The 57,329-nt window shown below is 72.7% G+C and carries 49 protein-coding genes and 1 pseudogene (2 of these 50 running past the window's edge); 10 read left to right on the top strand and 40 right to left on the bottom strand.

The annotated features are described in order from the left end of the window. Window positions 1-1,206: the 3' portion of an MFS transporter gene (locus IG64_RS19775; protein ID WP_037858160.1), read on the top strand. Its footprint begins 381 nt before the window's first position; only the last 1,206 of its 1,587 coding nucleotides appear in the window; its start codon lies off the left edge, out of view; it ends in the stop codon at window positions 1,204-1,206. 87 nt (window positions 1,207-1,293) lie between these two features. Here the strand turns inward: IG64_RS19775 and serA are convergent, their stop codons facing one another. The 6 genes from serA to IG64_RS19805 form a co-directional block, all read right to left on the bottom strand. Continuing rightward, a complete protein-coding gene (gene serA, locus IG64_RS19780; RefSeq protein WP_037858065.1) occupies window positions 1,294-2,883 on the bottom strand; it encodes a phosphoglycerate dehydrogenase in 1,590 nt (529 codons plus the stop codon). A gap of 321 nt (window positions 2,884-3,204) precedes the next feature. After that, the gene (gene ilvC, locus IG64_RS19785; RefSeq protein ID WP_037858066.1) at window positions 3,205-4,203 is read right to left on the bottom strand and encodes a ketol-acid reductoisomerase; all 999 of its coding nucleotides are present in this window, start codon (window positions 4,201-4,203) and stop codon (window positions 3,205-3,207) included. A gap of 127 nt (window positions 4,204-4,330) precedes the next feature. Beyond that, the gene (ilvN, locus tag IG64_RS19790) at window positions 4,331-4,858 is read right to left on the bottom strand and encodes an acetolactate synthase small subunit (protein WP_018568644.1); all 528 of its coding nucleotides are present in this window, start codon (window positions 4,856-4,858) and stop codon (window positions 4,331-4,333) included. 35 nt (window positions 4,859-4,893) lie between these two features. Next, complete coding sequence (locus tag IG64_RS19795) at window positions 4,894-6,741, bottom strand: acetolactate synthase large subunit (RefSeq protein ID WP_107474304.1); 1,848 nt, start codon at window positions 6,739-6,741, stop codon at window positions 4,894-4,896. 265 nt (window positions 6,742-7,006) lie between these two features. Next, complete coding sequence (locus tag IG64_RS42275) at window positions 7,007-10,393, bottom strand: EAL domain-containing protein (RefSeq protein ID WP_037858162.1); 3,387 nt, start codon at window positions 10,391-10,393, stop codon at window positions 7,007-7,009. A 389-nt stretch (window positions 10,394-10,782) separates the two neighbouring features. Continuing rightward, window positions 10,783-11,745, bottom strand: a complete 963-nt coding sequence (locus IG64_RS19805) for a 2-hydroxyacid dehydrogenase (protein WP_037858071.1) — start codon at window positions 11,743-11,745, stop codon at window positions 10,783-10,785. Window positions 11,746-11,822: 77 nt separating this feature from the next. Here IG64_RS19805 and IG64_RS19810 point away from each other — a divergent pair, with 77 nt between their 5' ends. Both IG64_RS19810 and IG64_RS19815 read left to right on the top strand, forming a co-directional pair. Next, window positions 11,823-12,821, top strand: coding sequence for an aldo/keto reductase (locus tag IG64_RS19810; protein WP_037858073.1), 999 nt, complete (start codon window positions 11,823-11,825; stop codon window positions 12,819-12,821). 244 nt (window positions 12,822-13,065) lie between these two features. After that, a complete protein-coding gene (locus tag IG64_RS19815; protein ID WP_234438563.1) occupies window positions 13,066-14,229 on the top strand; it encodes a PQQ-dependent sugar dehydrogenase in 1,164 nt (387 codons plus the stop codon). 10 nt (window positions 14,230-14,239) lie between these two features. On the opposite strand, the gene IG64_RS19820 is transcribed toward IG64_RS19815, so the two are convergent. The 13 genes from IG64_RS19820 to IG64_RS19880 form a co-directional block, all read right to left on the bottom strand. Beyond that, on the bottom strand, window positions 14,240-14,461 hold the full coding sequence (locus tag IG64_RS19820; protein ID WP_037858075.1) for a DUF6191 domain-containing protein: 222 nt from the start codon (window positions 14,459-14,461) through the stop codon (window positions 14,240-14,242). Between the two features lie 36 nt (window positions 14,462-14,497). Continuing rightward, window positions 14,498-17,551, bottom strand: coding sequence for a helix-turn-helix transcriptional regulator (locus IG64_RS19825; RefSeq protein ID WP_037858076.1), 3,054 nt, complete (start codon window positions 17,549-17,551; stop codon window positions 14,498-14,500). A 101-nt stretch (window positions 17,552-17,652) separates the two neighbouring features. Further along, entirely contained in the window at window positions 17,653-17,952 is a 300-nt protein-coding gene (locus IG64_RS43095; RefSeq protein ID WP_324609585.1) for a hypothetical protein, read from the bottom strand. A gap of 199 nt (window positions 17,953-18,151) precedes the next feature. Further along, window positions 18,152-18,931 (bottom strand): hypothetical protein, encoded by a 780-nt coding sequence (locus IG64_RS19835; protein ID WP_037858078.1) that lies wholly within the window; start codon window positions 18,929-18,931, stop codon window positions 18,152-18,154. A gap of 141 nt (window positions 18,932-19,072) precedes the next feature. Further along, window positions 19,073-19,645 (bottom strand): GNAT family N-acetyltransferase, encoded by a 573-nt coding sequence (locus IG64_RS19840; RefSeq protein ID WP_037858081.1) that lies wholly within the window; start codon window positions 19,643-19,645, stop codon window positions 19,073-19,075. Next, entirely contained in the window at window positions 19,623-21,860 is a 2,238-nt protein-coding gene (locus IG64_RS19845; RefSeq protein WP_037858084.1) for an MMPL family transporter, read from the bottom strand. The genes IG64_RS19840 and IG64_RS19845 overlap by 23 nt, the downstream gene beginning before the upstream one ends. A gap of 206 nt (window positions 21,861-22,066) precedes the next feature. Then, entirely contained in the window at window positions 22,067-22,366 is a 300-nt protein-coding gene (locus IG64_RS19850; protein WP_051813125.1) for a hypothetical protein, read from the bottom strand. A gap of 470 nt (window positions 22,367-22,836) precedes the next feature. Further along, window positions 22,837-24,351, bottom strand: a complete 1,515-nt coding sequence (gene gatB / locus IG64_RS19855) for an Asp-tRNA(Asn)/Glu-tRNA(Gln) amidotransferase subunit GatB (RefSeq protein ID WP_037858085.1) — start codon at window positions 24,349-24,351, stop codon at window positions 22,837-22,839. A gap of 16 nt (window positions 24,352-24,367) precedes the next feature. Next, on the bottom strand, window positions 24,368-24,610 hold the full coding sequence (locus IG64_RS19860) for a hypothetical protein (RefSeq protein ID WP_037858086.1): 243 nt from the start codon (window positions 24,608-24,610) through the stop codon (window positions 24,368-24,370). Beyond that, window positions 24,607-26,100: an Asp-tRNA(Asn)/Glu-tRNA(Gln) amidotransferase subunit GatA gene (gatA, locus tag IG64_RS19865; protein WP_037858087.1), complete on the bottom strand. Its 1,494-nt coding sequence runs from the start codon at window positions 26,098-26,100 to the stop codon at window positions 24,607-24,609. Before gatA ends, IG64_RS19860 begins: the two co-directional genes overlap by 4 nt. Before the next feature lie 3 nt (window positions 26,101-26,103). Beyond that, the gene (gene gatC / locus IG64_RS19870) at window positions 26,104-26,400 is read right to left on the bottom strand and encodes an Asp-tRNA(Asn)/Glu-tRNA(Gln) amidotransferase subunit GatC (RefSeq protein WP_006130840.1); all 297 of its coding nucleotides are present in this window, start codon (window positions 26,398-26,400) and stop codon (window positions 26,104-26,106) included. Window positions 26,401-26,490: 90 nt separating this feature from the next. Beyond that, the gene (locus IG64_RS19875; RefSeq protein ID WP_037858091.1) at window positions 26,491-27,009 is read right to left on the bottom strand and encodes a cupin domain-containing protein; all 519 of its coding nucleotides are present in this window, start codon (window positions 27,007-27,009) and stop codon (window positions 26,491-26,493) included. 94 nt (window positions 27,010-27,103) lie between these two features. Next, window positions 27,104-27,475 carry a DUF4267 domain-containing protein gene (locus IG64_RS19880; protein WP_037858092.1) on the bottom strand — a complete coding sequence of 124 codons (372 nt, stop codon included), beginning with the start codon at window positions 27,473-27,475 and terminating at the stop codon, window positions 27,104-27,106. A 97-nt stretch (window positions 27,476-27,572) separates the two neighbouring features. Here IG64_RS19880 and IG64_RS19885 point away from each other — a divergent pair, with 97 nt between their 5' ends. Then, complete coding sequence (locus IG64_RS19885; protein WP_037858094.1) at window positions 27,573-28,160, top strand: TetR/AcrR family transcriptional regulator; 588 nt, start codon at window positions 27,573-27,575, stop codon at window positions 28,158-28,160. A 434-nt stretch (window positions 28,161-28,594) separates the two neighbouring features. Here IG64_RS19885 and IG64_RS19890 read toward each other — a convergent pair whose 3' ends face one another. The 5 genes from IG64_RS19890 to IG64_RS19910 all read right to left on the bottom strand — a co-directional run bounded on the left by IG64_RS19890 (window position 28,595) and on the right by IG64_RS19910 (window position 35,622). Then, entirely contained in the window at window positions 28,595-30,859 is a 2,265-nt protein-coding gene (locus IG64_RS19890) for a putative bifunctional diguanylate cyclase/phosphodiesterase (RefSeq protein ID WP_037858097.1), read from the bottom strand. A gap of 260 nt (window positions 30,860-31,119) precedes the next feature. Beyond that, window positions 31,120-33,315: an NAD-dependent DNA ligase LigA gene (ligA, locus tag IG64_RS19895; protein WP_037858099.1), complete on the bottom strand. Its 2,196-nt coding sequence runs from the start codon at window positions 33,313-33,315 to the stop codon at window positions 31,120-31,122. A gap of 15 nt (window positions 33,316-33,330) precedes the next feature. After that, a complete protein-coding gene (locus IG64_RS19900) occupies window positions 33,331-34,338 on the bottom strand; it encodes a methionine synthase (RefSeq protein WP_037858101.1) in 1,008 nt (335 codons plus the stop codon). A 30-nt stretch (window positions 34,339-34,368) separates the two neighbouring features. Continuing rightward, on the bottom strand, window positions 34,369-35,058 hold the full coding sequence (locus IG64_RS19905; RefSeq protein WP_234438564.1) for an SDR family oxidoreductase: 690 nt from the start codon (window positions 35,056-35,058) through the stop codon (window positions 34,369-34,371). Between the two features lie 24 nt (window positions 35,059-35,082). Next, on the bottom strand, window positions 35,083-35,622 hold the full coding sequence (locus tag IG64_RS19910; RefSeq protein WP_037858104.1) for a TIGR00730 family Rossman fold protein: 540 nt from the start codon (window positions 35,620-35,622) through the stop codon (window positions 35,083-35,085). A 76-nt stretch (window positions 35,623-35,698) separates the two neighbouring features. Between IG64_RS19910 and IG64_RS19915 the strand changes: the two genes are divergently transcribed. Together IG64_RS19915 and IG64_RS19920 are read left to right on the top strand one after the other, a co-directional pair. Further along, window positions 35,699-36,022 carry a DUF427 domain-containing protein gene (locus IG64_RS19915; protein WP_037858106.1) on the top strand — a complete coding sequence of 108 codons (324 nt, stop codon included), beginning with the start codon at window positions 35,699-35,701 and terminating at the stop codon, window positions 36,020-36,022. A 46-nt stretch (window positions 36,023-36,068) separates the two neighbouring features. After that, complete coding sequence (locus tag IG64_RS19920) at window positions 36,069-36,848, top strand: alpha/beta fold hydrolase (protein WP_037858166.1); 780 nt, start codon at window positions 36,069-36,071, stop codon at window positions 36,846-36,848. Window positions 36,849-36,925: 77 nt separating this feature from the next. Here the strand turns inward: IG64_RS19920 and mnmA are convergent, their stop codons facing one another. After that, a complete protein-coding gene (gene mnmA, locus IG64_RS19925; RefSeq protein WP_037858109.1) occupies window positions 36,926-38,056 on the bottom strand; it encodes a tRNA 2-thiouridine(34) synthase MnmA in 1,131 nt (376 codons plus the stop codon). Window positions 38,057-38,116: 60 nt separating this feature from the next. On the opposite strand from mnmA, the gene IG64_RS19930 reads away from it, so the two are divergent. Further along, window positions 38,117-38,842, top strand: a complete 726-nt coding sequence (locus IG64_RS19930; protein ID WP_037858111.1) for an N-acetylmuramoyl-L-alanine amidase — start codon at window positions 38,117-38,119, stop codon at window positions 38,840-38,842. A gap of 52 nt (window positions 38,843-38,894) precedes the next feature. On the opposite strand, the gene IG64_RS19935 is transcribed toward IG64_RS19930, so the two are convergent. From IG64_RS19935 to IG64_RS41640, 3 genes are all read right to left on the bottom strand, one after another. Further along, window positions 38,895-40,064, bottom strand: a complete 1,170-nt coding sequence (locus IG64_RS19935; RefSeq protein ID WP_037858113.1) for a cysteine desulfurase family protein — start codon at window positions 40,062-40,064, stop codon at window positions 38,895-38,897. A 211-nt stretch (window positions 40,065-40,275) separates the two neighbouring features. After that, window positions 40,276-40,542: a hypothetical protein gene (locus IG64_RS19940; RefSeq protein WP_037858115.1), complete on the bottom strand. Its 267-nt coding sequence runs from the start codon at window positions 40,540-40,542 to the stop codon at window positions 40,276-40,278. 167 nt (window positions 40,543-40,709) lie between these two features. Then, complete coding sequence (locus tag IG64_RS41640) at window positions 40,710-40,874, bottom strand: hypothetical protein (RefSeq protein ID WP_037858118.1); 165 nt, start codon at window positions 40,872-40,874, stop codon at window positions 40,710-40,712. Between the two features lie 134 nt (window positions 40,875-41,008). On the opposite strand from IG64_RS41640, the gene IG64_RS19950 reads away from it, so the two are divergent. Then, window positions 41,009-41,632, top strand: coding sequence for a TetR family transcriptional regulator (locus tag IG64_RS19950; RefSeq protein WP_037858119.1), 624 nt, complete (start codon window positions 41,009-41,011; stop codon window positions 41,630-41,632). Between the two features lie 3 nt (window positions 41,633-41,635). Here IG64_RS19950 and IG64_RS19955 read toward each other — a convergent pair whose 3' ends face one another. Further along, a complete protein-coding gene (locus IG64_RS19955) occupies window positions 41,636-42,613 on the bottom strand; it encodes a helix-turn-helix transcriptional regulator (protein ID WP_037858121.1) in 978 nt (325 codons plus the stop codon). A gap of 122 nt (window positions 42,614-42,735) precedes the next feature. Here IG64_RS19955 and IG64_RS19960 point away from each other — a divergent pair, with 122 nt between their 5' ends. Beyond that, window positions 42,736-43,338 (top strand): TIGR03086 family metal-binding protein, encoded by a 603-nt coding sequence (locus tag IG64_RS19960; RefSeq protein WP_037858124.1) that lies wholly within the window; start codon window positions 42,736-42,738, stop codon window positions 43,336-43,338. Here the strand turns inward: IG64_RS19960 and IG64_RS19965 are convergent. After that, the gene (locus IG64_RS19965; RefSeq protein WP_037858126.1) at window positions 43,325-44,185 is read right to left on the bottom strand and encodes a thioesterase family protein; all 861 of its coding nucleotides are present in this window, start codon (window positions 44,183-44,185) and stop codon (window positions 43,325-43,327) included. The two genes, IG64_RS19960 and IG64_RS19965, sit on opposite strands and share 14 nt — an antisense overlap. 155 nt (window positions 44,186-44,340) lie before the next feature. Here IG64_RS19965 and IG64_RS19970 point away from each other — a divergent pair, with 155 nt between their 5' ends. Next, window positions 44,341-45,585 (top strand): alpha/beta hydrolase, encoded by a 1,245-nt coding sequence (locus IG64_RS19970; RefSeq protein WP_037858127.1) that lies wholly within the window; start codon window positions 44,341-44,343, stop codon window positions 45,583-45,585. Here IG64_RS19970 and IG64_RS39040 read toward each other — a convergent pair. From IG64_RS39040 to IG64_RS20015, 10 genes and pseudogenes are all read right to left on the bottom strand, one after another. After that, on the bottom strand, window positions 45,494-46,150 hold the full coding sequence (locus IG64_RS39040) for a trimeric intracellular cation channel family protein (protein ID WP_078884107.1): 657 nt from the start codon (window positions 46,148-46,150) through the stop codon (window positions 45,494-45,496). The two genes, IG64_RS19970 and IG64_RS39040, sit on opposite strands and share 92 nt — an antisense overlap. Window positions 46,151-46,202: 52 nt before the next feature. Continuing rightward, window positions 46,203-47,594: a M1 family metallopeptidase gene (locus IG64_RS19975; RefSeq protein ID WP_037858128.1), complete on the bottom strand. Its 1,392-nt coding sequence runs from the start codon at window positions 47,592-47,594 to the stop codon at window positions 46,203-46,205. 467 nt (window positions 47,595-48,061) lie between these two features. Continuing rightward, a pseudogene (locus IG64_RS42280) lies at window positions 48,062-49,441 on the bottom strand (ABC transporter ATP-binding protein); the annotation flags it as partial. Between the two features lie 23 nt (window positions 49,442-49,464). Continuing rightward, a complete protein-coding gene (locus IG64_RS19985) occupies window positions 49,465-50,562 on the bottom strand; it encodes an ABC transporter ATP-binding protein (protein ID WP_037858129.1) in 1,098 nt (365 codons plus the stop codon). Continuing rightward, window positions 50,559-51,557: an ABC transporter permease gene (locus IG64_RS19990; RefSeq protein WP_037858130.1), complete on the bottom strand. Its 999-nt coding sequence runs from the start codon at window positions 51,555-51,557 to the stop codon at window positions 50,559-50,561. Before IG64_RS19990 ends, IG64_RS19985 begins: the two co-directional genes overlap by 4 nt. A 142-nt stretch (window positions 51,558-51,699) precedes the next feature. Next, on the bottom strand, window positions 51,700-53,487 hold the full coding sequence (locus IG64_RS19995) for an ABC transporter substrate-binding protein (RefSeq protein ID WP_037858132.1): 1,788 nt from the start codon (window positions 53,485-53,487) through the stop codon (window positions 51,700-51,702). 68 nt (window positions 53,488-53,555) lie between these two features. Next, the gene (locus tag IG64_RS20000) at window positions 53,556-54,563 is read right to left on the bottom strand and encodes an ABC transporter permease (protein ID WP_037858133.1); all 1,008 of its coding nucleotides are present in this window, start codon (window positions 54,561-54,563) and stop codon (window positions 53,556-53,558) included. Window positions 54,564-54,921: 358 nt separating this feature from the next. Next, window positions 54,922-55,713 (bottom strand): enhanced serine sensitivity protein SseB C-terminal domain-containing protein, encoded by a 792-nt coding sequence (locus IG64_RS20005; RefSeq protein ID WP_037858134.1) that lies wholly within the window; start codon window positions 55,711-55,713, stop codon window positions 54,922-54,924. 238 nt (window positions 55,714-55,951) lie between these two features. Further along, window positions 55,952-56,752, bottom strand: coding sequence for an enhanced serine sensitivity protein SseB (locus tag IG64_RS20010; RefSeq protein WP_051813124.1), 801 nt, complete (start codon window positions 56,750-56,752; stop codon window positions 55,952-55,954). Between the two features lie 41 nt (window positions 56,753-56,793). After that, window positions 56,794-57,329, bottom strand: the 3' portion of a protein-coding gene (locus IG64_RS20015) for an AAA family ATPase (protein ID WP_037858137.1). It continues 166 nt past the right edge of the window; 536 of the gene's 702 nt are visible here — the last part of the coding sequence; its start codon lies beyond the right edge, outside the window — the gene reads right to left on this strand; its stop codon occupies window positions 56,794-56,796.

A 57,329-nucleotide genomic window follows, 5' to 3' on the forward strand; every position in this document is an offset into this window, starting at 1 on the left:
CCCTCGACCATGGCGCTGGTGCGCACGATGTTCACCGACCCCGGCCAGCGGGCCAGGGCGATCGGCATCTGGTCCGGTGTGATGACCGCCGGCATCGCGCTCGGCTCGGTGCTCAGCGGCCTCCTGGTGCAGTACTTCTGGTGGGGCTCGGTCTTCCTGGTCAACCTGCCCGCGATGGCCCTGCTGCTGGTGCTCGGCCCGGTCCTGCTGCCCGAGTCGAAGAACCCCGCCCCCGGCCGCTTCGACCTGATCAGCGTGCCGCTGTCGATGGCCGCGGTGCTCCCCGTGGTCTACGGCCTCAAGGAGATCCCCTCCGAGGGGGTGCACCCGCTCTACGTCGCCTCGATCGCCACCGGTCTGCTCTTCGCCGCCGTCTTCGTCCGGCGCCAGCGCACCGCGGCCTCCCCGATGATCCCGCCGGCCCTCTTCCGCGGCCGGGGCTTCGCCCCCGCGGTGGTCCTGAACCTCGTCTCCTCGTTCGCCATGATGGGTTCGGCCTTCTACACCACCCAGTACCTGCAGTCGGTGCTCGGCAAGAGCGCGATGGAGGCGGCCCTGTGGGCGCTGCTGCCCTCGCTGCCGATCGGCATGGCGGCCCCGGTCGCCACGCAGCTGGTGCAGAAGGGCGTCAACCGGGCCTACGTGGTCACCACCGGCTTCGCGATCGGCGCGGCGGGCTACGGGATGCTGGTCCTGGCCGGGACGGACTCCCTGTGGCTGGTCCTGGCGGCCTGTGCCGTCCTGTCCTCCGGCATCGTGATGGTCATCTCCCAGATGACCGACCTGGCGCTGGGCGCGGCCCCGGCGGAGCAGGCGGGCGCGGCCTCCTCCCTCCTGGAGACCGGCTCGGAGTTCGGCGGCGCGCTCGGCATGGCGGTGCTCGGTTCCGTCGGCACCGCGATCTACCGGCACCGGATCCCCTCCGGCGCCCCCGCCGAGGCCCACGAGACCCTGGGCGGCGCCCTCGCGGTCGCCGGCCGGCTGCCGGGCCGCGCCGCGGAGGCCCTGGCGACGACGGCCCGGGAGGCGTTCACCAGCGGGATGCACGGCGCGGCCCTGGCCGGAGCGGCGCTGCTGGTGCCGGCCGGTGTCGCGGCGGCGGTCACCCTGCGCCGGGTGAACGTCCGCGAAGAGGCCCGGCCGGCCGCGCAGGCCGAGGAGATCACGCAGGCCGGGCGGGCCGGGACGGTGAAGGCGCCGGCCTGATCCCCGCAGCGCATGCGAAAGGCGCCGGGTGAGCCGGGAACCTCCGGCTCACCCGGCGCCTTCGGCTGCCGGAAGGGTGCGACGGCCTCAGACGAGGTTCACCGAGCGGGCGGACGTCGCCCCGATCTCGGCGGCGACCTCCGCGAGCACCCCGGCGGGCACCGTGTCGTCCACGGTCAGCACGGCCAGCGCCTCGCCGCCCACCGTCGCACGGGCGACCTGCATGCCGGCGATGTTGATGCCGGCCTCGCCGATGACCCGGCCCACCGTGCCGACGACACCGGGACGGTCCTCGTAGCGCAGGACGACCATGTGCTCGGCGAGCGCCAGGTCGACGTCGTACTCGCCGACGGCGACGATCTTCTGCACGTGCTTCGGGCCGGCCAGGGTGCCGGAGACCGACACCTCCTGGCCGTCGGCGAGGGTGCCGCGCACGGTGACCACGTTGCGGTGGTCCGCCGACTCGCTGCTGGTGGTCAGCCGCACCTCCACGCCGCGCTCCTGGGCGAACAGCGGAGCGTTGACGTAGGAGACGGTCTCGTCGACGACGTCCTCGAAGACGCCCTTGAGCGCGGACAGCTCCAGCACCTTCACGTCGTGCTGGGTGATCTCGCCGTACACCTCGACGTCGAGGCGGACGGCGACCTCGCCCGCCAGCGCGGTGAAGATCCGGCCGAGGCGCTCGGCGAGCGGCAGGCCCGGCTTGACGTCCTCGGCGATGACACCGCCCTGGACGTTGACCGCGTCCGGGACCAGTTCACCGGCGAGGGCGAGACGCACCGACTTGGCGACGGCGATGCCCGCCTTCTCCTGCGCCTCGTCCGTGGATGCGCCCAGGTGCGGGGTGCACACGACCTGGTCGAACTCGAACAGCGGGGAGTCGGTGCACGGCTCCTTGGCGTACACGTCCAGGCCGGCGCCCGCGACGCGGCCCTCCTTGAGCGCCGAGTACAGCGCCTCCTCGTCGACGATGCCGCCGCGCGCGGCGTTGACGATGCGCACGCTCGGCTTGACCTTGTGCAGCGCGTCCTCGCCGATCAGGCCGAGGGTCTCGGGGGTCTTGGGGAGGTGGACGGTGATGAAGTCGGACACCTCCAGCAGCTCGTCCAGGGTCAGCACCTTGACGCCCATCTGCGCGGCGCGCGCGGGCTGCACGTAGGGGTCGTAGGCGACGACCTTCATGCCGAAGGCGGACATGCGCTGGGCGACCAGGGCGCCGATGCGGCCGAGACCGACGACACCGAGGGTCTTCTCGGCCAGCTCCACACCGGTGTACTTGCTGCGCTTCCACTCGCCGTTCTTCAGCGCGGCGTTGGCCTGCGGGATGTTGCGGGCGGTGGCGAGGAGGAGACCGCAGGCCAGTTCGGCGGCGGTCACGATGTTGGAGGTCGGGGCGTTGACGACCATCACGCCGGCCTTGGTGGCGGCGGAGACGTCGACGTTGTCCAGGCCGACACCGGCGCGGGCGACGACCTTGAGCTTCTTCGCGGCGGCGATCGCCTCGGCGTCGACCTTGGTGGCCGAGCGGATCAGGATCGCGTCGACGTCGGCGATGGCGGGCAGCAGTTCCGCCCGGTCGGCGCCGTTGCAGTGCCGGATCTCGAAGTCCGGACCGAGTGCGTCGACGGTCGCGGGCGACAGCTCTTCAGCGATGAGTACGACAGGTTTCGAGCTCACGTGAGTCCTCACAAGTCCAATGCGTGCGGACGGCCGTCCCGACGGCCGCAGGCGGTGGAGTGGGCGGGGTGCTAGCCGCGTGGAAGACGCACGACGCTGTGGGCCTGACGCGTTGTTGTGCAGCAGTGTAGTGGCGTCGCGTGCGTCGTATTACGCCGCTGCGGAAGGATCACCCGTCCGTGGCTGGACGGGGTGGACAACGCCGCGAGTCGACCGTGGACTCCGACGTTACTCCCGGTTCGTCACAAGGGGCCGGAGCACAGGCTCCGGCCCCCGGGGGCCGGCGTCGCTCTCGCGTCAGCCCCTCGGCCCGAAGGAGGCTCAGGCCTCCTCGTCGACCCAGCTCATGAGCTTGCGCAGCTCCTTGCCGGTGGTCTCCAGCAGGTGCTCGGAGTCCTGCTTCTTGTACTCGTTGTACTTCTTCAGACCGCCGTGGTACTCGTCCATCCAGTTCTTGGCGAACGAACCGTCCTGGATCTCGGCCAGGACCTTCTTCATCTCGGCCTTGGTGGCGTCGGTGATGATCCGCGGGCCGGTGACGTAGTCGCCCCACTCGGCGGTCTCGGAGATCGACCAGCGCATCTTCTCCAGGCCGCCCTCGTACATGAGGTCGACGATCAGCTTCAGCTCGTGCAGGCACTCGAAGTAGGCGATCTCCGGCTGGTAGCCCGCCTCGACCAGCGTCTCGAAACCGGCCTTCACCAGGGCGGCGGTGCCACCGCACAGGACGGCCTGCTCACCGAACAGGTCGGTCTCGGTCTCCTCGGTGAAGGTGGTCTTGATGACACCGGCCCGGGTGCCGCCGATGCCCTTGGCGTACGACAGCGCCAGCGCGAACGCGTCGCCGGAGGCGTCCTGCTCGACGGCCACGATGCACGGGACGCCGCGGCCCTCCTCGTACTGACGGCGCACCAGGTGGCCCGGGCCCTTGGGGGCGACCATGCAGACGTCCACGCCGGCCGGGGGCTTGATGAAGCCGTAGCGGATGTTCAGGCCGTGACCGAAGAACAGCGCGTCGCCGTCCTTCAGGTTGTCCTTGATGTGCTTCTCGTAGACCTCGGCCTGGATCGGGTCCGGCACCAGGATCATGATGACGTCGGCCTCGGCGGCGGCCTCGGACGGGCTCACCACGCGCAGGCCCTGCTCCTCGGCCTTGGCCTTGGACTTGGATCCCTCGTGCAGACCGACACGCACGTCGACACCCGAGTCGCGCAGCGACAGGGCATGGGCGTGACCCTGGCTGCCGTAGCCGATGACCGCGACCTTGCGGCCCTGGATGATGGACAGGTCGGCGTCGGCGTCGTAGAACAGCTCGGCCACTGGGTTCTCTCCTTGGTGTGCAGGTTGTGCGTCCCACCGTATGCCGGTGGGCGGACGGGAAGTTTCGGGGTCTCGGCATACGGGCGGTCGGTGTCACCCGAGCGCCCGTACGCGTCGCTCGGTGTCGTTATGCCGACCGGTCGAGGGCGCGCAGCGACCGGTCCGTGATCGAACGGGCGCCGCGGCCGATCGCGATGGTGCCGGACTGCACCAGCTCCTTGATGCCGTACTGCTCCAGCATCTTGAGCATCGCGGTCAGCTTGTCGCTGGAGCCGGTGGCCTCGATGGTGACGGCCTCCGGGGAGACGTCGACCGTCTTGGCGCGGAAGAGCTGGACGATCTCGGTGATCTGGGAGCGCGTCTCGTTGTCGGCGCGCACCTTCACCAGGACCAGTTCGCGCTGCACGGCCGAGCCGGGTTCCAGTTCGACGATCTTCAGCACGTTGACGAGCTTGTTGAGCTGCTTGGTCACCTGTTCCAGCGGCAGGTCCTCGACACCGACCACGATGGTGATGCGGGAGATGTCGGGGTGCTCGGTGACGCCGACCGCGAGCGAGTCGATGTTGAAGCCGCGGCGGGAGAAGAGGGCGGCGATCCGGGCGAGGATGCCGGGGGTGTTCTCGACCAGGACCGAGAGCGTGTGCTTGGTGGACATGACGGTCGTACCTTCCTGAAGTCCTCGGACGGCTCTCAGTCGTCGGCGCCGTCGCCGAAGTCGGGACGGACGTCCCGCGCGGCCATGATCTCGTCGTTGGAGGTGCCGGCGGCGACCATCGGCCAGACCATCGCGTCCTCGTGGACGATGAAGTCGATGACGACCGGGCGGTCGTTGACCGCGTTCGCCTCCTCGATGACCTTGTCCAGGTCCTCCGGGCGCTCGCAGCGGATCGCGTGGCAGCCCATGGCCTCCGACAGCTTCACGAAGTCGGGGACGCGGGTGCCGCGGGCGTCGGGGTTGACGTCGTCCGGGCCGGAGTGCAGGACCGTGTTGGAGTAGCGCTGGTTGTAGAACAGGGTCTGCCACTGGCGGACCATCCCGAGGGCGCCGTTGTTGATGACGGCGACCTTGATAGGGATGTTGTTCAGGGCGCAGGTGGTCAGTTCCTGGTTGGTCATCTGGAAGCAGCCGTCGCCGTCGATCGCCCAGACGGTCCGCTCCGGCATGCCGGCCTTGGCGCCCATGGCGGCGGGGACGGCGTAGCCCATGGTTCCGGCGCCGCCGGAGTTCAGCCAGGTGGCGGGCTGCTCGTACCGGACGAAGTGCGCGGCCCACATCTGGTGCTGGCCGACGCCCGCCGCGAAGATCGTGCCCTCGGGGGCGAGCTGTCCGATCCGCTCGATGACGTGCTGCGGGGACAGCGAGCCGTCCCCGGGCTCGTCGTAGCCGAGCGGGTAGGTGTCGCGCCAGCGGCTGAGGTCCTTCCACCAGGCGCTGTAGTCGCCCCTGTGGCCCTCGGCGTGCTCCTTCTGGACGGCCTGGACCAGGTCGGCGATGACCTCGCGGGCGTCACCGACGATCGGCACGTCGGCCTCGCGGTTCTTGCCGATCTCGGCGGGGTCGATGTCGGCGTGGACGATCTTGGCGTGCGGGGCGAAGCTGTCCAGCTTGCCGGTGACGCGGTCGTCGAAGCGGGCTCCGAGGGCGACGATCAGGTCGGCCTTCTGCAGCGCGGTGACGGCGGTGACCGCACCGTGCATGCCCGGCATTCCCACGTGCAGCGGGTGGCTGTCGGGGAACGCGCCGAGCGCCATCAGGGTGGTGGTGACGGGCGCTCCGGTGAGTTCGGCCAGCACCTTCAGCTCGGCGGTGGCCTTGGCCTTCAGGACGCCGCCGCCGACGTAGAGGACCGGGCGCCTGGCGGCGGTGATGAGCTTGGCGGCCTCGCGGATCTGCTTGGCGTGCGGCTTGGTGACGGGCCGGTAGCCGGGCAGGTCCATGACGGGCGGCCAGGAGAAGGTGGTCTTCTTCTGGAGGATGTCCTTGGGGATGTCGACCAGGACCGGGCCGGGGCGGCCGGTGGAGGCGATGTGGAACGCCTCGGCGATCACCCGCGGGATGTCCTCGCCCTTGGTGACCAGGAAGCTGTGCTTGGTGATCGGCATGGTGATGCCGACGATGTCCGCCTCCTGGAAGGCGTCCGTGCCGATCGCGGAGGACACCACCTGCCCGGTGATCGCGACCAGCGGGACGGAGTCCATGTTGGCGTCGGCGATGGGGGTGACCAGGTTGGTGGCGCCCGGGCCCGAGGTGGCCATGCAGACGCCCACCTTGCCGGTGGCCTGCGCGTAGCCGGTGGCGGCGTGGCCGGCACCCTGCTCGTGCCGGACCAGCACGTGCCGCACCCGGGTGGAGTCCATCAGCGGGTCGTACGCCGGCAGGATCGTGCCGCCCGGAATACCGAACACCGTGTCCGCGCCGACCTCCTCGAGGGAGCGGATGAGGGACTGCGCACCCGTGACGTGCTCGGGAGCGGACTGCTGTCCTCCGGAACGGGGCCGCGGCTGCGGATGGTGGGCCCCGGTGGCCTGCTCGGTCATCGGCATTCTCTTCTCGATGCTGAGTTCTGCGAGGGTTCGGGTGTCGGCTTTCGCCAGGTTCGCACGGTGCGGACCGCGGGTGCGGCAGGTGCCCGTGCAACAAAAAACCCCTCGTGCCGTGAGGCAAGCGAGGGGAGCGCGCCGGTGAGGGTCGCTGGGGATTCCGGATCGTCCTCCGGTGGGTCCCAGCTCAGCCGACGCGCTGTCCAAGTACGAGAATTCGGGTGCGCATGGAACTGACCCTCCCCCCGGCGCACATCCACTGTCAAGTGGGTGGGACGGGAGTCTCATTATGTGGGCGCAGTGGCGTGCCGCCGCCGAAGACGGCCGGCACCTGCCCGGTGTACACGCCGGCACCGCCGCCCCCGGCGAACGCGGGCTCGGCCGGGCCGTGCGGCACCGGGTAGTGGCCGCGGGCGAGCGCCCGGCGCAGCCGGTACTCGTCGAGCGGACCGGAGAACGCCATGCCCTGCCCGTGCGTGCACCCCATCGCGCGCAGGGCCTCGACCTGTTCGGGCAGGTCCACGCCGTCGGCCACCGACTGCAGCCCGAGGTCGCCCGCGATCCGCAGCAGTCCACTGGTGATCTTGTGCAGGCGGGCGGACTCCACCACGCCCTCGACCAGGGAGCGGTCGAGTCTGAGCACGTCGACAGGGAGCCTGCGGAGCGCCGTGAGGGCGCCGTGGCCGCTGCCGAAGCCGTCCAGGGCGATCCGTACGCCGAGCCGGCTGAGCGCGGACAGGCGGCGCTCCAGCTCGTCCGGAGAGACCCGCGGGTCGGTGTCGGCCAGCTCGATCACCAGGGACCCGGAGGGCAGCCCGTGCCGGGTCAGCAGGGCCTCGACGGTGCCCGGCGGCATCGAGCGGTCCACCAGGCGGCGCGCGCCCAGGCGGACCACGACGGACACGCTCAGCCCGGTCCGGGCCCGCTCGGCGGCCTGCTCGACGGCCTCCTCCAGCATCCAGCGGCCCAGCTCGGCCGTCTTGTCGCTGTCCTCCGAGACCCGCAGGAACTCGGCGGGCGTGAACAGCACGCCCTGTGAGGAGCGCCAGCGGGCCTGGGCGGCGACCGACGTGATCCGGCCGGTCGCCAGACAGACCACCGGCTGGTGCAGCAGCGTGAACTCGCCGTCGTGCAGGGCGGACCGGAGCCGGGTCGCCAGCTCCGCCTTGCGGACGACGTCCTGCTGCATCTGCGGCTTGTACAGCTCGACGCGGCCCTTCCCGGCCGCCTTGGCGCGGTACATGGCGAGGTCGGCGTTGCGCAGCAGCTCCCCCGCGCCCAGGCCCGGCTCGGCGAAGGCGACGCCGATGGACGCGGCGACCCGGACATCGTTGCCGTCGATGAGGTAGGGCTGCGAGAGGGTCACCCTGAGCCGGTCGGCCAGCTCCAGGATGTGCCCCTCGCGCGCGGTGTGGTCGCGGGTGCCGTCCCCGACGATGAGCGCGGCGAACTCGTCGCCGCCGAGCCGGGAGGCGGTGTCCCCGTACCGGACGGCGTCCTGGAGTCTGCGGGCGGCCTGGACGAGCAGCTCGTCCCCGGCCTGGTGGCCGATGGTGTCGTTGACGGCCTTGAAGCCGTCCAGGTCGATGAAGAGGACGGCGGTGCCGCGGTCGGTGGAACGGCGGCCGGACAGCGCCTGCTGCACGCGCTTGGTGAACAGCGCGCGGTTGGGCAGGTCGGTGAGCGGGTCGTGTTCGGCGTTGTGCTGCAGCTGTGCCTGCAGACGCACGCGTTCGGTGACGTCCCGGCTGTTGAAGATGAGGCCGCCGTGGTGGCGGTTGATGGTCGACTCCACGTTGAGCCAGCCGCCGTCGCCGGACCGGAAGCGGCACTCGATGCGGGTGGTGGGTTCCTCCCGCGGGCCCGCGACGAGGAACCGCCGCACCTCGTGCACCACGCAGCCCAGGTCCTCCGGGTGGATGAGACCGGCCAGTTCGGTGCCGACGAGTTCCTCGGCGGGCCGGCCGTAGACCCCGGCCGCGGCAGGCGAGACGTACCGCAGGATGCCGTTGGGCGCGGCGATCATGATGACGTCGCTGGAGCCCTGCACCAGGGAGCGGAAGTGGTTCTCCTTCTGGGCGAGTTCCTGGGTGAGGGCGATGTTGTCGAGCAGCATGATGCCCTGGCGCACGACGAGGGCGAGCACCACGGCGCCGGCGGTGATCAGCACCACCCGGTCGACGCTGTGGCCGTTGAGCACGTTGTACAGGACTCCCAGCGTGCACACGGCGGCGGCGAGGTAGGGCGTGAGGGCGGCGAGGGAACCGGCGATGGGCCGGGCGGCCGGATACCGGTCGTGGTCCGCTTCCGGTGCGGCGGGCGCAGGGGCGTACGCGCCGCGGGGCGCCCGGCGCTGGCCGGGCACGCGCTCGTGCGGCACGCGCGCGTGCCCGTCGGGCTCGGGGGCGTCGCCCGCGGGGGCGTGTCCGTCGGCCTCGGGAGGGTGCCCGTCGGCCACGCGCGCGTGGGTGTGCGGGTGGGCGTGGGCGCCGAGCGGGTGGGCGCCGGCCGCTTCGGCGGCCGTGGCGCGGCGGGCGGTGCCGTCGTGGCCCGAGTCGTGACGGGCGGCCTCGCCGTGGCCCGGATCGCGGTGGGAGGTGCCGTCGCGGCCCGGATCGCGGTGGGAGGTGCCGTCGTGGCGGGTGCCGTCGCGGGCGGGCCGGTCGAGGCCGGGCCGGTCGTGGTCGGTTCCGTGACGGCCGGGGCCGTCCTGGGGGGTTCCGCGGCCGTCGTGGGCCGTTCCGCGGCCGTCGTGGGGGCGTGTGTCCCGGGTGGGGCGGCCGGGCCCGGGCGCGGGGGCGCACGAGGAGCCGACCCAGGGGGCGTACGCCAGGAGCAGCGACCCGGCGAACCAGCCCGCGTCCAGGAGCTGCCCCGAGCGGTAGCTGTGGTGCATCAGCGGCGAGGTGAACAGGGCGTCGCTCAGCACGGTGAGGGCGAGCCCGCCGATCGCGGTGTTCACCGCGGTGCGGTTGAGCGGGGAACGCCGGAAGTGCAGCGCGAGCACCATGCTGACCAGGGCGATGTCCAGCAGCGGGTACGCCAGCGAGAGCGCGGTGTGCGCGACGCTCGGCCCGTCGAACCTGGCCGCCTGGGCCAGTGCCAGGCTCCAGGAGAGCGTGAGCAGCGAGCCGCCGATCAGCCAGGCGTCCAGCGCCAGGCAGACCCAGCCGGCCTTCGTCACCGGACGCTTGGCGAGCACCAGCAGTCCGACGATCGCCGGCGGCGCGAAGCACAGGAAGAACAGGTCCGCGTAGCTGGGGCTGGGCACGGGCTCGCCGAGGACGACCTCGTACCAGCCCCAGACGCCGTTGCCCAGGGAGGCCATGGCCGAGGAGAGAGCGAACAGCAGCCACGCGGACCGGAAGCGGACCCGGTGCCTGCGGGCGTACAGGGCACACGACACGGCGGCCGTGCCCGCCGCTGCGGCCAGTCCGAAGTCACCCATGATCAGAGCGAGTTCCCGCGAACCCCAGTCGCACGCCGACCCGACGGCGTAACCCGCGCACACCAGGGCGAGCAGGAGCTGCGAGGCGAGTCTGCCGAAACCGCCCGCCGGGGCGGGCGGCCGCTCGGGGCGCGCCCCCGGCGCAGGCGGGGTGGGGCGCGCCTCGTCGAGCGCGGTCACGGTGGCGGTGGGCGGGCTCACCTGGACCTCCCGGTCCGGGCCGCCACGTCCCTCGTGCTCCGGTGCGTGTGCGCCGCGTGGCCGGCCGGCCACCGGTGGCGGCACCGGTGACAGCCGCGGCGGCCGGGCCGGTCGCCGTACCGGCCGCTGCCGCGAGCGGCCGTGTGCCAGGGCCTTCGGCGGCTTCGCCGCGTCGGATCGTTCGTCCATAGGCCGTGCATCGCCCGTCGCCCCCCTCGCAGTCCGAAATGTCCATCCCCGGCGCCGAACGGTGCACGGCGCAGCCCCTGCCGGGGACGATACACCAGTCTCGTCACTCAGGGACATAGTTGCTCTACGCTCCGTGACGACCAGCGCATATGCTGATACGCACCGCGTCCGGGGGGTCGCGGACGGTGCGCGGTCCGGGGCTATCCGCGGGCCTCCCCCGTCGTCAGGACCACGTTCGCGAGCGGCTCGTGGTTCACAAACCGGTGCAACTGGCCCGTCAGCAGACGCTCGGCGCGCGGCCGGAACGCCGACGTGGGGCCGCCGACGTGAGGAGTGATCAGCACGCCGGGCGCGTGCCACAGCGGATGGTCCTCGGGCAGCGGCTCGGGATCGGTGACGTCGAGGGCGGCGGTGAGCCGTCCGCTCTCCAGCTCGGCCAGCAGCGCCTTGGTGTCCACCACCCCTCCGCGCGCGACGTTCACCAGGAGCGCGCCGTCCTTCATCCGGGCGAGGAAGCCCTCGTCGACCAGGCCGCGCGTGGCCTTTGTCAGGGGCGTGGACAGGATGACGACGTCGGCGTCGGGGAGCAGGGCGGGCAGTTCGGTGAGGGGGTGCACCGGACCGCGCGCCGTGGTGCGCGCGGAGCGCGCCACGCGCGCCACCCGCGCGACGTCGAAGGGCACGAGCCGGTCCTCGATGGCGGCCCCGATGGCTCCGTACCCCACGATGAGGACGTTCTTGTCGGCGAGCGCGGGGTGGAAACCGCCGTTCCACCGCCGGCGGTCCTGGTCCCGCACGAAGCCGGGGACGCCGCGCAGGGAGGCGAGGACGAGCGTCAGGGTCAGCTCGGCCGTGCTCGCCTCGTGCACCCCGCGCGCGTTGCACAGCACCACACCGGGCGGCAGGTGCTTCAGGCCGGGCTCCACGTTGTCGGTGCCGGCGGACAGCGTCTGCACGACCCGCACCGAGCGCATGCGCTCCAGCGGGCGCACGACGAGAGCGGGGGGCCTCATGTAGGGCACGACGTAGAAGGCGCAGTCCGCGGGATCGCCGGGAAAGGCCTGCTCACCGTCGTCACCCCCGTCCCAGAACAGGTAGTTCGGCCCCACGGGGAGCCCCTCGATCTCCTCCGGCGGGATGGGCAGCCACACGTCAGCACTCATGGCCAGGAGGCTATGCCAGGCGGGTGCGGACGCAGAGGTTAGGTTGGTGAACCGAGGAGAGGGAGGGTTACGGCGAGGTGGAGCGCAGGACGATCGGCGCGGCGGCACTCGCGGTGGGGGCCGTAGGACTTGGCTGCATGCCGATGAGCTGGGCCTACAGCGCGTCCCGGCGGCGTGGTGAGGAGTCGTTGCGCGCCGTGCACCGGGCGCTGGACCTGGGCTCGACGCTGCTGGACACCGCCGACATGTACGGCCCGTTCACCAACGAACTGCTGCTGGGGCGGGTGCTGAAGGAGCGGCGTCACGACGCCTTCGTCTCCACCAAGGTCGGCCTGCTGGCGGGCGACCAGCACATCGTGGCCAACGGCCGTCCCGGGTACGTGCGGCGGGCCTGTGACGCGTCGCTGCGGCGGCTGCAGACGGACATGATCGACCTCTACCAGCTGCACCGGGCCGACCCCGAGGTGCCGGTGGAGGAGACCTGGGGGGCGATGGCGGATCTGGTGCGGGCCGGGAAGGTGCGGGCGCTCGGCCTGTGCGCCGTGGGGGTGCGCGGCGGACGCCGGTCCCGGGGGCCGCTCTACGACGGAACGATCCGGCAACTGGAGCGGGTGCAGCAGGTCTTCCCGGTGAGCGCCGTGCAGGCCGAACTGTCGGTGTGGTCGCCGCAGGCCCTGGAGTCCCTGCTGCCGTGGTGCGCGGCCCGGGGCGTGGGCCTGCTGGCCGCGATGCCGCTGGGCAACGGCTTCCTGACCGGCACGCTGACCCCCGGCGAGGGGTTCGAACCGGACGACCTGCGGGCCCGTCACCCCCGCTTCACCGCCGAGATGATGGCCGCCAACCAGCCGATCGTCGCCGGTCTGCGGCGGGTCGCGGCCCGGCACGGTGAGGGCGTCACACCGGCCCAGGTCGCCCTGGCCTGGGTGCTCGCCCAGGGGCCGCACGTGATACCGGTGCCGGGCACCAAGCGGGAACGCTGGGTCACCGAGAACGCGGCCGCCGCCGGACTGCGCCTGACGGCGCGCGACCTGACGGAGCTGGGACGGCTCCCGGCGGCTCGGGGGTCGTGGGACTGACCGCGGGGCGGTGAGCGGGGCGGGGGCGGTACGGCGTCGGCCGGTCCGGCCGGGGTGGGGCGGGCCCCGCGCCGGGCCCGGGGTCACCGCGCGGGTCACCGGCGGCGGTGGCGGACGCGGGCCGCGGGCGGCGGTGGCGGACGCGGGCCGGATCCGGATCCGCGTGGGGTGCGGGCGACCGGGAACCCGGGAGGCGCGGGCGGTGTATGAGAAGCAGCGACCGCCGCGTCGAAAGGACGTGATCGTGCAGGCTCAGGCTCGGGCTGTGACCGGCGTGCTGGCCGCCGCCGCACTGCTGCTGACCGCCGGGTGCTCCTCCGGGGGACCGCCGCCCGGCGGCCGGAGCGCCCCGCCCCGTCCGGCGGTGGCGTCCTCCTCCCCCGCACGGCCCGCCGGGGAGGGCACGCCACCGGCCGAAGGGTCCGTGAAAGTGCTGCGCACGGTCGCCGAGGGACTCGACTCGCCGTGGGGCCTGGCCCCGCTTCCGGGCGGTGGCCTCATCGTCTCCTCCCGTGACCGGGCGACGCTCACCCGCGTGGACGAGACGACGGGGCGGAAGACGGAGCTGGGCACGGTCTCCGGAGTGGCACCGCAGGGCGAGGGCGGCCTCCTCGGCATCGCCCTCTCCCCGCACTACGCCTCCGACCACATGGTCTACGCCTACTTCACCTCGGCGTCGGACAACCGCATCGTCCGGATGCTGTACGACGAGAAGAAACCCCCCGGAGAACAACTGGGCGCGCCCGACACGGTCTTCAAGGGCATCCCCAAGGGCCTCGTCCACAACGGCGGCCGGATCGCCTTCGGCCCCGACGGCATGCTGTACGCGGGGACGGGCGACAGCGGCGAGCGCGCTCTGGCCCAAGACCGGAAGTCCTTGGGCGGCAAGATCCTGCGCCTGACCCCGGAGGGCGAACCGGCACCGGGCAACCCCTTCCCCGGCTCCCCGGTGTACTCCTACGGCCACCGCAATGTGCAGGGCCTCGCCTGGGACGGCAAGCAGCGGCTGTTCGCCTCGGAGTTCGGCCAGGACACCTGGGACGAGCTGAACGCGATCGCCCCGGGCGGCGACTACGGCTGGCCCGGCGCGGAGGGCAGGTCCGGTGACGCCCGGTACCGCGACCCCGTCGCCCAGTGGCACACCGGTCAGGCCTCTCCGAGCGGCATCGCCTACGCCGACGGTTCGGTGTGGATGGCGGGTCTGAGGGGCGAGCGCCTGTGGCGGATCCCCCTGAAGGGGACGGCGTCGTCGGCCCCGCCCCAGGCCTTCCTCACCGGCGAGTTCGGCCGCCTGCGCACGGTCGCCGCGGCGGGCGGCCACAGGCTCTGGCTGATCACGAGCAACACCGACGGCCGGGGCTCGCCGAAGAAGGGCGACGACCGGATCCTGGAACTGGAGGTGAGGTGAACGGCGGGGCTCACTCCCCGCCGGGCCCGGCCCCGGCCCCGGGGCCGGCATCCGCCCCGGACGCCTTCTCGCGCCCCGGCGGCCGTACGACGACCTTTCCCGAGGCCAGATCGATCGGCCCCCGCCCGGGATCGCCGTCCCCGACGTCCTCACGGGTCAGTTCCAGCCGCTTCTGTTCGTCGCGGGTGTGTTTGCGCCCTGGGGCGAACAGTTCCTCGAAGACGTTGAACACGGCCCCTCCCTCCCGGTCCCGCTTCCACCGTACGACTCAGCCGGCCGCCGGGGCGGCGAGCGTGTCGCCGGGGAACAGCTCCAGGCGGTGCGCCACCGCCGCCGCCTCGCCCCGGCCGGAGACGCCGAGCTTGGCGAGGATGTTGGAGACGTGGACGCTGGCCGTCTTGGGCGAGATGAACAGTTCCTCGGCGATCTGGCGGTTGGTGCGGCCGAGGGAGACCAGCCGCAGCACGTCGCGTTCCCGGCTGGTGAGACCGAGGGACTCGGCGGGGTCCTCGGGGACCGCGCACGGCTGGGCGGGCGGGGCCAGGGAGAGACGGGCACGCTGGGCGAGCAGGGCGACGGAGTCGGCGAGCGGACGGGCGCGGAGGTGGCCGGCGACCGCCTGGGCCAGCCGGAGCAGTTCCGTGGCGCCCTCCCGCCGGTCCTCGCCGGCCAGGAGCAGCGCCTCGGCCAGCCGCAGCCGGACCCGGGCGAGGTCGTAGGGGCGCTCCAGGGTCTCGAAGGCGGCGACGATCCCGGCCCAGTCCTCGGGGCGGACGTGCCCCTCGGCGCGCAGCAGTTCGGCGCGTACCCAGCGTTCGTACGCCTCCCAGACGGGCACGTTCACGGTCAGTGACTTGGCGGCCGCGCGGATGCGTGCGAGGGCGTCGGGGCGGCCCGGGCCGGCGGCGGGCAGTCCGGCCGTGCGGGCCTCGACGGTGGCGGCGGTGAGCAGCAGGGGCCAGCCGTAGCGCTGGGTGCCGGGCGGGAAGCCGTCCGCCAGGGCGCGGTCGAGTTCGGCGCGGGCGTCCAGCAGGCGGCCCTCCCCCGCCGCGACACCGATCGCGATGCGGACCAGGGGAAGGGTGTGCTGTGGCGCGCAGTCGTGCGTGCCGAAGCAGGAGCGTCCGTCGGTGAGTTGCGCGGCGGCCTCGGCCAGATCGCCGCGGGCGAGGGCGAGTTCGGCGCGGATGCGGGCGTGGAAGGCGCGCGGCTTGGCGCTCCGCCCCACGCGCCGCGACCGGGAGGCGGCCTCGGCCGCCTCCTCCCAGCGGCCCAGGGTGAACAGGGACTCGGCGAGGTTGCCCCACACCCAGGCCTCGTGGTCGAGCAGACCGTAGCGCCGGGTGTAGGCGACGCCCTTCTCAAGCAGCGGGACGGCCTCGCGGGAGCGGCCCACGGACTCCAGCTCGGAGGGGAGGTTGACGTAGGAGCGGCCGGCGACGGCGGTGATGCCGTCCTGCACCGTGCGCCGGTTGACCTCGTGCATCTCGGCGAGTCCCGCGTCGACGTCGCCCGCCTGGACCATGAGACCGCCGAGGGTCAGCCGGGCGGTCATCTCGATCTCGCAGGCGCCGACCATGCGCGCGTACTCCACGGCCCGCTCGGCGGCCGAGAAGGCCTCGGGACCGGGCTCGTGGACCATCGACCAGTTGGCGACGTTGGCGAGCACCTCGGCGTGCACCTCGGACGGCGGCAGGCCGCGCACCAGGTCCTGGGCGCGGGCCAGTTCCCGCCGGCCGTTGCCCTGGGCCTTCGCCTGGACCAGGCGGGAGCGCTGGACCCAGAACCAGGCGGCCCGCAGGGGGTCGTGCTCCTCGTCCAGCAGGCGCAGCGCCCGCTTGATGATCTTCATGGCGCGGTCCCGCTCCCCGCAGAAGCGGCCCGCCACGGCGGCCTCGGCCATGAGGTCGAGGTAGCGCAGCGGGGTGATGGCGGGATCGCTGCCGCACGGCGGGCGGACCTCGGTGTAGTCCGCGGGGCGCAGCCGCTCCCGTACGTCCTCGGGGGTGACGTCCCACAGTTCCATCGCCCGTTCCAGGAGGCCGAGCTGCTCGCTGTAGGCGTGCCGGGCGCGAGCGGTGACGGAGGCTTCCAGGACGGCGGGCAGGGCCTTGGCCGGGTCGTGGGCGTGGTACCAGTAGCTGGCCAGCCGCATGACGCGCTGGTCGGCGGCGACGAGGGACGGATCGTCCTCCAGTGCCTCGGCGTAGCGGCGGTTGAGGCGGGAGCGTTCACCGGGCAGCAGGTCGTCGCCGACGGCCTCGCGGACCAGGGCGTGCCGGAAGCGGTAGCCGTCGCCGGTGGGGGCGGCGGTGAGGATGTTGGCGTTCACGGCGGCCCGCAGTGCCTCGATGAGGTCGTCCTCGCCGAGCCGGGCGACGGCGGCGAGCAGCCGGTACTCGACGGTGGACCCGCCCTCCGCGGCGATCCGGACGACCCTCTGGGCGGCCTCCGGCAGGGCTTCGACACGGACCAGGAGCACATCGCGCAGGGAGTCGCTGAGGTCGTCGGCGCAGCCCTCGTGGGCGCAGACGGCGAGTTCCTCGACGAAGAAGGCGTTGCCGTCGGAGCGTTCGAAGATGCGGTCGACCTGGGCGGGGTCCGGTTCGGTGGCGAGGATGCCGGCGATCTGGCGGCACACCTCGGGCCGGGTGAAGCGGTCCAGTTCGAGCCGGCAGACGGTGCGCAGCCGGTCGAGTTCGGCGAGCAGGGGGCGCAGCGGGTGGCGGCGGTGGATGTCGTCGGAGCGGTAGGTGGCCAGGACGACCAGCCGTCCGGTGCGCAGGATGCGGAACAGGTAGGTGAGCAGGTGCCGGGTGGAGGCGTCCGCCCAGTGCAGGTCCTCCAGGACGAGGACCACCGTGTGTCCGGCGCCGATGTGCTCCAGCAGGCGGGCGGTGAGTTCGAAGAGGCGGGCCATGCCCTCCTCGTCGTGCCGGCCGGTGCCGCGCGGTGCGGGGTGCTCGCCGAGTTCGGGCAGCAGCCGGGCCAGCTCCTCCTGCTGGCCGCGGGTCGCCGCCTCGAACGCGTCGGGCAGTTCGCGGCGCAGGGCGCGCAGCGCGGTGGAGAACGGGGCGAAGGGCAGCCCGTCGGCGCCCATCTCCACACAGCCGCCGACCGCGACGACCGCGCCCCGGCGGGTGGCGGCGGCGGCGAACTCCTCGGTCAGCCGCGTCTTGCCGACGCCGGCTTCGCCCCCGATCAGCAGGGTCCGCGGCTCGCCCGCGTTCGCGCTGGTGAGTGCGTCGTGCAGCGTGTCCAGCTCGTTCGAGCGGCCCACGAACACCGGACTGACAGACCTGGTCTCCACGGGCCCGAGCATCGCACGGAGGTACGACAGTGCGGGACGGGTTTTCGTGTCGCCGCCCGGCGGGAGGCGCCGGCCCTGTTCCTGGGGGCCGGACGCCTCCCGCGGCCCTGTCCTCACGCGGCCCTGGTGAACCGGTGCCGGCGGGGGCCGTCGCTATGCGCCTCGGCCTCCGGTGCCTCCTGGGAGGCATCGCGGCGGGCGGAGCGGCGGTGGCGGAGCACCGACCGGGCCAGGCGCTCCTGTTCGGCCTGGCGGCGCAGTTCGCTGGAGCGCAGCTCGTGGAACTCGTACATGAACATGGTGTCTCCCCTGGTGAGGTGGTGTCCGGCCACGCTTCTCGCGGTGCCGGACACCACCTTCGCCGCCCAGGTGGGCGGCCCGCATCGGGCGAGTTCCGCATCTTCTGCGCGCACGGGGCCTTAGAGCTGCGGAGAAACGGGAGTGCGATCGGCTCGCGGCGTCCGGCACACGCCCTCGCGGCGTTGCCGGGCTTCCGCGAGCCGGGCGCCCGTTCTGTTCGCAGTCCTTAGTCGCGCGCGGGGGCCTCAGAGCCGTCTCTGAGGTCCTTACGGCGTTCATGTAACCCACGGGCCGGGGGCACGGTCGCCGGACTCAGGCGGAGGGGAGCCCGAGCAGGACGTCGGTGTACTTCAGGACGGCCAGCAGCAGACCGAGGGCACCGAGGGCGACGCCCGCCCAGGCGACCGACCTGGTCCAGGGTGCCTGCGGCCTGCCCGGGGCGCCGAACGCGGGCCGGGCGAGCACCGCGGCACCGACGATCAGGGCGAGCAGCGCGAACAGGCCGCCCCACAGGGCGGTGGTGTGCCAGGCGTCGCCGTAGACCTCCTTGATCTGCGTGGCGACGCTCGCGGAGGTGGAGGTCCGCAACTGGCCGGTCAACTGCTCGCGGGCACCGGCGACGGTGCCGAGCCAGCTGCCGCTGAGGGAGACGAGGCCCAGGGCGGCGGACACGACGGCGCCGGCGCCCTGCCCCACGCCCGAGGGGGCCGCCTTCCCGGACCCGGCGGCCTCGGCACCGGCTTCCTCGGTACCGGCCCCGGGATCGGCGTGACCGGCCCCGCCGGTCGCGGTGGCGGACTCGGCGGCGGTCCCACCGGCTTCCCTGGGCTCACCGGCTTCCCGGTCCCTCTCTGCCGCACCTGCCGCACCTGCCGCCCCGGCGGCACCCCTCACCCCGGTCTCCGCCTCGTCGGCCTCGTCGGCCTCGGCCTCGTTCGTCTGCTCCGGCGCGGTCGCCCGGCCGGCTGCCGCCGTCCGCTCCGTCCGCTGCTGCGCCGGGTTCCGCGCCTGCGTCTCGCGCTTCGCCTCCGTCTCGTCCGTCGCCTCGGTGCCGGTGGTGGCTCGGGCCTCGTCTGCGGTCCTGGTTCCCATGCGGGCACCGTACGGACGCAGTCTGAGAGGGCCCTTAAGAGCTGCGAAGGAAACGGGAGTCCGATCAGCTCGCGGCGTCCGGTGGGTGCGAGCGCAAGGCGCCGGACGCCGCGAGCCGGGCGCCCGTTTCGTTCGCAGCTCTCAACGGTCGCCGACCCCGGTACGCGCGCGGGTCGCCCGCCACTCAGGGGCGAGGACGGCCCAGATCTCGGTGTCCTGGCGGACGCCCCGGTAGGGGTAGTGCTCGCGGAGCACGCCCTCACGGGTCAGGCCCAGGCGCCGCGCGACGTTGATGCTCGCCTCGTTGGCCGACGACACGTGCCACTCCGCGCGGTGCATGCCGCGCTCGTCGAACGCCCAGTCGAGCAGGACCCGGGCCCCACGGGTGACCAGCCCCCGGCCGGTGCCCTCCGGTTCTAGCCAGCAGCCGATCTCGCACGTGCCGGTCGCCGCGTCGAAGGCGGGGAACAGCAGCCCGCCGACCAGGGTCCCCTCCAGCCACAGTCCGTGCAGGAAGCCGCGGTCGGCGGCGCGCTTGTCGGCGTACGACTGGAGGACGGCGCGGGCGGAGTCCACGTCGGTGGCGTGCGCCGCGAACGGGACGTGCCGGTTGATGAACGCGCGCCCGCGGTCGAGGTGGGCGAGGAAGTCCTGGGCGTACCAGGGTTCCAGCGGCCGCAGTTCGGCGCCGTCACCCAGGGATATCGCGTACATCCGTTTCCCGCTCCTTCGCGAGTTCCGCCATGACGTCGCCGAGCCTCTCATGGGCGGCGCGGCACTCGGGCGGCTCGATGCTGATGCGCGGCAGGACGCGGTCCAGGCGGCGCGGCAGCCACCAGTTGGCGCGGCCCAGCAGGTGCATGAGCGCGGGCACGAGCAGGGTGCGCAGGACGAACGCGTCCAGGGCGACGGCGGCGGCGAGCGCGATGCCGAACATGGCGATCACCCGGTCGCCGCCGAGCACGAAGGCGAGGAAGACGGAGATCATGATGACCGCGGCGGAGTTGATCACCCGGCTGGTCTCGGCCAGGCCGACCCGGACGGCGCGCCGGTTGTCGCCGGTCTCCAGCCACTCCTCGTACATCCGGCTGACCAGGAAGACCTGGTAGTCCATGGAGAGTCCGAAGAGGACCGAGACCATGATCACGGGCAGGAAGGGTTCGATGGGCCCGGCGCGGCCGAGGCCGAGGAACTCGCTGCCCCAGCCCCACTGGAAGATCGTGACGACGACGCCGAAGGACGCGGCGACGGCCGCGACGTTCATGACGGCGGCCTTGAGGGGGATGCCCACCGAGCGGAAGGCGAGCAGCAGCAGGACGCAGCCGAGGCCCACGACGACACCGACGAACAGCGGCAGCCGGGCGACGATGACGCCGGCGAAGTCGTCGTACCCGGCGGTCACGCCGCCGACGTGCACGTCGAGCGAGGTGCCGGTCTCGGCGCGCGGCAGCACCTTCTCGCGCAGCCGGTCGACGAGGTCGCTGGTGCGCTGCGACTGGGGCGCGGAGTCGGGCAGGACGTTCAGGTAGGCGGTGGTGCCGCCGGTGTTGTAGGTCACCGGGGTGACCGCGGCGACGCCGTCGGTGGCGCGCAGCGTGGTGCCGAGGTTGTCCAGGGCGAGCCGGTCCCCGGCCCCGTCCACGCGGGTCACCAGGGTGAGCGGTCCGTTGACGCCGGGCCCGAAGCCGTCGGCGAGGAGGTCGTACGCCTGCCGGGTGGTCGACGAGGCGGGGTCGTTGCCCTGGTCCGAGGTGCCCAGGTGGAGGAAGAGCGTGGGCAGGGCGAGCACGGTGACGACGGCGAGGGCGAGGGAGCCGAGGAGCTTGGGGTGGCGTTCCACGAAGGCCGACCAGCGGGCGGCGAACCCGGTGGGCACCTCCGGCTCGGGGCCGTGCTCGGCCAGGCGCCGCCGCTCGCGGCGGCTGAGGGCGCGCGGGCCGATCCAGGACAGCAGGGCGGGCAGCAGGGTCACCGAGGCGGCGACCGTGAGGACGACGGTGGACGCGGCGGCGATCGCGACGCCGTTGAGGAAGCCGAGGCGCAGGATCAGCATGCCCAGCAGGGCGATGCAGACGGTCGCGCCCGCGAAGACCACGGCGCGGCCGGTGGTGGCGACGGCGTTCGTGGCCGCCTCGGTGACCGAGAGGCCGCGTTTGAGGCCTCTGCGGTGGCGGGTGACGATGAACAGCGCGTAGTCGATGCCCACGCCGAGCCCGATGAGCATGCCCAGCATGGGGGCGAAGTCGGCGACCGTCATGGCGTGGCCGAGCAGCCCTATGGCCGCGTGGGCGGTGCCGACGCTCACCAGCGCCGTGGCGATGGGCAGCAGGGACGCGGCGAGCGAACCGAACGCCACCAGGAGCACCACGGCGGCCACGGCGACGCCCAGGATCTCGGCGAGGTGCCCGCCGGAGGACTGGGTGGTTCCGACGGCGCTGCCGCCCAGTTCCACCTGGAGGCCGTCGGTCTGGGCCTCCTTGGCGGCCCGGACGACGGCCTGCGCCTGGGTCTTGGTGATGTCCTGGGCGGGGCGGGCGAAGGTGACCGTCGCGTACGCGGTGTGGCCGTCACGGCTGATCCGGTCCGTGACCTGGGTGGCCTGGCCCTTGTAGGGGCTGGTCACGGAGGCCACCGAGGGCAGGGACTCGATGCGGTCCAGGACGCGGGTCATGGTCTGCTCGACGTCGGCGGCCCGGACGGTGCCGGGCGCGGTGTGCCAGACGACGGTGTCGCTGTCCCCTCCGAGGCCCGGGAAGCCCTGTTGCAGCAACTGGGTGGCACGGCCCGACTCGGTGCCGGGCACCTCGTAGTCGTTGGAGTACGCGGGGCCGGCGACGGCGGCGGCGACCGTGACCCCGCCGAGGGCGAGGAGCCAGAGCAGAACGGTGACGAGGCGGTGCCGGACACACCAGCGCGCGAGGGCTGCCACGAAACGTGCTCCCAGTGTCTTTTTGTGATCTTTGACCGGGAAAAGTCGTCCGTGAACGGAACAGCCCGCAAAGAACGCATGAGCAAGGTGAAAACACTCTTGCAGGCGAATGTGATCGTTTACCGCATTCGTGGCCTTACTCACACCATTGCGACCCGATTCACCGGGGAGTCACGCCTCGCGGGAGCCCCGGGGGCTCGGGACCGTCAGGCGGGCTCGTCACCGAGGGCCATCACCATCACCCCGGCGATGAGCAGCCACAGCGCCCGCCGGGTACGGCCCCGGTGTCCCAGGACGGCCGCGCAGGCGCACAGGACGGCTCCGACGGCGTAGGCGGCCGGTATGCGGGCCGGGGCGGACCCGCTGAGCCGCAGCAGGGACGCGCCGAGTCCGGCGAGGGTCAGCAGCGCGCCGGTACCGGCGGCCACCCAGCGGGCCCGGCGGGCGACCGAGACGCCCTCGGGCGGTTCGTCGCCGGGTTCGTGCGGCGGGGCCGCGTCCAGCAGGGCGACGTCCGCCGCGGGTGGGCCGGCAGGACCGCACGGCGCGGCGTGTGCCGCGGGGGACGTCCCGCCCTTCGGCAGGGCCCGCGCGGGCGTCCCCGCGCTCCGTGCGGGCGTCTCGGAGGACCGTGCGGGTGCCTCGGCTGCCCGTGCCGGCGTCCCTGGACCGGCTGTCCGGGCGGGCGTCCCGGGGTCGGATATCCGTGCCGGCGTCTCGGAATCGGCGCGTCCACTCATGGCGGGCGAGCGTAGCGGCTGCGTCCGCAAGGCCCGACGCGGGGTCGGCGGCGGTGGCGGCGGCGACGGGACGGCCATGGCGCCGAAGGCCGACGGGGCCGCCTACGGGACGACCGGAGGGACGCCCCTGGGGGCATCCGCCCCCTTCCCGGGAACCGGTGGCCGGGAGACACCTGGGGGGACGCATCGCGCCCGATGCGTCCCCCCAGGGTCACCGCGTCACCGCCTGTGGCGGCTCAGCCCTCGCTGACGCCGAGCTTCTCCAGGATCAGCTCCTTGACACGGGCCGCGTCCGCCTGGCCGCGGGTGGCCTTCATGACGGCGCCGACCAGCGCGCCGGCCGCGGCCACCTTGCCGCCGCGGATCTTGTCCGCGACGCCCGGGTTCCCGGCGATGGCCTCCTCGACGGCGGCGGTCAGCGCGCCCTCGTCGGAGACGACCTTCAGGCCGCGCTTGTCGACGACCTCGTCCGGGGTGCCCTCGCCCGCGAGGACGCCCTCGATGACCTGACGGGCCAGCTTGTCGTTCAGCTCTCCCGCGGCGACCAGCTCGGTCACCCGGGCGACCTGCTGCGGGGTGATGGCCAGCTCGTCCAGGCTCTTGCCGGACTCGTTGGCGCTGCGCGCCAGCTCGCCCATCCACCACTTGCGGGCGGAGGCCGCGTCGGCGCCGGCGTCGATGGTGGCGACGATCGGGTCCAGCGCGCCGGCGTTGAGGATGGCCTGCATGTCGGTGGCAGAGATGCCCCACTCGGCGAGCAGCCGGGTGCGGCGGGCCAGCGGCAGCTCGGGCAGCGCGGCGCGGATCTGCTCGACCCACTCGCGCGAAGGGGCCACCGGCACCAGGTCGGGCTCGGGGAAGTACCGGTAGTCCTCGGCCTCCTCCTTGATCCGGCCGGAGGTCGTGGACCCGGTGTCCTCGTGGAAGTGGCGGGTCTCCTGGACGATCGTGCCGCCCGAGGAGAGCACGGCCGCGTGCCGCTGGATCTCGAACCGGGCGGCGCGCTCGACGGAACGCAGCGAGTTGACGTTCTTCGTCTCGCTGCGCGTGCCGAACTTGTCGGCGCCCTTGGGCATCAGCGACAGGTTCACGTCGCAGCGCATCTGGCCCATCTCCATGCGGGCCTCGGAGACGCCGAGCGCCCGGATCAGCTCGCGCAGCTCGCGGACGTAGGCCTTGGCGACCTCCGGGGCGCGCTCGCCGGCCCCGACGATCGGCTTGGTGACGATCTCGATGAGCGGGATGCCGGCGCGGTTGTAGTCGAGCAGGGAGTGGGACGCGCCGTGGATACGGCCGGTGGCGCCGCCGACGTGTGTCGACTTGCCGGTGTCCTCCTCCATGTGGGCGCGCTCGATCTCCACGCGGAAGGTCTCGCCGTCCTCCAGCTGCACGTCGAGGTAGCCGTCGAAGGCGATCGGCTCGTCGTACTGGGAGGTCTGGAAGTTCTTCGGCATGTCCGGATAGAAGTAGTTCTTCCGGGCGAAGCGGCACCACTCGGCGATCGAGCAGTTCAGCGCGAGGCCGATCTTGACGGCGGACTCCACGCCGGTCGCGTTGACGACCGGGAGGGCGCCGGGCAGGCCGAGGCAGACGGGGCAGGTCTGGGTGTTCGGATCGGCACCGAGCGCGGTCGAACAGCCGCAGAACATCTTGGTGCGGGTGCCGAGTTCGACATGGACCTCGAGGCCCATGACGGGGTCGTACGACGCCAGCGCGTCCTCGTACGACACCAGGTCGGTCGTGGTGGTCACGGTGAAAACTTCCCTCTCAGCCCAGCAGGACGTCGTCGTCGCCCAGCCGCTTCAGCTCGCGGTAGAGGATGGCGAGGCCGGTGACGATGGCGGCGGCCGACACGGCGGCGTCGATCAGGCGCAGCGTGTCGCTCTCCGTGCGGGCCTTCTTGGCCTGCTTGATGACGCTGACGGCGCCGAAGGCGGTCGTCGCCATGGACAGGTACGTACCGGACTTGGACTTCTTGAAGCCCTTGGCCTTGGACAGTGCGTTGCTCACAGCGACGGAGCCTCCTCAAGCAGCGGGTGTCCCCACTTTTCCACGAACGCGGCCTCGACGGCGGCACCCACCTTGTACAGGCGGTCGTCCTTCATCACCGGGGCGATGATCTGCAGGCCCACCGGGAGGTTGTCCTCCGGGGCGAGACCGCAGGGCAGGGACATGGCCGCGTTGCCCGCCAGGTTGGTGGGGATGGTGCACAGGTCGGCCAGGTACATCGCCATCGGGTCGTCGGCACGCTCACCGATCGCGAAGGCGGTGGTCGGGGTCGTCGGGGAGACGATCACGTCGACCTGCTCGAACGCCTTGTCGAAGTCCTGCTTGATCAGCGTACGGACCTTCTGGGCGCTGCCGTAGTACGCGTCGTAGTAGCCGGAGCTGAGCGCGTACGTGCCGAGCATGATGCGGCGCTTGACCTCGGGGCCGAAGCCCGCCTCACGGGTGAGGGAGGTGACTTCCTCGGCGGAGTGCGAGCCGTCGTCGCCGGTGCGCAGGCCGTAGCGCAGACCGTCGAAGCGGGCGAGGTTGCTCGAACACTCGGACGGCGCGATCAGGTAATACGCCGACAGGGCCAGGTCGAAGGACGGGCAGTCCAGCTCGACGATCTCGGCGCCCAGCTCCTTGAGCACCTCGACGGACTCGTCGAAGCGCTGGATGACACCGGCCTGGTAGCCCTCGCCGCGGAACTGCTTGACGACGCCGACGCGCATGCCGGCCACGCTGCCGTTGCGGGCGGCCTCGACGACCGGCGGGACCGGCTCGTCGACGGAGGTGGAGTCCAGCGGGTCGTGCCCGGCGATCACCTCGTGCAGCAGCGCCGCGTCCAGGACCGTACGGGCGCAGGGGCCGCCCTGGTCGAGGGAGGAGGAGAACGCCACCATGCCGTAGCGGGAGACCGCGCCGTAGGTCGGCTTGACGCCGACCGTGCCGGTGACGGCGGCCGGCTGGCGGATGGAGCCACCGGTGTCGGTGCCGATGGCCAGCGGCGCCTGGAAGGAGGCGAGCGCGGCGGAGGAGCCGCCGCCGGAGCCGCCGGGGATCTTGGTGAGGTCCCAGGGGTTGCCGGTCGGGCCGTAGGCGCTGTTCTCGGTGGAGGACCCCATGGCGAACTCGTCCATGTTGGTCTTGCCGAGGATGACGACGTCCGCGTCCTTGAGCCGCTTGGTCAGCGTCGCGTCGTACGGCGGGATCCAGCCTTCGAGGATCTTGGAGCCGACCGTGGTGGGCACACCCTCGGTGGTGAAGATGTCCTTCAGCGCGAGCGGTACGCCGGCCAGCGGGCCGAGCTTCTCGCCGCGCGCCCGCTTCTCGTCCACGGCGCGGGCCTGGGCGAGCGCGCCCTCGCGGTCGACGTGCAGGAAGGCGTGCACCTTCTCGTCGACGGCCTCGATCCGGGCGAGGTGGGCCTCGGTGACCTCGACGGCCGTCAGCTCACCGGAGGCGATCTTCCCGGCCGTCTCGGCGGCGGTGAGTTTGATGATGTCCGTCATTGCTTACTCCTCCCCCAGGATCTGCGGCACCTTGAAACGCTGCTGTTCCTGGGCCGGGGCGCCGGACAGCGCCTGCTCGGGGGTGAGCGACGGACGGACCTCGTCCGCGCGCATGACGTTCGTCAGCGGCAGCGGGTGGGAGGTCGGCGGTACGTCTTGGTCGGCGACCTCACTGACGCGGGCCACCGCGCCGATGATGTCGTCCAGCTGTCCCGCGAAGTGGTCGAGCTCTTCGGGCTTCAGCTCCAGACGCGCCAGCCGGGCGAGGTGGGCGACCTCCTCGCGCGTGATGCCAGGCATGCAGCGTTCCTCTGGGTGAGTGTGTGGTTGGGCAAATCGGCTTGGGAAAGTCGGTTTGGCCCAATCCTATGGGGCCGGACCCCGTGGCCGTTAAACGGTTTCCCCCTGCGCCTGCCCCCGGCGCCGCGCGTCCCACGCGGCGCTGCTCAGGAAGTGGTTGTCATAGAGGTCCTGCACCTCCAGCAGACTCTCCGGGGCGACCTCGCCGAGGGCGATGCGCCGCAGGTGGCGGAAGTACTCGAAACGCTCGACGCCCGGCGCCAGGACGATGAGCAGGTCGGCGTCGGCTCCGGGCACGGCGGCGAAGGCGTGCGGCTTGCCGGGCGGGACGACGACGAGGTCACCGGGGCCGGCGGTGAGGACCTCGTCGCCGGAGAGGATGTCGGCGGCGCCGTCCAGCAGGAAGAACATCTCGGCGCTGTTGTCGTGCCAGTGCGGCTTGGCGCCGTCGGCGCCCGCCACGAGGGTGACGCGCTGGGTGGACAGGGCACCGCCGGTCGCACTGCTGTCGGCCAGCAGCCGCACGGTGGCGGGCGCGCGGCCGACCACTTCGGCCTCGGCCTCGCGGACGATCACGGACTCGTCGAACTTCGGTACGAACAGGGACATGATGCGTCTCCCTCGGTGGGTTCGGCCGTTCGGGGCGGACGCCGGCCGGTGAAGGCGGTCGGCGAACGCGGTCGAGCGCGGTGGGGCGCGGGCGTCAGACGGCGAAGAGCAGTCCGGCACTGATCAGGACAACGACGGCCGTGGCGCAGTGGATTCCGAAGGCGACGGCCTTCGGGCCGCCGTGGCGCAGGACTATCAGGGTGTCGCCGAGCGGCACCAGGGCCACGCACAGCATGAACCAGGCCTCGGCGCGGGTGCCCGCGAAGGCCAGCAGCGCGAGGCCGACCAGGCCGAAGGTGCCGTCGCGCAGGCCCTTGACCGTCAGGTAGGCGCCGGCGTCGCCGGCCGGATCGGCCGGGGCCCCGTAAGCGGCGGCGGCGGAGGCGGGCTGGAACAGGAAGCGGTACCCGAGGAAGACGCAGAACAGGTCGAGCACGACGGCCAGGGTGTACGCGGTGACGGTCACGTCTCTTCTCCCACCTCGAAGGTGCTAGCGGCGCTAGCGATGGGAGCGAAGCTAACAGAGCATCGACAGATTGGCTAGCACCGCTAGAATGAGGAGCATGACGATCCAGACGCGCCGGGAGCGCGAACGAGCGGAACGGGAGCGGCTGATCGTGACGGCCGCCCGGGAACTGGCCGAGGCGGAAGGCTGGGACGCGGTCACCACCCGGCGGCTGGCCGCCGAGATCGAGTACAGCCAGCCGGTCCTGTACAGCCACTTCAAGGGCAAGGACGCGATCATGGCGGCCGTCGCGGTCCAGGGCTGTGCGGAGCTGGCCGCCGCCCTGCGGACGGCGCGCACGGCGGCCGGGGGCACCCGCGAGGCGCTGACGGCGGTGAGCGAGACCTACACCGCCTTCGGGCGGCGGCGGCCCGCGCTCTACGACGCGATGTTCACGCACCTGGTGGACCTGCCGTTCGCCACGCCCGAGGCCCCCGCGGCCCTGCGCGAGGCCTTCGGCGAACTGCTGGCGGCCGTCGAGCCGGTCGCGGCACAGGGCGAGGACCCGGGGCACCTCACGGAGACGTTCTGGGCCGGTCTGCACGGGCTGGTCACCCTGATGCGCAGCGGACGGCTGCCCGAGCACACCCACGAACGCCGGCTGTCCCTGCTGATCGGCCACTTCGTGCCGCCCGGCACGCGGTGAGCCGCACCGGGCCGGGCCGCGTGACCCGGCTCGCCCTCAGTCGGCCTGAACCGGCCTGGACCGAACTTTCCGGGCCTGGCGTGAATCGAAGCGCCATGGCCTGAACTGGAGGGCCGCGAACTGACGAGATATGGCCTGATCTGACCTGCGCGCACCGCCCGTGCGCGCACCTCCCGGAGCCGGAGGCGGCGCGCATCTTCAGTGGCGGGGCGGGCCCTCAGCGGCAGGACGGCCCCCTGACGGCAGCGCGCACCTTCGGTGGCGGCGCGGGCCTCACCGGCAGCGCGGGCCCCGCGGCAGTGCGCGCCTTCAGCGGCAGGGCGGGCGCCGGGCAGCGGCGCGCGTCCTTCAGCCGCGGCGGTCCAGCGGGCCGGCCGCCCGGGACCGCGCTCCCCGCCGGGCCGGGGCCTGCTGCCCGCCGCCCGCCCGGCTCCTCACTCGTCGCCCGCCGCTGCGGGCAGCGCGGCGGCGGGCCGCACCCAGCCGCGCGACCCGCGCGCCCGCAGCCACGCCGTCGTCTCCCCGGGCGGCATGGCGGCGGCGACCAGCCAGCCCTGTACGGCGTCGCAGCCCAGGTCGCGCAGCCGCTCCCAGGTCTCGTCGTCCTCGACGCCCTCCGCGACGACGAGCAGGCCCAGGGAGTGGGCGAGGTCGACGGTGCAGCGCACGATCTCGGCGTCCTCGGTGTCCACCGCGAGGCGGGCCACGAAGGAACGGTCGATCTTCAGTTCGCTCACCGGCAGCCGCCGCAGGTGCACCAGCGAGGAGTAGCCGGTGCCGAAGTCGTCCAGCGACATCTTCACGCCGTGCGCGGTCAGGCCCGCCAGCGTGTCGGCGGCCCGCTGCGGGTCCTCCAGGAGGACGTGCTCGGTGATCTCCAGCTGGAGGGCGCCCGCCGGGACGCCGTGCCGGGCCAGGCGGGCGGCCACCGAGCCGGCGAAGCCGGGGGTGTGCACGTCGCGCGGGGAGACGTTGACGGCGACCGGGACGAACAGGCCCTGGGCGCGCCACGCGGCGACCTGTCCGAGGGCGGTCTCCAGCACGTACTCCGTCAGGTGGGGCATCAGTCCGGAGGACTCGGCTATCGCTATGAACTCGTCCGGCGGGACCTTGCCGCGCTCGGGGTGCACCCAGCGCACCAGCGCCTCCAGGCCGGCGACCTGGCCGTCGAAGCGGACCTTGGGCTGGTAGTGCAGCTGGACCTCGTGGGCGTCCAGGGCCCGGCGCAGGTCGCCGAGCAGTCCGAGCCGGTCGGGAGTGTTGGAGTCCCGCTTGGACTCGTAGGCCTCCACGCCCGTCCGGTCCCGCTTGGCCTGGTACATCGCCACGTCCGCCCGGCGCAGCATGCCTTCGGCGTCCAGGGCGTGGTCGGGGAAGACGGCGACCCCGGCGCTGGCCTCCAGGACGAGAGTGAGTCCGTCGAGGTCGAGCGGGGAGCTGAGGGTGGTGACCAGGCCGCGCGCGATGCGTGTCGCGGACGTCGTGGAGTCGGCGACGGGCAGTAACACGGCGAACTCGTCGCCGCCGAGCCGGGCCGCCTCCGCGCCGCGCGGCAGGGCCTGCCGCAGCCGGTCGGCGATCTGGAGCAGCAGCCGGTCCCCGGCGAGGTGACCGAGGGTGTCGTTGACCGAGCGGAAACGGTCGAGGTCGATCAGCATCAGGGCGGAGCGGGCGCCGATGCGTTCGGCGTCGTCCAGAGCGGTCCAGATGCGCTCCAGGAGCCACTGCCGGTTGGGCAGCCCGGTCAGCGGGTCGCGCAGTTGCTCCTCGGCGCGGGCGCGGGCGATCCACAGCGTGGAGTCGAGGGCGATGAGCGGGATGGCGAACAGCGGCAGCAGCACCGGGGCGGCGACGGCGACGACGCAGACCAGCGGGGCGATCCCGAGCAGCGCCACCGCGACCAGGCCCTGCCGGACCAGCGCGGTGCGGGCGACGGTGGGCAGCGGGTCGGTGCGCGGGGAGTGCAGGTACCACAGCAGGACGCGGGTGACCGCGAGGTAGACGGCGGCGACCAGCACCACCTGGGGGGCGGTGTACGCGGTCCAGGTGCCCGGGTCCCAGGGCCGCTCCACGGTCGGTACCCGGCCGAAGGCGCCGAGGACCAGGGCGGCGGCGCCGATGCCGAGGATGTCGACCGCGCCGTGCAGTACGCCCGGGCGCCAGCGGTGCCGCCTGGCTATGCCGACCAGGACGACGACGGTGAGGCTGACCAGGCCGGCCGGGACCCAGCCGTAGAGCAGGAGCACGGCCAGGGTGAGGGCGGCGCCGGAGCCGGTGCCGCCCCACCAGCGGGCCCGGCCGAGCATGACCAGGTGGCCGACGATGACGCCGGTGAGCACGGCCAGCGACCAGCCGGCCGTACCGGAGGGGAAGAGGGCGTGCCCGGCGGAGAAGGCGCCGTAGAGGCCGGCGCCGAGGGCGAGGGCGGCCACCGCGACGACCACCGTGGGCAGGGCCGGACGGCCGGGGGGCCGCTCGGTGCCGGCGCCCGGCAGCGCGGACCCGCCCCGGCCGGGCGGCCCTGCGGGGACGTGGTCCTCCGCCACCGGGTACGACCGGGCGGCGCGGGCCGCGAGTCCCGCGCGCCCGGTGTGCCTGTCCGTGGCCGGACGCTCTGCCGTCCGCTCCCGGCCCCCTCGCCATGCGCCGGTCATCCGGCGCAGCCGTGAGTGCGGGGCGGCGCTCTCGGTCGGTTCCATTCCCGTCCCTCTCACTGCCGGCGGTGCCCACGCCGCGCGGCCCGGTGCCCGACGTCCCCTGGGCACGGCCGCGCTGGAAAACCCTTCCACGTACTCGGCAGGAGCACGGGGACGCCCCGACCCCAGCCGGGCACGGCGGGCGCACCCCTCAACAGTAGGCCGCGGAAGGCTTCCCCGGGCAGCGGTCGCCGACGGTTGCCCGAATGCGCCCCGGCCACCCGTATGCATCTGGTATGCGCCGAACGGGGGGCCTTCAACCGCTACTCGCCGGTCGGCAGGGCGACTTCGGCCGCCGCGTCCGGTCCCTGTTCCAGCAGTACCCCGAAACCCTCCTCGTTCAGGACCGGAACCTTCAGCTGCATCGCCTTGTCGTACTTCGAACCGGGGTTGTCCCCCACCACCACGAAAGCGGTCTTCTTGGAGACCGAACCGGTCACCTTCGCACCCCGGGTCTGCAGCGCCTCCTTGGCGCCGTCCCGGGTGAAGTGCTCCAGGGTGCCGGTGACCACGACCGTCAGGCCCTCCAGCGGACGCGGCCCCTGCTCCTCTCCCGAGGACCGGTCCTCCAACGGGACTCCGGCGGCCTTCCACTTGCGCACGATCTCGCGGTGCCACTCCTCGGCGAACCACTCCTTGACGGCGGCGGCGATGATCGGGCCGACCCCGTCGGTGCCGGCCAGTTCCTCCTCGGTGGCCTGGTCGATGCGGTCGACGGAACGGAACTCGCGCGCCAGCGCCTGGGCCGCGACCGGGCCGACGTGCCGGATGGAGAGCCCGTTCAGGAAACGGGCCAGCGGACGGTCCTTGGCCGCCTCGATGTTCCGCAGCAGCGCGAGGGTGTTCTTCTTCGGCTCGCCCTTCTGGTTGGCGAAGACCGTGACGACCTTCTCCTCGCCCGTCTTCGGGTCGCGCTTGGGCAGCCCGCTGTCCGGGTCGAGGACGTAGGCCTTGATGGGCAGGAGTTTCTCCACCGTCAGGTCGAACAGGTCGCCCTCGTCGGCCAGCGGCGGATCGGCCGGTTCCAGCGGGCGGGTGAGCGCGGCGGCGGCCACCGCGCCGAAGTGTTCGATGTCCAGGCACTCGCGGCCCGCGAGGTAGGAGACCCGCTCGCGCAACTGGGCCGGGCAGGTGCGGGCGTTGGGGCAGCGGAGGTCGATGTCGCCCTCCTTCATGGCCCGCAGCGGCGTCCCGCACTCGGGGCACTCGGCGGGCATCACGAACTCCCGCTCGCCGCCGTCGCGCAGGTCGACGACCGGGCCGAGGATCTCCGGGATGACGTCACCGGCCTTGCGCAGCACCACCGTGTCCCCGATGAGGACGCCCTTGGCCTTGACGACCTCTTGGTTGTGCAGGGTGGCGAACTCGACCTCGGAGCCGGCCACGGTGACCGGCTCCACCTGGGCGTACGGCGTGACCCGGCCGGTGCGGCCGACGCCCACCTTGATGTCGATGAGCTTGGTGTTGACCTCTTCGGGCGCGTACTTGTACGCGATCGCCCAGCGGGGCGCGCGGGCCGTGGAGCCGAGCCGGCCCTGGAGGCGGATCTCGTCGAGCTTGATGACGGCGCCGTCGATCTCGTGCGCCACGGAGTGGCGGTTCTCGCCGTAGTAGGCGATGAACTCCCGTACGCCCGCGAGGCCGTCGACCACCCGGTTGTGCGGGGAGGTCGGCAGGCCCCAGGTGTGCAGCAGGTCGTAGGCCTGGGAGAGGCGGGTGAGGCCCTCGTACCCCCGGAGGGCGCCGATGCCGTGGACCACCATGTGCAGCGGGCGGGTCGCGGTGACGCGCGGGTCCTTCTGGCGCAGCGAACCGGCCGCCGCGTTGCGCGGGTTGGCGAAGGGCTTGTCGCCGGCGGCGACCAGCCGGGCGTTCAGCTCCTCGAACTTCTCCATCGGGAAGTAGACCTCGCCGCGGATCTCCACGAGGTCGGGCACCTCGTCGCCGTGCAGCCGGTCGGGGATCTCGGCGATCGTGCGGACGTTGGGGGTGATGTCCTCGCCGGTGCGGCCGTCGCCGCGGGTGGCGGCGCGGGTGAGCCGGCCGTGCTCGTAGGTGAGGTTGACGGCGAGGCCGTCCACCTTCAGCTCGCACAGGAAGTGGTACTCCTGCTCGCCCAGTTCCCTGGCGATGCGGTCCATCCAGGCGGCGAGGTCGTCGTCGTTGAACGTGTTGTCCAGGGAGAGCATCCGCTCGCGGTGCTCGACCGCGGTGAACTCCGTGGCGTACGAGCCGGCGACCTTCTGGGTCGGCGAGTCGGGCGTGCGCAGCTCGGGGTACTTCTCCTCCAGCGCCTCCAGGGACCGCAGCAGCCGGTCGAAGTCGGCGTCGCTGATGACGGGGGCGTCCTTGACGTAGTACCGGAAGCGGTGCTCCTCGACCTGCTCCGCGAGCCGGACGTGCTCCTCCCGCGCCTCGGCGGGCACCGCTGTTTCCGCTTGCTGCTTGTCGCCGGCCACCGTGTTGTCCTCCCGTTACTCTGGGTTGTCCGCGAGGGATCTCGCCGCCCGTACGCAGTGGGCGAGGGCCTGGCGTGCGTACTCGGGGGAGGCGCCCGCGAGGCCGCACGCCGGGGTGAGGGTGACCGACCGGGCGAGCAGCCCCGGTCGCAGCCCCAGCCTGCGCCACAGCGTTCTGACACCCATGACGCTACCGGCAGGGTCTGACAACGGGCCGTCCGTGGCCGGGACGACACCGGCGAAGAGGTGGGTGCCGCCTTCCACGGCTTCCCCGATCACCTCGTCGTCACGTTCGGTGAGCAGCGAGAAGTCGAAGGAGATGCCGGCCGCGCCCGCCCGGCGCAGCAACGCGAACGGCACGTCCGGCGCGCAGGAGTGGACGACGACGGGCCCGTCGGAGTGCGCGGCGAACACGTCCCGCAAGGTGGCCTCCACGACCTGCCGGTCGACGGCACGATGGGTGCGGTAGCCGCTGGCGGTCCGCACCTGCCCGCGCAGCACGGCGGTGAGGGACGGTTCGTCGAGCTGGAGGACGAGGCGGGCGCCGGGCACCCGCCGCCGGACCTCCTCAAGGTGCAGCCGCAGCCCCTCGGCGAGCGAGCCGGCGAGGTCCCGGCAGGCGCCGGCGTCGGACAGGGCGGCCTCGCCGTTCCTCAGCTCCAGGTGCGCGGCGAGCGTCCACGGCCCCACCGCCTGGACTTTCAGGGCGCCCTCGTGGCCCTGGGTGAACTCCTCCAGGGCGTCGAGGTCCTCGCCCAGCCAGGACCGCGCCCGTCTGGTGTCCCGTCCCGGCCGGTCGCCCAGGCGCCACCCGCTGGGCTCCACGCGCGCGTACATCTCGACGAGCATGCCCGCGGTACGCCCGACCATGTCGGCGCCCGGCCCGCGCGCGGGCAGTTCGGGCAGGTGGGGGAAGTCCTCGAAGGTCCCGGTGACGGTCTTGACGGCCTCGCGGGCGTCCCCGCCGGGCATCGACCCGAGCCCGGTGGCGCCACCGAAGCTGAACTGGCTGTTTTCGCTCACCGCAGCAGCCTACGGAACGGCCGGGCCGGGTCAGTGCCCCGGGCGCACCGTCAGGTCGTTCACCTCGGCGTCGCGGGGCAGGTCGAGGGCCATCAGGACGGTGGTCGCCACGGACTCGGGGTCGATCCACTTCCCGGGGTCGTACTCCTTGCCCTCCTGCCGGTGCACCTTGGCCTGCATGGGGCTCGCGGTGCGGCCGGGGTAGACGGAGGTGACGCGGACGCCGTTCGGGTGCTCCTCCTGGCGCAGGGCGTCGGCGAGGGCCTTCAGGCCGTGCTTGGAGGCGGCGTAGGCCGCCCAGTCGGCGTGCGCGCTCAGGCCCGCGCCCGAGTTGACGAAGACCACGTGGCCGCGTGCGGCGCGCAGCTGGGGCAGGAAGTGGCGGGTCAGCTCGGCGGGGGCGACCAGGTTGACGTTCAGCTGGTGGTGCCAGGACTTCGGCGTCAGCTCACCGACCGGGCCGAGGTCGACCACGCCCGCGACGTGCAGCAGGGAGTCGACCCGGTCGGGGAGCGTCTGGTGCGAGAACGCCCAGCTGAGCCGGTCCGGGTCGGCCAGGTCGCCGACCAGGGTGCGGGCGCCGGGGAACTCGGCGGCCAGTTCCCTGGCCCGGCCCGCGTCGCGCGCGTGCAGCACGAGGTCGTCCCCGCGCGCGTGCAGACGGCGGGCGACGGCCGCGCCGATGCCGGAACCGGCCCCGGTGATCACATGTGTAGCCATGCCCGCCATGCTCGCACCCGCCGGTCAGCGCCCGCTCAGCGACTCCTCCAGGTACGCGAGCGCGTCCGCGGGCTCCTCGGCGAAGAACACCAGCTCCGCCAGCGGCCGGGGCAGGAACCCCTCCTCCTCCATCCGGCGGAACTGCTCGCGCAGGCCGTCGTAGAAGCCCGCCGTGTTGAGCAGCACCACCGGCTTGTCCGTCCGGCCGTGCTTCTTCAGTTCCAGGATCTCGGTGGCCTCGTCGAGGGTGCCGGTGCCGCCCACCAGGATCACCACCGCGTCGGCCTTCTCCAGGAGCAGCTTCTTGCGCTCGGCGAGGTCGCCCGCGATCACCATCTCGTCGGCACCCGGCCGGGCCTTGGCCGACAGGAAGTCGACCGACACGCCGATCAGCCGGCCGCCCGCCTCGTGCACGCCGTCCGCGACCACCTTCATCAGGCCGGTGTCCGAGCCGCCCCACACCAGGCTGTGCCCGCCCTTGCCGAGCAGCCGGGCGAAGTCCCGGGCGGGTCGCGTGTAGCGGTCGTCGAGGTCGGCGGCGGAGAGGAAGACGCAGATGTTCATGCGCCCCACGGTACGCGTCCGGAGGGTTCCTCCCGCGCGCGGGAAGAAGCCCGCGCGCGCGAGCGCTGACCACGGTATGACACAAGGACACACGATCACCGTCGAACAGGGCGACGAGCACGTGCGCGTGGTGCGCGGCGGGCAGGTCCTGGCCGAGAGCCACCGCCCCCTGGTGCTGCGCGAGACCGGCTGTCCCCCGCGCTACTACCTGCCCGCCGAGGACGTGCGCCTCGACCTGCTGACCCCCTCGGGCACGCACACCCACTGCCCCTTCAAGGGCGACGCCTCCTACTGGTCGCTGCCGGACGCCGCGGACCTGGCCTGGGCCTACCCGGACCCGAAGCCCGAGGTCGCGCGGATCAAGGACCACCTGTGCTTCTACGACGCCGAGGTGCTGTAGCCCGCTGAGCCGCCGACGCGGCGGTCTTGTGGCAGTCTTCGAAGCCATGGACAAGAAGACCCTCTCGCGTGACGGCACCCCGATCGCCTACCAGCGCACCGGCACGGGTCCGGTGGTCGTCCTGGTCAGCGGGGCGATGTCGACGGGTGCCACGGTCGCGCCGCTGGCGGTGGCGCTGTCGCGGCGGTTCCGCGCGGTCGTGTACGACCGGCGGGGCCGCGGTGAGAGCGGGGACACCGCGCCGTACGCGGTGGAGCGCGAGGTGGAGGACCTCGCGGCCGTGATCGACGCGGTGGGCGGCGACGCGGCGCTCTACGGCATCTCCTCGGGCGGTGCGCTGGCCCTGCGGGCGGCGGCGGCCGGGCTGCCGGTGCGGCGGGTCGCGGTGTACGAGCCGCCGTTCGACGTCCGGGAGGACCGCGCCGCGGACCACGCCCGGTACACCGAGGAGCTGGAGCGGGCGCTCGCGCAGGGCCGCCGCGGCGACGCGGTGGAGCTGTTCCTGCGCGTCACCGGGCTGGCCGAGCAGATGATCGTGAACGCCCGCCAGTCCCCCATGTGGCCGGGCCTGGAGGCCGTCGCCCCCACCCTCGCCTACGACGACGCGGTCATGGGCGGCGGCGCGGTCCCGCGCGACCTGCTGGGGGCCGTCACCGTGCCGCTGCTGGCCGTCGCGGGCGACGCGGGCCCGGCGTGGATGCGTGAGGCGGCCCGCCAGGTGGCCGAGGCGGCCCGCCAGGGCACGTACCGCGTCCTGGCGGGCCAGACCCACGCGGTGGAGCCGGAGGTGCTGGCGCCGGTGCTGGCGGAGTTCTACGGGGCGTAGGGTCCGGCGTCCGGATCAGTGCCGGAGTCCGCGAGCCCGGCCCGATCCGGACGGAAGGCTCCAGGGGCGCTCCGCGCTCACGCGGCGCCCGCCGTCGCCCGCCGGGTCGTCGCGATCGTCGCCGAGCCCACCACGCGCGTGCCGTCGTACAGCACGATCGCCTGGCCGGGGGCGACCCCGCGCACCGGCTCGGTGAACGTCACCTCCAGGGTGCCGTCGACGAGTTCGGCGCTCACCTCGCTCTCGCCGCCGTGGGCGCGGAGCTGGGCGGTGTAGGTGCCGGGGCCGGCGGGGGCGGTGCCGCACCAGCGGGGCCTGATCGCGGTGAGGGCGTCGACGTCCAGTGCGGCGGCCGGGCCGACCGTCACCGTGTTGGTCACCGGGGAGATGTCCAGGACGTAGCGCGGCTTGCCGTCGGGCGCCGGGGTGCCGATCCGCAGCCCCTTGCGCTGGCCGACGGTGAAGCCGTAGGCGCCCTCGTGGGTGCCGACGACCGCGCCGGACTCGTCGACGATGTCACCCTCCGCCCTGCCCAAGCGGCGGGCCAGGAAGCCCTGGGTGTCGCCGTCCGCGATGAAGCAGATGTCGTGCGAGTCGGGCTTCTTGGCGACGGCCAGGCCCCGGCGCTCGGCCTCGGCGCGGATCTCGTCCTTGGTGGTGACCGTGTCGCCGAGCGGGAACAGCGCGTGCGCGAGCTGCCTCTCGTCGAGGACGCCCAGGACGTACGACTGGTCCTTGGCCATGTCGGAGGCGCGGTGCAGCTCGCGGGTGCCGTCCTCGTGCTCGATCACCTTCGCGTAGTGGCCGGTGCACACCGCGTCGAAGCCGAGGGCGAGCGCCTTGTCCAGCAGCGCCGCGAACTTGATCTTCTCGTTGCAGCGCAGGCACGGGTTCGGGGTGCGGCCGGCCTCGTACTCGGCGACGAAGTCCTCGACGACGTCCTCGCGGAAGCGGTCGGCGAGGTCCCACACGTAGAACGGGATGCCGATGACGTCCGCGGCGCGGCGGGCGTCGCGCGAGTCCTCGATGGTGCAGCAGCCCCGCGCGCCCGTGCGGAAGGACTGCGGGTTCGCGGAGAGCGCGAGGTGGACGCCGGTGACGTCGTGACCGGCTTCCGCGGCGCGGGCCGCGGCGACGGCGGAGTCGACCCCGCCGGACATGGCGGCGAGGACGCGGAGGGGGCGGGAGCGCTGCGAGGTGTCAGTCATAGCCCCTCCAGGGTAAGGGGGTGCGGGAACCGGAGCCGCCGGATATCCGTTCCAGGTCGTATGGGGGCGGACAAGACCGGGCGGGGCGGCGGGGACGGCGGCGCGGGGCGGTGGCCGGCACGCCGGGCGGTGCTCGTGGGCGGGGCGGTGGCCGTCGCGGGCGGTGCGGCGCTGTGCCGGGACGAGCTGGCGCGGCTGTGGTGGCGGCTGCCGGGCGGCCAGAGACCGCGGGTGGCCGGTGCGGTGGACTTCGCCGGGGCCCGCTGGGTGGCGGCCTCCCCGGCGAACTACCGGCGCGCGGACCGGCCCGAGGACTTCACGGTGGACCGGGTGGTCGTCCATGTCACCCAGGGCAGCTACGCGAGCGCGGTGAAGGTGTTCCAGGACCCCGGGCACCAGGCCGCGGCGCACTACATCGTCGGCGCGGACGGCCGTGTGACGCAGATGATCCGCGAGCTGGACGTGGCCTTCCACGCGGGCAACCGCGAGTACAACGAGCGCAGCGTCGGCATAGAGCACGAGGGTTTCGTGGAGAAGGCCTCCTCCTTCACCGACGCGATGTACGCCGCCTCGGCCCGGCTGACGGCCGGGATCTGCGGGCGGTACGGCATACCCGTCGACCGGGAGCACATCATCGGGCACGTGGAGGTGCCGGGCACCGACCACACGGACCCGGGACCGTACTGGGACTGGGACCGTTACCTGCGGCTGGTGCGCCGCGCGCGGACCGCGCCGGCGCCGAGCGCCTCACCCACCGCGCCGGCCTCACGGGCGGCGCGCGCCTGAGCCCGGCGCGCCCCGGCTGCACGCACCGCGCGTGCCGGGCCGCCGCGCGGTGTCAGCTGAGTCCCGCCGCCCGTGCCCGCTCCACCGCCGGGCCGATGGCCTTGGCGACGGCATCGACGTCGGCCTGCGTGGAGGTGTGGCCCAGGGAGAAGCGGAGGGTGCCGCGGGCCAGGTCGGGGTCGGTGCCGGTGGCGAGGAGGACGTGGCTGGGCTGGGCGACGCCCGCGGTGCAGGCGGAGCCGGTGGAGCACTCGATGCCCTGGGCGTCCAGCAGGAGCAGCAGCGAGTCGCCCTCGCAGCCGGGGAAGGTGAAGTGGGCGTTGGCCGGCAGGCGCCCGGCGGGCGCGGGGTCGCCGCCCAGGATCACGTCGGGGACCGCCGTGCGGACGGCGGTGATCAGGGCGTCGCGCAGTGCGCCGATCTCGCGGGCGAACCACTCGCGCCGCTCGGCGGCGAGCCGGCCGGCCACGGCGAAGGAGGCGATGGCGGGCACGTCCAGGGTGCCGGAGCGGACATGGCGTTCCTGGCCGCCGCCGTGCAGCACGGGTACGGGCGTGTGCTCGCGGCCGAGCAGCAGCGCGCCGATGCCGTAGGGGCCGCCGATCTTGTGTCCGGAGACGGTCATCGCGGCGAGGCCCGAGGCGGCGAAGTCGACGGGGACCTGGCCGAAGGCCTGGACGGCGTCGGCGTGCAGCGGGACGTCGAACTCGGCGGCGACGGCCGCCAGTTCGGCCACCGGCAGCACCGTGCCGATCTCGTTGTTGGCCCACATCACCGTGGCGAGGGCCACGTCGCCGGGGTCGCGGGCGATGGCCTCGCGCAGGGCGTCGGGATGGACGCGGCCGTGGGAGTCGACGGGCAGGTACTCGACGGTGGCGCCCTCGTGCTCGCCGAGCCAGTGCACGGCGTCGAGGACGGCGTGGTGCTCGACGGGACTGGCCAGGACCCGGGTGCGGGCCGGGTCGGCGTCGCGGCGGGACCAGAACAGGCCCTTGACGGCGAGATTGTCGGCCTCGGTGCCGCCGGAGGTGAAGACGACCTCGCTGGGGCGCGCGCCGAGTGCTTCGGCGAGGGCTTCGCGGGACTCCTCGACGGTGCGGCGGGCCCGGCGGCCGGATGCGTGGAGGGAGGAGGCGTTGCCGGTGACGCCCAGCGCGGCGGTCAGCGCCTCTGCCGCCTCCGGGAGCATGGGGGTGGTCGCGGCGTGGTCGAGGTAAGCCATGGTGAGGCTGATTCTACGGGTCGCCCGCCGGGGACCCCCGGTCAAGGTCGCGCCGAATCGCGCGGAAGCCGCGGCACCCGGCCGGCCCGGGCCCCGCGTCCGCGGCACGATCCGCGCGAGGTGCCCTGGGCCCTGTCGTCACATTCCCGTCGTCCGCCCGCAAGGCGGGCATCGCGGCGTCGGGTGCGTGCTCTCGGCGTGCCGGGCCCGCCTAGAAGCTCCAGGACACCGTGTGGTCCACCTGCATCAGGGCCAGGAGGACGACGAGGTCGGCGATGCCCAGGGTGAGGCCGAGCAGGGCGCGCCCGCGGCGTTCGGTGCCGCGCCACAGGGCCACCGCCGCCAGGACGACGGAGACGGGGCCGAGGACGACGTTGAGGACCAGCAGGCCGAGCAGGCCGAGGATGAAGGACGCGACGGCCATGCCGTCGGCGTCACGCCTGACGGTGCGGCGCGTGGCCGGTGCGGTGAGCTGCATGACGGGTGGCTCCTGTGGTCGTGCGGGACGGTCGGAGGGGTTCGGGCGGTCGAGCCGGGCGGCGGTGCGGGGCCGGGCGGACGGCGCGTCCGGCCGGTCGGCCCGACCGCACGCCGGGCCCGTCGGCCCGGGCGGTCCCACGAGGGCGCCGGGCGGGCCCGGCGGCCTCAGTGGGAGGTGCCTCGGCGGCGGGCGTGGCGCTCGCGGAGCGCGAAGACGGCGAGCCAGGCGGCGATCACCGCGGCCGCCACGGCGGTGAGGCCGAGCGGCACGTGGGCGACGGTGCCCAGGGTCACGCCGAGCAGCAGCAGTGCGGCGACGAGGAACAGCATGGGAACGAGATCCCCCTTCGGCGCCGGCCGGTGTTCTTCCGGCGGACGCTTGCGGTAACAGTTGTTCACTGACTACCCAGTCTAGCGCCGCCCGCCGCTTGGAAATTCCGGAGAACAGTTGTTAACTGTATGGCATGAGTCACACGCCCGGCGTCCGGCAGGCCCAGAAGCAGAAGACCCGCCAGGCCCTGCTGGACGCGGCGCTGGCGCTGCTGGAGGAGCAGAGCCTGAGCAGCCTGGGGCTGCGCGAGGTCACACGGGCCGTCGGAGTGGCCCCGACCGCCTTCTACCGGCACTTCCGCTCCACCGCCGACCTCGGCGTGGCCCTGGTGGAGGAGGCGCTGGGCAGCCTGCACCCGATGATCAGGACCACCGTGTCCACCGCGGACGACAGCGAGGAACGCATCGCGCGCGCCGTCGGCCTGATCGCCCGTCATGTGGCCGAGTACCCGGCCCACGTCCGGTTCATCGCCCGGGAGCGGCACGGCGGGGTCCAGCCGGTGCGCGAGGCCATACGCGGGCAACTAACGCGGTTCGCGCAGGAGGTGAAGGCGGAACTGGCCAAGGACGCCCTGGCCGAGGGGTGGAGCGACGACGACCTGCTGATGCTCGCGCATCTGTACGTCGACCAGATGCTGATCACCGCCTCGCTCTTCCTGGAGGCGCCGGACTCCCCCGGGGAACGCGACCGGGTCACCCGGCTCGCGACCCGGCAGTTGCGCCTGATCAGCATCGGCCGCCGGCACTGGCGGGAGTGAGGCTCACGCCCCCTGCCCCGCACCGCGCTCGTACAGTCCGGTGACCGACGCGGCCGCGGCGAGCAGCTCCGCGCGCGCCTCGGGCGGCGCCACGACCTCCACCTGGTCGGAGAAACCGAGCAGTTGGCGCACCGCGCCCACCGCGGGGTACGACAGGCGTGCGGTGACCCACTCGCCCTCCCCGTCGTCCTCGGGATGCCCGGTCAGCGAGGGGCCGTGCAGGCGCAGGAACATGTCCAGGCGCTCGCGGCGCACCCGTACGGTGACGTCCAGGCCGCCCGGCCGCTCCTCGACCCGGCGGCGCAGCACCTCCCAGGCGTCGGCGAGTTCGACACCCGGCCTGCGCCGCACCGGTTCGTCCAGGATCCGGGCCGAGCGCACCCGGTCGGCCCGGAACAGCCGCGGCGCCCCGCGCCGGTCGGCGACCAGGTACCAGACGCCCGCCTTGGCGACCAGCCCGTAGGGGTCCACGGTGTACGTCCGCGGCTCCGTGTCGCCGCCGTGCCGGTAGCGCAGCCGCAGCCGGCGGTCGGTGAACACCGCCTCCTGGAGGACGCCCAGGTCGACCGGCCGGTGCGGACCGCTCTTCCAGCGGGTGGCGTCCACCAGGATCCGGCGGCTGACCTCCTCGGCGGCGGGCCGGTGCGGCGCCGGGAGCGCCGCCATCACCTTGCGCAGCGCCGAGCCGAGCGCCGAGTCCAGCCCGAGGGCCGCGTGCGCGCCCTGCGCGGCCAGCACGAACAGCGCGCGGGACTCGTCGGCGGTCAGGCCCGTGACGTCGGTGCGGAAACCGGCGAGCAGTTCGATGCCGCCGTACCGGCCCCGTTCGGCGTAGACCGGGACACCGGCGGCCGAGAGCGACTCGACGTCGCGGTAGATGGTGCGCACCGACACCTCCAGCCGGCCGGCGAGTTCGTGTGCGGGCACCCGGCCCCGGGTCTGCAGGAGCAGCAGGATCGACAGCAGGCGGTCGGACTTCATGGCCCCAGGGTCACGCCTTCGGGCCGGTGCGGCAAATGCTGACGGAAGCTGTCAGGTTATCGGCCCATTCTCGGTTCCGTACCGGGCAGCGGGCCCGGTCACCGAACCGGAAGAGGCAGTGCATGAACTCCCCCGACTCCCGTCCCGCCGACCCCCGCCCCCTCTACGCCCGCGCCACCGAGCAGGCCGCCGCGCTGATCGCGACCGTACGGCCCGAGCAGCTGACCGCTCCGACGCCCTGCACCGAGTTCGACGTGCGGGCGCTGCTGGGCCATGTCGTCGGCAGCAGCCGGCGGATCGCCGTCATCGGCGCGGGCGGCGACGGGCTCGCCGTGGACACGAGCACCGACGGCGTGCCGGACGACGGCTGGTCCGCCGTCTACGAGGAGGTCCGCACCCGCGTCCTCGAGGCGTGGGCGAGCGAGGAGCGGATGGCGGCGACGGTACGGGCGCCGTGGGGCGAGGTGCCCGGCAGCGCCGCGCTCACCGGCTATGTGATGGAGCTGGTGACCCACACCTGGGACCTCAACGAGGCGCTCGGCCGGCCGATGGCGCTCGATGCGGAGCTGGCCGAGTTCTCGCTCGCCAACGCCCGCCGGGTGCTGGCCGAGCCGGAGCGGGACGCGCGGGTCCCCTTCGGCTCGGCCCAGCCGGTCGCCGAGGGAGCCGGCGCGTACGAGCAGCTGGCGGCCTGGCTGGGCCGGCGTCCGCTCAGCCGAGCCTGACCCGCGCGAGCTGCCGGGACTGCGCCACCAGCCGGTCGGCGCCGTCCCACACCTCGGCGTCCTCCTCCAGGAAGCCGCCGGCCAGGTTGCGGGTGGTGATCGAGACCCGCAGCGGACCCGGGGCGGGGCGGCAGCGGACGTGCACGGTCAGCTCGACGGTCGGGACCCAGCCCTTGAGGCCGAGTTCGAACGCGGTCGGCGGCAGCGCGTCCACCGCGAGCAGCAGCGAGAGCGGGTCGGCGTCGCGGCCGTCGGCCAGCCCGAACCAGGCGCGCATCTCGCCCTTGCCGGACGGCGCGCCGAGCGCCCAGCCGAGGGTGGCCGGGTCCAGCTTGAGCATCAGGCGGTCGGCGATGGCGGAACTGCCCTCGACCGGGGCCGGCCCGTCCTCGGCGCCGAAGCACTGCTCCAGCGGCGGGAGCGCGGGCGGCTCGGCGGTGGTGCGGACGTCGTCGGGGAGCGCGTCCAGGTCGCCGTAGGAGGCGAGGACCCGGATGCGTTCCACCTCGGTGCCGTCCTCGTCCTGCTGGAAGAGGGAGGCCTGGCCGGTGGAGAGGGTGCGGCCGGTGCGGACCACCTCGGTGCGCACGACGGCCGGGCCGGGCCGTGAGGCGGTCAGGTAGTGCGCCGAGACCGTGAACGGATCGGGGTGCGGCAGGGCGTCCGCGAGCGCGCGGCCGAGGACGGCCAGCAGATAGCCGCCGTTGACGGCGTTGATGATGGTCCAGCCGGCCGAGAGGCTGGTGTCGTAGACGCCGGGGGCGCGCCGCGTGACGGCGGTGTCCCGGTCGAACTCGCTGTCGCCGATCACGGCCCGCAGGGCCGGGGCGGAGGCTGCTTCTGGCATACGGGAACCGTACAACAGGAAAATACTAAGCGGTAGCTTTCTTTGGTGACACCTCCGTGACGGATGCCCCGCGCTGCGTGAACGTCCGGCAATTTCTCGGTAAGTGTCCGCACTCGTCCGTAAACCCCCGGCCCCGGTTTTCCCTCTACGGGGACATGAGCCTCACCGGGACTCCGTTCCTGTACACCACCATCGCGCTGGCCGTGGTGGCCCTCGTCCTGCCGTTCGCCCTGTGGACGCGGACCAGGGGCCCCAAGGTGCTGCGCACCGCCCTGCGGGCCCTGATGCTGCTGTTCGCCCAGGCCACGGCCATCACCCTGATCTTCGTCCTGGTGAACAACGCCAACAACCTGTACGACAACTGGGACGATCTGCTCGGCACGGGCAACCACGTCCAGCAGGCCGCCGACCTGGGCGCCGACGGCACCGGCGGCATCGCCTACCGCAAGCTGCCCAAGGTCGAGCAGAAGTTCACGCAGGCCGACGGGCCGGGCATGCGGGCGGCGGGCGGGGTCCGCGTCACCCAGCTGAAGGGCCGGGTCTCCGGGGTGAGCGCCGAGGTCTACGTCTGGCTGCCGCCGCAGTACGACGAGCCCGCCTACCGCGGCAGGAAGTTCCCCGTGGTGGAGCTGTTGTCCGGCTACCCCGGCTCGGCGAAGGCCTGGTTCGGCTCGATGAAGGTGCACGAGCAGCTCGAAGGGCTGATGCGCAGCGGCCGGGTCGCCCCGTTCATCCTGGTCTCCCCGCGCACCAACCTGGTCGCCAAGGCGGACACGGGCTGCGCCAACATCCCGGGCACCGTCAACGCGGACAGCTGGCTGAGCATCGACGTACCGAAGATGATCAACGACAACTTCCGCGCCCAGGCCGCGCCCGACGGCTGGGCCGCCGCGGGCTACTCGGCCGGCGCGCACTGCGCCGCCAAGCTCGCCGTCGCCCACCCCGACCGCTACCGGGCCGCGGTGAGCCTGTCCGGCTACAACGACCCGATCGGCGAGAGCGCGTCCCTCGCCGCGCAGAACACCGCCCTGCGCCGGGCCAACAACCCCTACGTGCTGCTGAAGAAGTACCGCAAGCCGCCGCGCGTCGCGCTCTACCTCTCCGGCGAACCCGGTGACGGCTACCAGGCCGGGGTGGCGCTCGAGCAGGTCGCGAAGCCGCCGACGACCGTGCGCGTGGTCTTCCTGCCGCGCAGCGCGGGCGGGCACAGCATGGCGCTGTGGCGCCCCCAGGTGCCCGCGGCGTTCCGCTGGCTGACCCTCCAGATGAGCCACCAGGGCGGCCACGGCGGCCACACCGCCTCGCCGCCTACTCCTCACGGACGGTCGAACGCCGGTTCCACGCCCGCGGAGCTCGCCAGTGGTACCGCATCGCAAGCAGGCGGAGCACGAAAGCGGTGAGCACCGCGAGCGCCGTGGTGAGCGGGGTCAGCGCGTCGTAGCGGATGCACAGCACCACCATGGTGGCGCCGACCATCGCCGGGACCGCGTACAGGTCGCGGTCCCAGCGCAGCAGCGAGGGCACCTCGTTGGCGAGCACGTCCCGCAGCACACCGCCGCCCACGGCGGTGGCCAGCCCCAGGGTCGCCGACGAGGTGAGGCTGAGCCCGTAGTCGTACGCCTTGGTCGTGCCCGAGACGCAGAACAGGCCGAGCCCGGCCGCGTCGAAGACGTAGACGGCCCGCTGGATGCGCTCCACGTGCGGGTGCAGGAAGAAGACCACCAGGGTGGCGATCAGCGGGGTGAGGAAGTACCCCAGGTCGGTGAAGGCGGCCGGCGGCACGGCCCCGATGACGATGTCGCGGAACAGCCCTCCGCCCAGCGCGGTGACCTCGGCGAGCACGGCGATGCCGAAGACGTCGAAGTTCTTGCGGACGGCCAGCAGCGCGCCGGAGATGGCGAACACGAAGATGCCGACGACGTCGACCGTGTGCTGGACGGAGGGGCTGAACAGTTGCTGGGACACGCCACATTCTTACTCAGGGCGCGGCGCCGTCCGGCGGTGCCGGGCGCCGCGCCTACAGGGCGGGCTTGCCCGGGGTGTAGAGCCACTTCTGGAAGAGGTCGCCGAGCCGCTGCCCGGACACCTTCTCCGCGAGCCGGACGAAGTCGGCGGTCTCGGCGTTGCCGTAGCGGTGCAGCGACGTCCAGGCGGGCAGCAGCCGGAAGAACGCCTTGTCGCCGATGCGTTCGCGCAGCGCCTGGAGGGTCATGGCGCCCCGGTCGTAGACCGCGCCGTCGAACATGGTGTCGCGCTGCGGGTCGGCCGGCCTGACCTGCCAGAAGGAGTCGCCGGCGGCGAGGGAGTCGTACTCGGCGCGGAAGGAGTCGTGCGCCGAGCGGGTGCCCTTGTGCTCGGCCCACAGCCACTGGGCGTAGGTCGCGAAGCCCTCGTTGAGCCAGATGTCCTTCCAGTGCTTCACCGACACCGAGTCGCCGAACCACTGGTGGGCCAGTTCGTGCACGATGGTCGACTCGCTGCGCACGGCCGAGTAGGCGGGCTTGCTCTGCACCTCCAGGGAGAACCCGGCCTGCGGCATGTCGTCCACGATCGCGCCCGTCTCCTCGAACGGGTACGGCCCGAAGACCTGCGACCAGTAGTCGGTGGCGGCCGCGGTCACCGCGTACACGTCGACCTTGTTGCTGTCCTTCAGCTTGGGGTCGATGGCCACGTACATCGGGGTGCCGCCCGGGGTCCGGCCGGTGCGCACGTCGAACTTCCCGATGGTGGCGGTCGCCAGGTAGCTCGCCATGGGCCGGCTCTCGCGCCAGTGGGTGTACGTCGAGCCGCCCCGGTCGTACGTCGAGACGAGCCGGCCGTTGGAGACACCGGTCAGGCCCTTGGGCGCCTTGATACGGATGTCGTAGGTGGCCTTGTCGGAGGGGTGGTCGCTGGAGGGGAACCAGGTCGAGGCGGCGTTGGGCTCGCAGGCCACGAAGACGCCGTCGTCGGTCTTCATCCAGCCGTACTTCGAACCGAACACGATGGGGCCGCCGAGCGGCTCGGGTATGCCGCCGTAGGTGACGGTGACCGTGAACGTGCTGTTCTTGCGCAGCACGCCGCGCGGGGTGATGCGCAACTCGTCGCCGTCGCGCGTGAACTGCGCCGCTCTGCCGTTCACCTCGACCCGGGTGACCTCCAGTTTCTGCAGGTCCAGGTCGAAGGAGGAGAGGTTCTCGGTGGCGCGGGCGGTGAGGGTGGTGCGCCCGTCGAGGCGGTCGGTGTCCGGGTTGTACGCGATGTCGAGGGCGTAGTGGCGGGCGTCGAAGCCGCCGTTGCCCAGGAGGGGGAAGTAGGAGTCGCCGATGCCCGGGGCGCCGTGCGTGGGGGCCGAGGAGGCGGCGATCGCGAGGAAGGAGGCCGCCGCGGTCGCGACGGCCCCCAGACGTGCCGAACGGGAGAGTGCCATGAGTCGTCCCTTCGCGCGTGGATCAGTGGATCACACGGACAGACTCTGCGCTCTCCCGTTCGATCATGTGCATGACTTTGCCAAGTCGTCATGCGTCAGTCGCCGGTTGACTCCTGACGCTCGGTACGCTCGCCGTCCGTACCGGTGACCGGGTCCGTACCGGTCTCCTCGGAGATCGCCGGCTCGGCGGCCTTCGCCGGCTTCGCGGACTTGGCGGTCTTCGCGGGCGTGGACTTGGCGGTCTTCGCCGGCGCGGACTTCGAAGTCTTCGCGGGCGTGGACTTGGCCGTCTTCGCCGTCTTCGCCGCCGTGGACTTGGCGGTCTTCGCGGGCGCGGCCTTCGCGGCCTTCGCCGCCTTGGCGGGCGCGGACCCGGTGGTCTTCGCCGCCTTGGCGGGTTCCGCCGCGGCCTGTGCGGACTCGGCGGACTCGGCCGCCTCCGCCGGGGATTCGGCGGTGCCCTCAGCCGGTCCGGCGGTGCCCTCAGCGGCTTCCGCCGCCTCGGTGGCCTCCGCCGCCTCCCTGCCCTCGGTGGCCTCCGCCGCGTCCGACTTCGCCGTGGCCTCGGTGGCCTCCGCCGCCTCCGGCTTCGCCGTGTCCTCGGCGGCCTCACCGACCTCCGGGTTCTCGGTGGCCTCCGTGCTCTGCGCCGTCTCCGCGACCTCCGCCGCCACCGCCGCGGACGTCCGGGCCGACTCGGCCAGGGCCTCCTCGGACACCAGCTCGGCAGCCTCCTTCGCGGCCGTCAGCAGCACCGTGTCCTGCGGCGCCTGGTCCGCGAAGTTCTCCGGGTGGTGGCAGGCTACCCGCTGCCCGGGCTTCAGCTCCTTCAGCTGCGGCTCGGTCGTCCGGCAGATTTCCGTCGCCTTCCAGCACCGGGTGTGGAAGCGGCAGCCGCTCGGCGGGGAGATCGGCGAGGGAACGTCACCCTGGAGCAGGATGCGCTCGCTCTTGGCGTTCTTGCGCCGCGGGTCCGGGATCGGCACCGCGGACATGAGCGCCTTGGTGTACGGGTGCATCGGCGCCTTGTACAACGAGTCCCGGTCGGCCAGCTCGACGATCTTGCCGAGGTACATGACCGCGATCCGGTCCGAGACGTGCCGGACGACCGACAGGTCGTGCGCGATGATCACGTACGTCAGGCCCAGCTCCTGCTGGAGGTCGTCCAGCAGGTTGACGACCTGCGCCTGGATCGACACGTCGAGCGCGGAGACCGGCTCGTCCGCCACCACCAGCTTCGGCTTGAGCGCGAGCGCGCGGGCGATGCCGATGCGCTGGCGCTGACCGCCGGAGAACTCGTGCGGGTAGCGGTTGTAGTGCTCGGGGCTGAGCCCGACCACCGACAGCAGCCGCTGCACCTCCTTCTTGATCCCGCCCTCGGGCTCGACGCCCTGGAGCCGGAAGGGGGCGCCGACGATGGTGCCGATGGTGTGCCGCGGGTTCAGCGACGAGTACGGGTCCTGGAAGATCATCTGGACGTCGCGGCGCATCGGGCGCATCCCGCCGACGCCGAGGTGCGTGATGTCCTTGCCCTCGAACTCGATCCGCCCCGCGGTAGGTTCGAGCAGCCGGGTGATCAGCCGGCCCATCGTCGACTTGCCGCAGCCGGACTCGCCCACGACACCGAGGGTCTCACCGGAGCGCACCTCGAAGTCGAGGCCGTCCACGGCGCGCACCGCACCGACCTGGCGCTGCAGCAGACCCTTCTTGATGGGGAAGTGCTTCTGCAGCCCGCTCACCTTGAGCAGGATCTCGCCGGGCGCGGCCTCCTCGGCGAGGGTGGCCGTGCCGGTCGCCTCGTCCTTCGCCCCGGCCTTGTCGCCGTCGCTCTGCGCAGGGATGCCCACTGCCTTGTCCTTGGCGTTCTCGCTCACAGCTTCGGCGCAATCTCTTCGGTCCAGATCCGCTCCCGCTGCTCCTGCGACATGTGGCAGGCGGCCCAGTGCCCGCTGCCCACCTCGGACAGTTCGGGGCGCACCGTGCGGGTCAGGTCGTCCTTGGGGATGTCGGCGTACGGGCAGCGCGGGTTGAAGGCGCAGCCGGAGGGGATGTTGATCAGGGAGGGCGGGGACCCCTTGACGGGGATGAGCCGCTCCTGCTGCTCGCGGTCCAGGCGCGGCATCGAGCCGAGCAGACCCCAGGTGTAGGGGTGGCGGGGCTCGTAGAACACCTTCTCGGCCGGGCCGCGCTCCACGCACCGGCCGCCGTACATCACCAGGATGTCGTCGGCGAGTTCGGCGACGACGCCCAGGTCGTGGGTGATGACGATGACCGCGGAGCCGAACTCCTTCTGCAGGTCCCGGATGAGGTCGAGGATCTGCGCCTGGACGGTGACGTCCAGCGCGGTGGTCGGCTCGTCCGCGATGAGCAGTTCGGGGTTGTTCACCAGCGACATCGCGATCATCGCGCGCTGGCGCATCCCGCCGGAGAACTCGTGCGGGTAGTTGTCGACGCGCTTGTCGGGCTGCGGGATGCCCACCCGGTCGAGCATCTCGACCGCACGCCTGCGCGCGGTCTTCTTGTCGACGTCGTGGTGGATGCGGTACGCCTCCACGATCTGCTGGCCGATCGTGTAGTACGGGTGCAGCGCGGACAGCGGGTCCTGGAAGATCATCGCCATCTGCCGGCCGCGCAGCTTGCGCACGTGGTCGGGGTCGGCGGACAGCAGCTCGGTGCCGTCCAGCCAGATCTCGCCGGAGATCTGCGCCTTGCGCTTGCCGTACTGGCCGGCGGTGTGCAGGCCCATGATGCCCAGCGAGGTCACCGACTTGCCGGAGCCGGACTCGCCCACGATGCCGAGGGTCCTGCCCTTCTCCAGCTTGAAGCTGAGCCCGTCGACGGACTTGACCAGGCCGTCGTCGGTGGGGAAGTGCACCTTCAGGTCGCGTACTTCCAGGAAGGCGCTCGGGGCGGCCGAGGCGGCGGTGGGCTCGCCCACCGCGGCTCCCGTCTTGCTGAGGTCGGTCATGCGAGCCTCACTCGGGGGTCGATCACGGCGTACAGGACGTCCACCACGAGGTTGGCGATGAGCACCGCGAGGGAGGTGATCAGGGTGACGCCCAGGATGATGGGCAGGTCCTGGTTCTTGATGCCGTTGAGCACCGCCTGGCCGAGGCCCGGCAGGCTGAACGTCGTCTCGGTCAGGATCGCGCCGCCGATCAGGGCGCCGAGGTCCATGCCGAGCATGGTCAGGATCGGGGTCAGCGTCGAGCGCATGGCGTGCTTGCCGATGACGGTCTGCTCGCGCAGGCCCTTGGCGCGGGCGGTGCGGATGTAGTCCTCGCCGAGGACCTCCAGCATGGTGGCCCGGGTGATGCGCGCGTACATGGCCGCGTAGAGGAAGGCGAGGGTGATCCAGGGCAGGATCATGCCGCCGAGCCAGCCGGTGAAGCTGTCGCCGATGGGCACGTACTGGCCGTCGATCCAGCCCAGTCCGTAGCTGAAGACGGCCAGGGAGAGCAGACCGGTGAAGTAGATGGGCAGCGAGACGCCGCTCAGGGCGACGACCATCGCGCCACGGTCCCAGATGCTGCCCCGCTTGAGCGCGGAGAGCACACCGGCGGCGACACCGAAGACCAGCCACAGCACCGCGGCGCCGAGCGCGAGTCCCAGGGTCACCGGGAAGCGGTCGGTGAGCACCGGCCAGATGGCCTGCTCGCTCTTGAAGGAGTAGCCGAAGCAGGGTGCGGCGCAGTGGGTGACGTCGCCGCCGCCCACGTAGGTGCGGCCCGCGAAGATCCCCTGGAAGAAGTGCCAGACCTGCGTGTAGACCGGGGCGCCCAGGTCGAGCTTCTGCCGGACCCCCTCGACCGCGGCCGGGTCGGCCTGTTTGCCCACGAAGCTCAGGGCGATGTCGACGCCCGCCCACTTGGGGACGAGGAAGAAGATGCTGAAGACCACCACGATGATGACCACCAGCATCACTGCGGCGGCGAACAGCCGCCTGATGAGGTAAGCGAGCACAGCTTACGGCCCGCCGCGGACCGCGGGCCGCCGGTGGTGGTACCACCCACGCCTTGTGGGCTGTGGGGGACTTCCGGCGGCTCGCGGTCACGCCGCGCCGGCCTTCACCTGCCTTTCGTGCCGTTCGGCGGGTGTGCCGGGTTTACTTCGTGGAGGTCAGGCCGAGGTTGACGAAGTCGTAGTACCCGCTGTACGCGTTCGTCGTGTACACGTTCGCCAGTCGCGAGGAGCGCCAGTTCAGGAGCTTCTCGAAGACGAAGGGCAGGTAGTAGCCGCCCTCCATGACCTTGTGGTTGATCTGGGTGGCGAGCTGCGCCTTCTTCGCGTCGTCCAGCGTGGTGCCGTACTGGTCGAAGAGGCCGTCGATCGTCTTGTCGTTGATCAGGGCGTAGTTGTTGTTGCCGCTCTGGAGGATGTCGCGGCTGTCCCACAGCGGCACGCCGTAGCCCTGGACGGTCGGGAAGTCCGGGCCCCAGCCCATGATGATGATGCCGAACTTCTTCTTCTCCACGTTGGACGGGCTGCCGATGATGCCGGTGGTCTGCGAGCCGTCGTACTGGTAGATGTCGGCGTCGATGTTGATCTTCTTCAGCGCCGCCTGCAGCGACTGGGCGGTGGCCACCTCGACCGGCTTGTTGTTGCGGACCGCGATGGTGGTCTTGAAGCCGTTCGGCTGGCCGCAGGCCTTCAGCTCATCCTTGGCCTTGGCGGCGTCGCCGTTCTTGCCGGCCCCGGCGAGCTGGTACGGGTCGTACTTCTGGCCCTCGCCACCGGCGACGGACGGCGGGAGCATGTTGGTGCCGATGTCGCCGCCGGCCACCGGGCCGCCGCGGGCGGTCTGGAGCGAGACGTGGTCGGCGCCGTAGATCACGGCCTTGCGGCAGTGCTCGTTGTCGAACGGCTTGACGCTCTGCGGGAAGACCGCGTAGCGGATGAAGCCGGAGACCGGGTTGTCCAGGTTGCCCTTGTGCTGCTTCAGGGCGATCTGGCGGCCCTGCGGCGACAGACCCGTCTGGCTGAGGTCCAGGTCGTAGTCGCCGCTGATCAGGCGCTGGTCCAGGTCGTTGGCGTTGGTGAAGAACTTGATCGAGACCTTGTCCGGGTACGCCTTGCGGACGGGGTCCGAGGACGCCTTCCAGTTGGTGTTGCGCACCAGCACGAGGCTCTTGCCCGGGTCGTAGGACTCGAACTTGTACGGGCCGGAGGAGAACGGGTGCAGGCCGTACTTCGACTTGGTGTCCTTGTCCTGGCGGACCGGGGAGGCCGAGGTCAGCGCCAGCATCTGGAGGAAGTCGGAGTTCGCCGTGGGCAGGTGGAAGACGATGGTCTTGTCGTCCGGCGTGTCGATCGCCTTCAGGCCCAGGTGGTCGGCGGACTTGTCCTTGTACGGACCCGGGTAGGTGCCCTTGGGGTCGAGCGTGTTCTTCAGGTAGACCGGACCACCGGACAGGACGTCCTGCGCCCAGACGCGCTCGATGCCGTACTTGAGGTCCTTGGAGGTGATCGGCTTGCCGTCCTCCCAGGTGATCCCGTCGCGCAGGGTGAACGTGTACGTCTTGCCGCCGTCGGTGAGCTTGCCCATGTCCGCGGCCAGGTCCGGCGTGAGCTTGGCGCCCGCGGAGCCCGGCGCGGTCGAGTAGGTGAGCAGCTGACGGCTGTAGTAGCGCGAGAAGTCCCACATGAAGCCGTAGTAACCGCGTGTGGTGTCCCACGAGTCGGCGTCCTGGGTGCCGGCGAACTTCAGCTCGCCGCCCTTCTTGACCTTCGACGCGTTGACGACCTTGTTGTTCGCCGCGTCGAAGCCGGCCGCGCCGCTCTTCGAGTCGCCGCCGCCTCCGCCGCCGCACGCCGCCGTGGTCAGCAGCCCTGCGACCACGGCCGCAGCGGCCAGTGCCTGCTTGCGCCGCCCTTTGGTGCGTTGGGTAGTCACGATCTCGGTTCCTCCGGAATTGATGAGAGACCCCGTGTATGCGCCACGGGTCGCTTGGATACGGCGGTTCAGCGGGAACCCTTGGGGTCCAGCGCGTCGCGCACGCCGTCGCCGAAGAGGTTGAAGGCAAGAACGGTGATGAAGATCGCCACGCCCGGGATCACCATGTACATGGGGTCCGAGTCGTAGTAGTCGATCGCGCTCGACAGCATCTGTCCCCAGGACGCCGTCGGGGGCTTGACACCCACGCCCAGGAAGCTGAGGGCCGCCTCGGTGAGGATGTTCGTCGGGATCATCATCGTCGTGTACACGATGATGGGCGCGACCAGGTTGGGCAGCAGTTCCTTGAACAGGATGTAGAACCGCCCGGCGCCCAGCGACCGTGCCGCCTCGACGTACTCGCGTTCCCGCAGCGAGAGCGTCTGGCCGCGCACCACGCGGCCGATGTAGGGCCAGCCGAAGAAGCCGATGACCAGGACCATCACGAACACGCGCACGCTGGAGCCGGTCAGCCCCAGCATGTCGTTGGGCATGACGGAGACCAGCGCGATGATGAAGAGCAGCTGCGGGAAGGCGAGCAGACCGTCCATGACCCGGCTGATCACCGCGTCGACCCAGCCGCCGAAGAAGCCCGCGAGGATACCGAGGATCGTGCCGAGCACGACGGCGACCAGGGCGGACAGGAAGCCGACCAGCAGCGAGATCTGCGCGCCGTAGAGGATGCGGGCGAAGATGTCGCGGCCGTTGACGGGTTCGACGCCGAGGAGGTGGTCGCCGCTGATGCCGCCCAGGGACCCCGTGGGGGTGCCGAACAGCGGGTCGATCAGGTTCTCGTGGTAGGCGTCCGGGTCCTGCCCGATCAGGTTCGCGAGCGCGGGCGCGAGCAGCGCGACGAGGATGAGGAGGAGCACGACCACACCGCCCGTCAGGGCGAGCTTGTCCCGCTTCAGGCGCTCCCAGGCGATCCGCCCCAGGGAACGGCCCTGGACGGCCTTGGCGCCCGTGGTGGCCACGGCCGCTTCCTCGGCCGCCCTCGGGGCCGCTTCGGCGGTCGGCTCGTGCAATGGTGCCGTCATTAGGCAGGGACCCCTCTCAACCGGCGGTAGCCGGCCCGCACTTGCCGCTGTGGCGGCATCGTCAGTCCGTCGTACACAGGGGCGAACGCCCCCTTGTTGCGGGAGTCTTCAATGCCTGGGCGATCTGCTGCCAGACTTGGCGGTGAAAGGATGCGCAAACGTGATGCGGGTAGGGGGATTCCGTTATCCGGACGTTGGGTAACGGGGGGCGGACACGGGCCAGTTGGTGCTTTCTTCCGCAGAACCGGACCTTCCGCCCTCATCTACGCGCGCAGAAGGCGGCCGGCCCTCGACCGCCGCCGGGCGGACCGTATGGTTCCGGATCAGGCCCCCGCGGGGCGGACCGTACCGCCGCCGGTCAGTGTCCGCCGGCCGGCGGGTAGCCGTAGCCGGCCGCCGCCGGGGAGCCGGCCACGGCGTGGGCCTCGCGGTCGTAGAACGGACGGGTCCGGGCGCGCAGCCACATCACCACGGGGTCGAACTCGTCCGACATCACCACGGTCGAGACGGGCAGCCCGTCCGGGACGGCCGCCATGGACTGCTGCATCATCGCCCGCACCGCGTCGACGGCGGCCGGCGAGGTGTCGTACACGTCCAGGCCGATGGCGAGGTACGGCGCCCCGACGGCGGGCTGCACCCAGGCGCGGCGCAGCGAGCGCAGCGCGGGGGTACGGTGGGCGGCCTGGCTGAGCAGGGCGTAGAACTGCGGCAGTTCGAGGGCCGGTTCGGACAGTCTGAGCGGACCCGCGGGCTGGCGGTCCAGGCCGGCGGCGATACGGCGCAGATCCAGCCAGGGGATGCCGACGCCGCCGCCGGGGGCGTGCGGATTCAGCCAGAGGCCGTAGTGGTCGGGGTAGAGGGTGCGGGCGACGTCGAGGCCGTCGACCACCTCGTAGGAGCGCATCCAGCCGCTGGCCGACAGCTCCTGGGCGGAGGTGACGCACGGGGCGTAGCCGTGGCCGCCGACCTCCATGTGGCCGTACTGGGCGTCGGGCGAACCGGCCTGGCCGTGCCAGAGCAGCATCCAGACCTGGCCGGTGGAGGGGGTCGCGAGAGTGCGCAGCAGCGCCTCGTAGGCGTCGTACCGCCCGGGTGTCACCTGGCGGAGCATCTGCTCCACGTGCCCGGCCGTGGTGCCGCTGGCGCTCACCTTCTACCGCCCCTTCGTAGTGCCCTCGACCGAGCTGCGGACCTGGGTCCTGCCGTCCCCCTCCCGTCGTCCGCCCGGAGCGCGGGGCAGACGGGAACGCGACGGCACGCCTAGCTTACGGCCGCCCGTCCGGCTCGGTGCGTGTCGCGGTCCCGGGCAGGGGGTGCGCCCCGCCTGGGCCGACCCGCGCGGGCGGTGCGGACGGGCCGGCCGTGCCGCGCCGCCCCCGCGGCGGGCTTCAGTGGCCCGACTCGTAGAACGGCCGGACCCTTTCGCGCATCCATTCGGCCACCGGGTCGTCCGTGATGTCCAGGAGGACGAGGTTGACCGGCCAGGGCACGGGCGCCGCCGCCAGGGCGCGGCCCAGCGCGTCCAGCGGGCGGCTGCGCAGGTCGCCGTCCCACTGGGACAGTTCGACCCCGACGAACATGACCGGGTCGGCCGTCTCGACGACGGCCAGGCAGCGGCGGGCGCTGCGGACCAGGCCCGTGGCGGCGAACTCGGCACCGGCGGCGGACAGGAAGTCCACCGGGTCGTCCTGCCAGTCGGGTTCGTACAGGCGGACCCGGCCGCCGCTCGCGGGGCCGTCCAGTTCGGTGCGTCCGGCCCGGCACAGTTCGGCCACGGCCTGCGGGGGCAGCGGGAGGCCCACCACGCCGTCCGGGTTCAGCGCGATGCCGGCCTGGGCGGGCAGGCCCCGGGCGAACTCGACGGCGGGCGCGACGGTGAAGGCCATGTGGGGGCCGGCGGCCTGGCGCAGCTGTTCCTCGGAGCTGAAGACCGGCACGTAGGCCTGGCCGTCGATCTCCAGGGTGGGCAGGTCGAGCGGGCCGCTGTGCGGGCCGCCGCCGTTGGGCAGCGGCACCCAGAGGTGGCTGCGGCCCAGCACCTCGATGATCCGGCCGCCGGCCGTCGGGATGCCGAGGGCGGCGGAGAGCACCTCCTCCAGCTCGTTGCCTGGCCAACCGCCGTGCGGGTGGTGCGCCTGTGCCGGGAAGTCCCCCGGAAAGTCCGCGGAGAAGTCCGCCGGGATGTCCATCTGCCTACCGCCTGCTGGGAACCACTGCTGTGACCGAAAGGCTAACGGGTGCCGGGACCGCTGCCGCGGGTGAACCCGATCCGCCGCAGGCCGGCCGCCGCCTCGCGGTCCAGCAGGACCGCCGAGTCGCACCCCTTGGGCAGCTCCCCGCGCTCCACCGCCCCGGTCAGGCGGGCGGCGGCCCTGCGGTGGCGCAGGAAGGCGTAGCGGGAGACGCCCCGGCCGCGTTCGCGCTGGCCCGAGAGCGCGGCGGCGGGCGGCACGTCCAGCAGGAGCAGGTGGAGCGCGCCGCCGCGCCGGTGGGCGGTGCGGGCCAGCCAGGCCCGGACCCAGGCCTGGGTGCCGCAGTCGTGGACCACCACGCCCTCGCCGGTGCGCAGGGCGCGGCGCAGCGCGGCGTAGTGGGCGAGGCGGACCAGGGGGCGGTAGAGGGCGTAGGGCACGCGGCCGGCCAGGCGGGTGTCCCAGCGGTCGCGGGTGTCCTGGGAGTCGATCCGCGCGCCGTGCACCGCGCGGCGCATCAGCGTGGACTTGCCGCCGCCGGGCAGGCCGGCGACCACGACGAGATCCCGGGGGC

This window comes from Streptomyces sp. NRRL S-340, from assembly GCF_000720185.1.
Classification (GTDB): Bacteria; Actinomycetota; Actinomycetes; order Streptomycetales; family Streptomycetaceae; genus Streptomyces.

Coding starts and splice junctions, on each gene's coding strand:
- ilvN (WP_018568644.1), bottom strand. CDS start 4,858: ATGTCCACCAAGCACACGCTCTCGGTCCTGGTCGAGAACACCCCCGGC.
- IG64_RS19795 (WP_107474304.1), bottom strand. CDS start 6,741: ATGACCGAGCAGGCCACCGGGGCCCACCATCCGCAGCCGCGGCCCCGT.
- IG64_RS19805 (WP_037858071.1), bottom strand. CDS start 11,745: ATGAGTGCTGACGTGTGGCTGCCCATCCCGCCGGAGGAGATCGAGGGG.
- IG64_RS19825 (WP_037858076.1), bottom strand. CDS start 17,551: ATGCTCGGGCCCGTGGAGACCAGGTCTGTCAGTCCGGTGTTCGTGGGC.
- IG64_RS19835 (WP_037858078.1), bottom strand. CDS start 18,931: ATGGGAACCAGGACCGCAGACGAGGCCCGAGCCACCACCGGCACCGAG.
- IG64_RS19840 (WP_037858081.1), bottom strand. CDS start 19,645: ATGTACGCGATATCCCTGGGTGACGGCGCCGAACTGCGGCCGCTGGAA.
- gatA (WP_037858087.1), bottom strand. CDS start 26,100: ATGACGGACATCATCAAACTCACCGCCGCCGAGACGGCCGGGAAGATC.
- gatC (WP_006130840.1), bottom strand. CDS start 26,400: ATGCCTGGCATCACGCGCGAGGAGGTCGCCCACCTCGCCCGGCTGGCG.
- IG64_RS19875 (WP_037858091.1), bottom strand. CDS start 27,009: ATGTCCCTGTTCGTACCGAAGTTCGACGAGTCCGTGATCGTCCGCGAG.
- IG64_RS19885 (WP_037858094.1), top strand. CDS start 27,573: ATGACGATCCAGACGCGCCGGGAGCGCGAACGAGCGGAACGGGAGCGG.
- IG64_RS19890 (WP_037858097.1), bottom strand. CDS start 30,859: ATGGAACCGACCGAGAGCGCCGCCCCGCACTCACGGCTGCGCCGGATG.
- IG64_RS19905 (WP_234438564.1), bottom strand. CDS start 35,058: ATGGCTACACATGTGATCACCGGGGCCGGTTCCGGCATCGGCGCGGCC.
- IG64_RS19910 (WP_037858104.1), bottom strand. CDS start 35,622: ATGAACATCTGCGTCTTCCTCTCCGCCGCCGACCTCGACGACCGCTAC.
- IG64_RS19915 (WP_037858106.1), top strand. CDS start 35,699: ATGACACAAGGACACACGATCACCGTCGAACAGGGCGACGAGCACGTG.
- IG64_RS19920 (WP_037858166.1), top strand. CDS start 36,069: ATGGACAAGAAGACCCTCTCGCGTGACGGCACCCCGATCGCCTACCAG.
- mnmA (WP_037858109.1), bottom strand. CDS start 38,056: ATGACTGACACCTCGCAGCGCTCCCGCCCCCTCCGCGTCCTCGCCGCC.
- IG64_RS19930 (WP_037858111.1), top strand. CDS start 38,117: ATGGGGGCGGACAAGACCGGGCGGGGCGGCGGGGACGGCGGCGCGGGG.
- IG64_RS19935 (WP_037858113.1), bottom strand. CDS start 40,064: ATGGCTTACCTCGACCACGCCGCGACCACCCCCATGCTCCCGGAGGCG.
- IG64_RS19940 (WP_037858115.1), bottom strand. CDS start 40,542: ATGCAGCTCACCGCACCGGCCACGCGCCGCACCGTCAGGCGTGACGCC.
- IG64_RS41640 (WP_037858118.1), bottom strand. CDS start 40,874: ATGCTGTTCCTCGTCGCCGCACTGCTGCTGCTCGGCGTGACCCTGGGC.
- IG64_RS19950 (WP_037858119.1), top strand. CDS start 41,009: ATGAGTCACACGCCCGGCGTCCGGCAGGCCCAGAAGCAGAAGACCCGC.
- IG64_RS19955 (WP_037858121.1), bottom strand. CDS start 42,613: ATGAAGTCCGACCGCCTGCTGTCGATCCTGCTGCTCCTGCAGACCCGG.
- IG64_RS19960 (WP_037858124.1), top strand. CDS start 42,736: ATGAACTCCCCCGACTCCCGTCCCGCCGACCCCCGCCCCCTCTACGCC.
- IG64_RS19965 (WP_037858126.1), bottom strand. CDS start 44,185: ATGCCAGAAGCAGCCTCCGCCCCGGCCCTGCGGGCCGTGATCGGCGAC.
- IG64_RS19970 (WP_037858127.1), top strand. CDS start 44,341: ATGAGCCTCACCGGGACTCCGTTCCTGTACACCACCATCGCGCTGGCC.
- IG64_RS19975 (WP_037858128.1), bottom strand. CDS start 47,594: ATGGCACTCTCCCGTTCGGCACGTCTGGGGGCCGTCGCGACCGCGGCG.
- IG64_RS19985 (WP_037858129.1), bottom strand. CDS start 50,562: ATGACCGACCTCAGCAAGACGGGAGCCGCGGTGGGCGAGCCCACCGCC.
- IG64_RS20000 (WP_037858133.1), bottom strand. CDS start 54,563: ATGACGGCACCATTGCACGAGCCGACCGCCGAAGCGGCCCCGAGGGCG.
- IG64_RS20010 (WP_051813124.1), bottom strand. CDS start 56,752: ATGGACATCCCGGCGGACTTCTCCGCGGACTTTCCGGGGGACTTCCCG.